At 69.1% G+C, this 57,671-nt stretch carries 47 protein-coding genes and 3 pseudogenes (1 of these 50 only partly in view); 16 read left to right on the top strand and 34 right to left on the bottom strand.

The annotated features are described in order from the left end of the window. The 3 genes from IH45_RS0109260 to IH45_RS0109250 all read right to left on the bottom strand — a co-directional run. Positions 1-401, bottom strand: partial view of an alpha-L-fucosidase gene (locus IH45_RS0109260; protein WP_107058596.1) — the start only. Its footprint begins 1,438 nt before the window's first position; the window shows 401 of its 1,839 coding nt (coding positions 1-401); it begins with the start codon at positions 399-401; its stop codon lies off the left edge, out of view. Between the two features lie 45 nt (positions 402-446). After that, entirely contained in the window at positions 447-3,290 is a 2,844-nt protein-coding gene (locus IH45_RS01000000143380) for a glycosyl hydrolase family 95 catalytic domain-containing protein (RefSeq protein ID WP_050514679.1), read from the bottom strand. A 549-nt stretch (positions 3,291-3,839) separates the two neighbouring features. Next, entirely contained in the window at positions 3,840-6,038 is a 2,199-nt protein-coding gene (locus tag IH45_RS0109250) for an amylo-alpha-1,6-glucosidase (protein ID WP_078897389.1), read from the bottom strand. Between IH45_RS0109250 and IH45_RS1000000149245 the strand changes: the two genes are divergently transcribed. The 6 genes from IH45_RS1000000149245 to IH45_RS0109225 all read left to right on the top strand — a co-directional run bounded on the left by IH45_RS1000000149245 (position 5,958) and on the right by IH45_RS0109225 (position 12,409). Next, entirely contained in the window at positions 5,958-6,194 is a 237-nt protein-coding gene (locus tag IH45_RS1000000149245; protein WP_199810646.1) for a hypothetical protein, read from the top strand. The two genes, IH45_RS0109250 and IH45_RS1000000149245, sit on opposite strands and share 81 nt — an antisense overlap. Before the next feature lie 43 nt (positions 6,195-6,237). Then, complete coding sequence (locus IH45_RS0109245) at positions 6,238-7,248, top strand: LacI family DNA-binding transcriptional regulator (protein WP_234440471.1); 1,011 nt, start codon at positions 6,238-6,240, stop codon at positions 7,246-7,248. 80 nt (positions 7,249-7,328) lie between these two features. Beyond that, complete coding sequence (locus tag IH45_RS0109240) at positions 7,329-8,570, top strand: sugar ABC transporter substrate-binding protein (protein WP_030664270.1); 1,242 nt, start codon at positions 7,329-7,331, stop codon at positions 8,568-8,570. After that, positions 8,567-9,709 (top strand): carbohydrate ABC transporter permease, encoded by a 1,143-nt coding sequence (locus tag IH45_RS0109235; protein WP_030664268.1) that lies wholly within the window; start codon positions 8,567-8,569, stop codon positions 9,707-9,709. The genes IH45_RS0109240 and IH45_RS0109235 overlap by 4 nt, the downstream gene beginning before the upstream one ends. Beyond that, positions 9,706-10,599: a carbohydrate ABC transporter permease gene (locus IH45_RS0109230; protein WP_030664265.1), complete on the top strand. Its 894-nt coding sequence runs from the start codon at positions 9,706-9,708 to the stop codon at positions 10,597-10,599. The genes IH45_RS0109235 and IH45_RS0109230 overlap by 4 nt, the downstream gene beginning before the upstream one ends. A 130-nt stretch (positions 10,600-10,729) precedes the next feature. After that, entirely contained in the window at positions 10,730-12,409 is a 1,680-nt protein-coding gene (locus IH45_RS0109225) for a glycoside hydrolase family 13 protein (protein WP_030664262.1), read from the top strand. A gap of 46 nt (positions 12,410-12,455) precedes the next feature. On the opposite strand, the gene IH45_RS1000000146320 is transcribed toward IH45_RS0109225, so the two are convergent. Then, positions 12,456-12,629 carry a hypothetical protein gene (locus tag IH45_RS1000000146320; RefSeq protein WP_234440470.1) on the bottom strand — a complete coding sequence of 58 codons (174 nt, stop codon included), beginning with the start codon at positions 12,627-12,629 and terminating at the stop codon, positions 12,456-12,458. Positions 12,630-12,663: 34 nt separating this feature from the next. On the opposite strand from IH45_RS1000000146320, the gene IH45_RS0109215 reads away from it, so the two are divergent. After that, on the top strand, positions 12,664-12,909 hold the full coding sequence (locus IH45_RS0109215; RefSeq protein ID WP_030664259.1) for a hypothetical protein: 246 nt from the start codon (positions 12,664-12,666) through the stop codon (positions 12,907-12,909). A 405-nt stretch (positions 12,910-13,314) separates the two neighbouring features. On the opposite strand, the gene IH45_RS0109210 is transcribed toward IH45_RS0109215, so the two are convergent. Then, positions 13,315-15,264: a family 20 glycosylhydrolase gene (locus IH45_RS0109210; protein ID WP_158812985.1), complete on the bottom strand. Its 1,950-nt coding sequence runs from the start codon at positions 15,262-15,264 to the stop codon at positions 13,315-13,317. A gap of 573 nt (positions 15,265-15,837) precedes the next feature. Between IH45_RS0109210 and IH45_RS1000000149770 the strand changes: the two genes are divergently transcribed. Continuing rightward, positions 15,838-16,062 carry a hypothetical protein gene (locus IH45_RS1000000149770; RefSeq protein ID WP_234440469.1) on the top strand — a complete coding sequence of 75 codons (225 nt, stop codon included), beginning with the start codon at positions 15,838-15,840 and terminating at the stop codon, positions 16,060-16,062. Positions 16,063-16,713: 651 nt separating this feature from the next. After that, a complete protein-coding gene (locus tag IH45_RS0109200) occupies positions 16,714-18,738 on the top strand; it encodes a HelD family protein (RefSeq protein WP_199810644.1) in 2,025 nt (674 codons plus the stop codon). Between the two features lie 468 nt (positions 18,739-19,206). Here IH45_RS0109200 and IH45_RS1000000147770 read toward each other — a convergent pair. Further along, positions 19,207-19,386: pseudogene (locus IH45_RS1000000147770) on the bottom strand (hypothetical protein); the annotation flags it as partial. A gap of 312 nt (positions 19,387-19,698) precedes the next feature. Between IH45_RS1000000147770 and IH45_RS1000000145135 the strand changes: the two are divergent. Next, positions 19,699-21,339: a sigma-70 family RNA polymerase sigma factor gene (locus IH45_RS1000000145135; protein WP_050514677.1), complete on the top strand. Its 1,641-nt coding sequence runs from the start codon at positions 19,699-19,701 to the stop codon at positions 21,337-21,339. A gap of 93 nt (positions 21,340-21,432) precedes the next feature. On the opposite strand, the gene IH45_RS0109190 is transcribed toward IH45_RS1000000145135, so the two are convergent. Both IH45_RS0109190 and IH45_RS0109185 read right to left on the bottom strand, forming a co-directional pair. Beyond that, positions 21,433-22,758, bottom strand: coding sequence for an LAETG motif-containing sortase-dependent surface protein (locus IH45_RS0109190; RefSeq protein WP_324607928.1), 1,326 nt, complete (start codon positions 22,756-22,758; stop codon positions 21,433-21,435). Between the two features lie 472 nt (positions 22,759-23,230). Further along, a pseudogene (locus tag IH45_RS0109185) lies at positions 23,231-23,599 on the bottom strand (IS701 family transposase); the annotation flags it as partial. Between the two features lie 184 nt (positions 23,600-23,783). Here IH45_RS0109185 and IH45_RS0109180 point away from each other — a divergent pair. Beyond that, positions 23,784-24,176 (top strand): hypothetical protein, encoded by a 393-nt coding sequence (locus IH45_RS0109180; RefSeq protein ID WP_158812981.1) that lies wholly within the window; start codon positions 23,784-23,786, stop codon positions 24,174-24,176. 249 nt (positions 24,177-24,425) lie between these two features. Here the strand turns inward: IH45_RS0109180 and IH45_RS0109175 are convergent, their stop codons facing one another. Then, positions 24,426-25,862: a DUF2079 domain-containing protein gene (locus tag IH45_RS0109175; RefSeq protein ID WP_050514676.1), complete on the bottom strand. Its 1,437-nt coding sequence runs from the start codon at positions 25,860-25,862 to the stop codon at positions 24,426-24,428. 120 nt (positions 25,863-25,982) lie between these two features. On the opposite strand from IH45_RS0109175, the gene IH45_RS0109170 reads away from it, so the two are divergent. Then, positions 25,983-26,660, top strand: a complete 678-nt coding sequence (locus IH45_RS0109170) for a response regulator transcription factor (protein ID WP_030664233.1) — start codon at positions 25,983-25,985, stop codon at positions 26,658-26,660. Continuing rightward, on the top strand, positions 26,650-28,041 hold the full coding sequence (locus tag IH45_RS0109165) for a sensor histidine kinase (RefSeq protein WP_032917049.1): 1,392 nt from the start codon (positions 26,650-26,652) through the stop codon (positions 28,039-28,041). The genes IH45_RS0109170 and IH45_RS0109165 overlap by 11 nt, the downstream gene beginning before the upstream one ends. 19 nt (positions 28,042-28,060) lie before the next feature. Here IH45_RS0109165 and IH45_RS1000000150970 read toward each other — a convergent pair whose 3' ends face one another. From IH45_RS1000000150970 to IH45_RS0109100, 13 genes are all read right to left on the bottom strand, one after another. Further along, entirely contained in the window at positions 28,061-28,348 is a 288-nt protein-coding gene (locus IH45_RS1000000150970) for a hypothetical protein (protein WP_394298663.1), read from the bottom strand. Positions 28,349-28,593: 245 nt separating this feature from the next. Beyond that, positions 28,594-29,463, bottom strand: coding sequence for an amidohydrolase family protein (locus IH45_RS0109155; protein ID WP_030664223.1), 870 nt, complete (start codon positions 29,461-29,463; stop codon positions 28,594-28,596). A gap of 5 nt (positions 29,464-29,468) precedes the next feature. Next, complete coding sequence (locus tag IH45_RS0109150) at positions 29,469-29,780, bottom strand: L-rhamnose mutarotase (RefSeq protein WP_030664220.1); 312 nt, start codon at positions 29,778-29,780, stop codon at positions 29,469-29,471. After that, positions 29,777-30,439 carry a LutC/YkgG family protein gene (locus IH45_RS0109145; RefSeq protein ID WP_030664217.1) on the bottom strand — a complete coding sequence of 221 codons (663 nt, stop codon included), beginning with the start codon at positions 30,437-30,439 and terminating at the stop codon, positions 29,777-29,779. Before IH45_RS0109145 ends, IH45_RS0109150 begins: the two co-directional genes overlap by 4 nt. Further along, positions 30,436-31,902 (bottom strand): lactate utilization protein B, encoded by a 1,467-nt coding sequence (locus IH45_RS0109140; RefSeq protein ID WP_030664214.1) that lies wholly within the window; start codon positions 31,900-31,902, stop codon positions 30,436-30,438. Before IH45_RS0109140 ends, IH45_RS0109145 begins: the two co-directional genes overlap by 4 nt. Further along, positions 31,899-32,639, bottom strand: coding sequence for a (Fe-S)-binding protein (locus IH45_RS0109135; RefSeq protein WP_030664211.1), 741 nt, complete (start codon positions 32,637-32,639; stop codon positions 31,899-31,901). The genes IH45_RS0109140 and IH45_RS0109135 overlap by 4 nt, the downstream gene beginning before the upstream one ends. Before the next feature lie 2 nt (positions 32,640-32,641). Next, entirely contained in the window at positions 32,642-33,652 is a 1,011-nt protein-coding gene (locus IH45_RS0109130) for an aldo/keto reductase (protein ID WP_030664208.1), read from the bottom strand. A gap of 74 nt (positions 33,653-33,726) precedes the next feature. Continuing rightward, on the bottom strand, positions 33,727-34,485 hold the full coding sequence (locus tag IH45_RS0109125) for an SDR family NAD(P)-dependent oxidoreductase (protein WP_030664205.1): 759 nt from the start codon (positions 34,483-34,485) through the stop codon (positions 33,727-33,729). Continuing rightward, positions 34,482-35,840, bottom strand: coding sequence for an enolase C-terminal domain-like protein (locus IH45_RS0109120; protein ID WP_030664202.1), 1,359 nt, complete (start codon positions 35,838-35,840; stop codon positions 34,482-34,484). The genes IH45_RS0109125 and IH45_RS0109120 overlap by 4 nt, the downstream gene beginning before the upstream one ends. An 11-nt stretch (positions 35,841-35,851) precedes the next feature. Further along, positions 35,852-36,703: a fumarylacetoacetate hydrolase family protein gene (locus IH45_RS0109115; RefSeq protein ID WP_030664199.1), complete on the bottom strand. Its 852-nt coding sequence runs from the start codon at positions 36,701-36,703 to the stop codon at positions 35,852-35,854. A gap of 39 nt (positions 36,704-36,742) precedes the next feature. Beyond that, positions 36,743-37,786, bottom strand: coding sequence for an ABC transporter permease (locus IH45_RS0109110; RefSeq protein ID WP_030664196.1), 1,044 nt, complete (start codon positions 37,784-37,786; stop codon positions 36,743-36,745). Then, positions 37,779-39,311 (bottom strand): sugar ABC transporter ATP-binding protein, encoded by a 1,533-nt coding sequence (locus IH45_RS0109105; protein WP_030664193.1) that lies wholly within the window; start codon positions 39,309-39,311, stop codon positions 37,779-37,781. Before IH45_RS0109105 ends, IH45_RS0109110 begins: the two co-directional genes overlap by 8 nt. Then, a complete protein-coding gene (locus IH45_RS0109100) occupies positions 39,308-40,369 on the bottom strand; it encodes a sugar ABC transporter substrate-binding protein (RefSeq protein WP_030664189.1) in 1,062 nt (353 codons plus the stop codon). Before IH45_RS0109100 ends, IH45_RS0109105 begins: the two co-directional genes overlap by 4 nt. Before the next feature lie 188 nt (positions 40,370-40,557). Between IH45_RS0109100 and IH45_RS0109095 the strand changes: the two genes are divergently transcribed. From IH45_RS0109095 to IH45_RS1000000149760, 3 genes are all read left to right on the top strand, one after another. Beyond that, complete coding sequence (locus IH45_RS0109095) at positions 40,558-41,256, top strand: FadR/GntR family transcriptional regulator (RefSeq protein WP_030664186.1); 699 nt, start codon at positions 40,558-40,560, stop codon at positions 41,254-41,256. A 415-nt stretch (positions 41,257-41,671) separates the two neighbouring features. Then, complete coding sequence (locus IH45_RS1000000149765; RefSeq protein WP_030664183.1) at positions 41,672-41,980, top strand: glycoside hydrolase family 36 N-terminal domain-containing protein; 309 nt, start codon at positions 41,672-41,674, stop codon at positions 41,978-41,980. Further along, positions 41,977-42,621 carry an alpha-galactosidase gene (locus tag IH45_RS1000000149760; RefSeq protein WP_324607927.1) on the top strand — a complete coding sequence of 215 codons (645 nt, stop codon included), beginning with the start codon at positions 41,977-41,979 and terminating at the stop codon, positions 42,619-42,621. Before IH45_RS1000000149765 ends, IH45_RS1000000149760 begins: the two co-directional genes overlap by 4 nt. On the opposite strand, the gene IH45_RS1000000145125 is transcribed toward IH45_RS1000000149760, so the two are convergent. The 12 genes and pseudogenes from IH45_RS1000000145125 to IH45_RS0109035 all read right to left on the bottom strand — a co-directional run bounded on the left by IH45_RS1000000145125 (position 42,520) and on the right by IH45_RS0109035 (position 57,581). Continuing rightward, entirely contained in the window at positions 42,520-44,658 is a 2,139-nt protein-coding gene (locus IH45_RS1000000145125) for an alpha-L-fucosidase (RefSeq protein WP_050514674.1), read from the bottom strand. The two genes, IH45_RS1000000149760 and IH45_RS1000000145125, sit on opposite strands and share 102 nt — an antisense overlap. 480 nt (positions 44,659-45,138) lie before the next feature. Then, the gene (locus tag IH45_RS1000000149755) at positions 45,139-45,462 is read right to left on the bottom strand and encodes a hypothetical protein (protein WP_050514673.1); all 324 of its coding nucleotides are present in this window, start codon (positions 45,460-45,462) and stop codon (positions 45,139-45,141) included. A 46-nt stretch (positions 45,463-45,508) separates the two neighbouring features. Next, positions 45,509-45,598 (bottom strand): annotated as a pseudogene (locus IH45_RS1000000149750) (hypothetical protein); the annotation flags it as partial. A 199-nt stretch (positions 45,599-45,797) separates the two neighbouring features. After that, entirely contained in the window at positions 45,798-47,192 is a 1,395-nt protein-coding gene (locus tag IH45_RS0109075; protein ID WP_030664177.1) for a nucleotide pyrophosphatase/phosphodiesterase family protein, read from the bottom strand. Beyond that, complete coding sequence (gene eboE / locus IH45_RS0109070) at positions 47,189-48,358, bottom strand: metabolite traffic protein EboE (protein ID WP_030664172.1); 1,170 nt, start codon at positions 48,356-48,358, stop codon at positions 47,189-47,191. Before eboE ends, IH45_RS0109075 begins: the two co-directional genes overlap by 4 nt. A gap of 3 nt (positions 48,359-48,361) precedes the next feature. Next, positions 48,362-49,213, bottom strand: a complete 852-nt coding sequence (locus IH45_RS0109065; protein WP_030664169.1) for a TatD family hydrolase — start codon at positions 49,211-49,213, stop codon at positions 48,362-48,364. Beyond that, the gene (locus tag IH45_RS0109060; RefSeq protein WP_030664165.1) at positions 49,213-49,812 is read right to left on the bottom strand and encodes an EboA domain-containing protein; all 600 of its coding nucleotides are present in this window, start codon (positions 49,810-49,812) and stop codon (positions 49,213-49,215) included. The genes IH45_RS0109065 and IH45_RS0109060 overlap by 1 nt, the downstream gene beginning before the upstream one ends. Then, positions 49,809-50,669, bottom strand: coding sequence for a sugar phosphate isomerase/epimerase family protein (locus tag IH45_RS0109055; RefSeq protein WP_030664162.1), 861 nt, complete (start codon positions 50,667-50,669; stop codon positions 49,809-49,811). The genes IH45_RS0109060 and IH45_RS0109055 overlap by 4 nt, the downstream gene beginning before the upstream one ends. Next, complete coding sequence (locus tag IH45_RS0109050) at positions 50,666-51,610, bottom strand: SCO3242 family prenyltransferase (protein WP_030664159.1); 945 nt, start codon at positions 51,608-51,610, stop codon at positions 50,666-50,668. Before IH45_RS0109050 ends, IH45_RS0109055 begins: the two co-directional genes overlap by 4 nt. Then, positions 51,607-52,725 (bottom strand): inositol-3-phosphate synthase, encoded by a 1,119-nt coding sequence (locus tag IH45_RS0109045; protein ID WP_030664156.1) that lies wholly within the window; start codon positions 52,723-52,725, stop codon positions 51,607-51,609. Before IH45_RS0109045 ends, IH45_RS0109050 begins: the two co-directional genes overlap by 4 nt. A 204-nt stretch (positions 52,726-52,929) precedes the next feature. Next, positions 52,930-54,684, bottom strand: coding sequence for a ThuA domain-containing protein (locus IH45_RS0109040; protein ID WP_030664153.1), 1,755 nt, complete (start codon positions 54,682-54,684; stop codon positions 52,930-52,932). A 20-nt stretch (positions 54,685-54,704) separates the two neighbouring features. Then, on the bottom strand, positions 54,705-57,581 hold the full coding sequence (locus IH45_RS0109035; protein ID WP_030664150.1) for a PQQ-dependent sugar dehydrogenase: 2,877 nt from the start codon (positions 57,579-57,581) through the stop codon (positions 54,705-54,707). Positions 57,582-57,671 lie beyond the last annotated feature (90 nt).

The following is a 57,671-nucleotide window of genomic DNA, read 5'->3' as shown; positions in this document are numbered from 1 at the left end:
TGGCCGGCGCTCTTGGCGGCCGCAACGATGGCCTTCGCGTCGAAGTCCTTCGGGTTGAAGGTCGCGGCCTGCTTCTCGTACTCGCCCTTCGGGATTGCGCACTCACGCATGATCCACTCCGCGTTCCTGCACACTGTCCCATTGGGGCGCGTGTACTCGCCTTCGAGGTTCGAGTAGGCGCCGAAGTGGATGAACATGCCGAATCTGTCAGCGCGGAACCACGACGTGCGGTCCGAGGTGAAGGGGTCGTCGATCGCGTAGTTCGTCCCCGGGCCTGGTTCGGCGGCAGCCGCCGCTCCCGCTCGCGGCGCGGCGGTCGACGCAGTCGCGGGGACGAGCGCCAGCGGGCCAGTGGCGAGCGCGACGGTCAGAGCGATCGCCCTGCCTCGTGTGGCAGTCATGGACATGTGCGGCTCCTCTGTGGTGGGAAATGCGGTTCGCAAGGGTCAGGAAACGAGACGCCATTTCTGGTTGGCGCTGCCGTGGCAGGTATTGAGGGTCAGCTTGGTGCCGTCGGCGGTGCCGCTTTGGTAGGCGTCGAGGCACTTGCCGAAGGCCTTGAGCTCCTGACTCTGTGGGTCGTACGTCCATTTCTGGGCGTTGGTGCCGTTGCACCGGTAGAGCTGCACCGGGGTACCGTCCGTCTGGCTCGCCCCCTGCACGTCCAGGCACTTGCCGAGGGCGCGGACCTCGCCACCGGCGCCGCTGAAGGTCCACTTCTGGGCGTCGGAGTTGTTGCAGGTGTGGAGGTTCAGATCGGTGCCGTCCTGGGAGTTCGCGCCGGGGACGTCCACGCACTTGTCGCTGCCGACCCCGACAATCGCCGCCGAAAGGGTGCCGGTGGCCTTGTAGACGTGACCCGCCTTGCCGTCGAAGGTGATGCGCTGCCTGTCGCGCTCGGGGGTGATGGCCTCGCCGGTCGTGGTGTCGGTGACCTTGAACGCACCGAGGAACATCGGGCTGCGTACGGCGATCTCGCCTGACGTCTTGGGGGCGAGGGTGAACTCGGCGGCCCCGCTCTTCTTCCACGAGGCGTCCACGGTGACGTTGCCCCGCGCCTTCAGACCGCTGAACGAACCGGACTTCCAGGCGTCCGGCAGCGCGGCCAGCGGGCGGATCTCACCGTTCTGGGACTGCAGCAGCATCTCGGACATGCCCGAAGTGGCACCGAAATTGCCGTCGACCTGGAAGACGGAGCTGCCGCCGTCCAGAGGATGGAAGTCGAACAGGTTGGCATGAGTAGTGGACTTGAGCAGCTCGGCGAGGATCTTGTGCGCGCGGTCGCCATCGAGCAGCCGCGCCCAGAAGTTCGTCTTCCACGCCCTGCTCCAGCCGGGGGATTCAAACCCGGTCCCGCCATCGCCGCGCGCGTTGAGCGTCACCTTGGCCGCGTCCGCGAACTTGGGGGACCCGTCCGGCGAGATCTGACTGCCCGGATGCAGGGCGTACAGGTGTGAGACATGGCGGTGCTGATCGGTCTGGCTGTCCAGGTCGGCCTTCCACTCCTGCAGTTGGCCCCAGGAGCCCACGCGCAGGCCGGGGTCGAGCTTGTCCAGAGCCGTCTTCAGGTCGCTCTGGAACGAGGAGTCGGCGTTCAGTTCCTTCGCGGCGGCGAGGGTGTCGTTCAGCAGCCCCCACACAATCTGCTGTGCCATGGAGGCACCCGAGGTGTAGTCCCCGTGCTCGGGTGAGAGGGTGGGCGCGACGACGAGCTTGCCGTCCTTCGGATCGGTACGCAGGTTCTTCAGCCAGAACTCCGCAGCGCCCTTCATGACCGGGTAGGCCCGGTCGCGCAGATACGCCGTGTCCTTGCTGAACAGGTACTGGTCGTAGAGCTGCGAGGCGACCCAGCCGTTGGCCTCGGGGAACCAGAAGGATGTCGCAGCGTTGTGCACGCCGGTAAAGCCGAATGGGTTGGTCTCGTTGTGCACGACCCAGCCCGGTGAGCCGAACATGCCCGCGGCCGACTTGGCGCCCGCGTTCCTCAGGTCCTCGACGAACTCGGTGTACGGCTCGGCGGTCTCGGCGAGGTTGGCCTGCATGGCGGGCCAGTAGTTCATCTGGACGTTGATGTTGGTGTGGTAGTCGGAGCTCCACGTCGGGGAGGTCGAGTTGTTCCACACGCCCTGGAGGTTCGCGGGCAGTGAACCGGACCGCGAGGACGCGATCAGCAGATAGCGCCCGTACTGGTAGTAGAGCGACTCCAGGGCCCGGTCCTGCGGCGATGAGCCGCCGGTGTACTCGGCCCGGAGCTTGTCGGTGGGCTTGTCGGGCATCGACTGGCCGATGTCGAGCTTCACCCGGTCGAACAGTTCCCGATGGTCGGCTGCATGGGCGCTCTTGAGGCTGTCGTAGGACTTGGCGGCCGCCGCGTCCACGGCCTTCGTCACCCTCTCGTGCGGGTCATCGCCCCGGTAACCGGGGTACTTCTGCGCGTAGTCGGTGCCCGCACTCATCACGAAGGTGGCACTGTCGGCGCCCGTGACCTTCACCTGACCGCCACTGCCGGTGACCGTGCCGCCCTGGGCTTTGACCTGGATCTGCGACTCGAAGACGAGACCGTTGTCGGCGAGCTTGCCCCGGATGGTGAGCCGCCCGCCGTTCGCGGTCACGGTGAAGTCCTTGCGCGGTGACCCGTATCCGAGCGTGAAGGAAACCTTGCCGGACTGGTTCGCCCCGAGCCGCCCGGCGATCACCTTGTCCGGGTAACTGGCGAAGTACTCCCGCTCATAGGTGGCACCAGCTGCGTCATACCGGACACCGGCGACCGCGTTCCGCGTGTCGAGTGAGCGGCGGTAGTTCGTGTAGGAGGGCTCGTCGCCTTCCATGTCGAGGTTGAGGTCGCCGAAGGTCTGATAGGCACCGAACCCTTTCCGCTCCTGACCGAGCTTGCCGGCGACCCAGTGCGGAGCGGCCTTGCCCTTGGCGTTGATCTCGTCGACGACCTCCTGGAGGGCCTTGGGGCGCGGCGAGGTCCAGTTGCCGAAGGTGTATCCCGCGGAGCCCGGCCCCCCTGTCCACAGCGTCTTCTCGTTGAACTGCAGCTTCTCGGCCCCCACTCCGCCGTACACCATGGCGCCCATGGCTCCGTTGCCGATGGGCAGCGCTTCCTTCTCCCAGTCGGCGGCCGGCTTGGAGTACCACAGGGTGTGGGGGTCGGCAGTCGCGGCTGCGGGTTTCGCCACGGGCGCGGCATGGGCCGCGACCGAGACCGGAGCGACGCAGAGCGCCGATACGACGGTGATCGAAGCGAGTCGGCGCCAGCCCCGTCTTCCTCTTCTCCTGCTCATCACGTACGGGTCCCCTCGGCTCTGGGCGGTGAGTGGCGGTGTCACCGTAGGCCGAAGGAGAGGTCGGATCAATACTTTGAACAGCCGAAGATGATTGGAGCTATTGCCCCGAAATCACAAGGAAAGCGGGAAGAGTCACTCAGAATTAGTCGGAGGACTTGCCCGTACGGAGGGTCCATCATGAGGTACGAGCGGCAACGCCCCCGGCCGTCCCGCGACTTTGCGAAGCCGTGACACGGCCAGGACCCGGGTTGGGCGCCATGGGTCGGTCAACTGCCGGGCTCCATGGCCGATTAGCACCGTCGTGAGGACGTTCGGGTCCCCGTTCCGAGACGATGTTCGGCCTCAGGGACGCACGTGTCGTATCGGCGGAAATGGTGCACCATCGGCTCGACCTCTGATCGCACACCTGATGGAGCCCAGGCAGATCGCCGGGGCCGGCGTTGTTCGCGCGGCAGGCGAACAGTCGAGGGGCGGCACGAGGCACACCGGATGGCGGGGGTTGGAAAGATGGCGTGCCTCGTGCCTGCTTGGTGGGTGCCGCTACTCTCAGCCGACGCTGATGGCGGAGATCTCTCGGGGCGGAGTCTGGGTACTCACCTGCAGCGGTGCCGATGTGCTGGCGCACACCGTGCCGTCGGCCGCGACGGAAATGGACAGCGGGTGCCCAGCGACGCTCAATCCCGAGACGCTCAGGGGCAGCAGCTTGCTGGCCGTCGGCTGGATACTCAGGCGTCCCGCGGGAACGTCCGCCTCAAGGCCGAGGAGCGCCTGCAGCACGGCCACCGAGGAGGAGGCGGCCCACGCCTGGGGCCGGCACGACGCCGGGTAGGGCGACGGTCGGGCGGAGGTCGAGCGGGCGGTGCCCGCGAACAGTTCCGGTAGACGGGAGTCGAAGGCGGGCCCTGCCGCGATCAGGTTCTCCGCGAGTCGGCGGGCGTGATCCGGGTATCCGGCACGGGCCAGTCCGTGTACGGCGATGGCTGTGTCGTGGGGCCATACGCTGCCGATGTGGTAGCCGAGGGGGTTGTAGCCGCCGTTGGCGGTCGAGTACGTGCGCAGCCCATAAGCGTCGGCCAGGTCTGGAGCGAGGAGCCGGTCGGCGATGAGTCGTTCCTCCTCGGCGTCGAGCAGGCCGGTGTTGAGGAGGTGCCCCATTCCCGAGGTGATGGCGTCGGCCGGGCGCTTGTCCGCGTCGAGCGCGATGGCTGTGTAGGGGCCATGCTCGTCGGACACCCAAAATCCGCGCCGGAACGCTTCCCGCAGTTGTGCGGCCCAGGACCGGTAGCGATCGCCGCCGGGGCGGCCGAAGGCGTCGAGGAGCGCGGCGCCGTCCATGGCCGCCTTGTGCGCGTACGCCTGCACCTCACACAGCGCGATGGGAGCGGTCGCCAGGGAGCCGTCCCGGAAGCGGACCGAGTCGCCGGAATCCTTCCAGCCCTGGTTGGCAAGGCCGGTACCGGTGGAGTCGATGTACTCCAGCAGACCGTCGCCGTCCGGATCTCCGTATTCCACAAGCCAGTTGAGGGCTGCTTCGAGGTGCGGGAGCAGTGCTTTGACGTCTTCGGACGGCATGCCCCAGCGCCACGCGTCGTGCAGCAACGAGATCCACAGCGGGGTGGCGTCGATGGTCCCGTAATACTGCGCGGGCAGTCGGCTGCCGTCGCTGAGTTCCTGCGCCTCGGCGCGCACCTCGTGCAGGATCTTGCCGGGTTGTTCCTCGGTGGCAGGCACGGCGGTCCGGCCCTGGCGGCGGGCCAGGGTGCGCAGGGTTCCCGCCGCCAGGTCGGTGCCCAGGGGCAGCAGCATGCGGGCCGCCCACAGGGAGTCGCGGCCGAACAGGGTGAGGTACCACGGGGCGCCTGCCCCGACGAAGAGGTCTTCGGGGGCCTGCGGGTCGGCGAGCAGCAGGCGGGCGAGGTCCTGTTCGGACTGAGTGATCAGGCGCGTGAAGTCACCGTCCGCGCAGCTGAGGCCCAGGTCTGCCCAGGGCCGGGCATCCTCGGTCACCGGGCGGAAAGGGGTGGGCGAGTCCGTGTCCGCCCGGCCCACGAGCTCGCACGTCCAGGTATCGCCGGGGGCGAGGGAGATGTCGAAGGCGAAGATGCCCTGAGTCCCGGACACCGAGAGGCGGGAGCGGGGCACGCCGGCGACCGTGCTGCCGGGAGTCCGGGCTGACAGCGACATCAGCGATCCACTCGAAGCCCAGGTCAGACGGTGCTCGGCAGAGTACGGCGCGACGAGTGGCGTCGTAGCACCCTCTTTGACCGCGTCCATGGCGGCGAAGTCGCCCTCGGCTGTGACACGCAGGGTGAACCGTGCGGGAAGCGGGCCGTTGTTGGTGAGGGTCAGGTTCTCGGTGAAGCACCCCGGAACGACGGTGCGCTCGCGATGCAGGGTCACCGCCGGGTCGGCAGTCTGCTGTGCCACGCCGCGGAGCACGGCGTCGTACGTGACCCGGCTGGCGGACTCGGCGGTGGCGTTCGTCGAAGCGAGGTGCACGCCGTCGACGGTGATGCGCAAGGAGCGCAGGAAGCGCCGGTCCCCGTGGTAGAAGCCGTCGACTGGCGCGGTCATGTTCCCGTCGGGCCGCGATGCCACGAAGGAGGGGGCCCAGATCGCCAGGGTGGCGTCATGGACGAACGGCTGGCCGTCAGGCTCTGAGGCATGCGCCGGGAGATCGCGCTGCTGGTCAGGTATGTGTTGAACGCTCTGGGGCTGCGGCGTGTGACGGATCTGCTGCGACATCTAGACGGACCTTTGGCCTTCTTTTTTGCCGGATGTGGTGTGTACAGTCAGGATCGCTTCAGGGATTGGATCGATCCAAGAAAGTATTGGATCGATCCAAACGGCAACGCGCTCACACCGTACCCGACCTTCCGTGTGGACCGAAATGACCAATGACAGCCCTCGAAAGACTTCCCCGGCGCGATCACGGCCCCCGACGATGGCCGACGTCGCCCGCCTCGCCCAAGTCGGCAAGCAGACGGTTTCCAACGCGCTCAACAATCCCGACCTTCTCCGGCCCGAGACGTTGGCTCGCGTGACCGCCGCCATCGAAAAGCTGGGCTACCGGCCGCACACCGCGGCCCGGTCGCTGCGCCGCCGCGAGTCGCGGACCATCGGCTACGCGCTGGAACGCAGCGTGGCCGGCCGCTCCAACGCAGTGCAGGACCGTTTTCTGCACGCGCTTGCAGCCGCGGCCGGCTACCGGCTCCTGGTCTTCTCCGCCGACTCCCCCGAGGAGGAGGTCGAACGATACGACGAGCTGCTGCGGGAGCGGGCCGTCGACGCGTTCGTCCTGGACCGCACGAGGAAGGATGACGCGCGCCACCGCTGGCTGCATGGCAAGTCCGTGCCCTTCGTCGCCTTCGGCCGGTCCTGGAGTGAACAGGACTTCGGCGACTGGGTGGACGTCGACGGCGCAGCGGGCATCGAGGCAGCGACCGAGCACCTTGCCCTTGCGGGGCACGAGCGGATCGGCCTGCTGGGCTGGCCCGCCGGCAGCGGCACCGGTGACAACCGAGTCGCCGGCTGGCAGCGTGCCATGAAACGCCACGGACTGCCGGTACGCGATCTGCGCGCGGCCGCCTCCAACTCGACCGAGACCGCCCGGCAGGCCGCGGGCACGCTCCTGGACCAGGACGTGACCGCGGTCGTGGCCGTGAGTGATGCGCTGGCTCTCGGCTGTTACGACGCGCTGCGGGAGCGCGGACTGCAGCCCGGCACCGACGTCGCGGTCACGGGTTTCGACGACTCGCCCTTCGCGGAACTCCTCGCCCCGACCCTCACCTCCGTGGAACAGCCCCTCGAACAGGTCGCCGAGGAATGTGTACGGATGCTTCTCGCGCGGATCAGCGAACCCTGGCGCCCCACCGAGCATTTGCTGCTGACGCCCCGGCTCGTCATCAGGGACAGCTCCGGCCCTTCCGGATCGGGGGTGGTGACGGACATCTGATCCAGCCGGCCGAGCACGTCTTCCCCAGAGGCGTACTCACCCTTGCACCACGGCACTCGCACTCACAGCTAGGAACGATCATGAGCCGCACCAAACTGCCCCTCGTCGCCTGCGGACTGGCGGTCTCTCTGCTGGCCACGGCCTGTTCGTCGGGATTCGGCCAGGGACCGAGCCAGGTCACCTCGGGCAAGCAAGAGATCAAGGTTCTCATCGCCACCTCCGGCAGCCCCGAGACCGCTGCGGTGAAGCGGGCCGCAGACGCGTGGGCCGAGAAGACGGGCAACTCCGTCACGGTGGACATCGCGCAGAACATCGACCAACAGCTCGGCCAGGCCTTCGCCGGCAACAACCCGCCGGACGTCTTCTACACGTCCGGGGAACAGTTCCCCACGTACGCCCAGCGGGGCTCCCTTTACGCGTACGGCGACAAGCTCAAGGACAGCAAGGCGTTCAGCCCGCTGCTGACCCGGGCCTTCACGTACGACGACAAGATGTTCTGCGCGCCCAAGGACCAGTCGACGCTGGGGCTCGCCGTCAACACCGACCTGTGGAAGAAGGCCGGGCTCACCGAGGCCGACTACCCCAGGACGTGGGACGACCTGGCCAGGGTGGCCAAGAAGCTCACCAAGGACGGTGTCACCGGCCTGACCGTCAACGCCGACTACAACCAGCTCGGAGCCTTCTTCAAGCAGTCCGGCTCGTGGCTCACCAGCCCCGATCAGAAGAAGATGACGGCCACTGACAAGGCGAACGTCAGGGCTTTGGCGTATGTGAAGGAACTCCTCACGCAGGGCGTGCTCAAGTTTCCCAAGGCCCTGGATTCCGGGTGGGGCGGCGAGGCGTTCGGCAAGGGCAAGGCCGCGATGACCATCGAGGGCAACTGGCTTGCCGGCATGATGGAGAAGGACTTCCCCGGCACTTCGTACAAGGTCGTCCCGCTTCCCGAGGGGCCCGGCGGCAAAGGCACGATGGCCTTCACCAACTGCTGGGGCATCGCCGCCAAGAGCAGGCATCAGGCCGCCGCCGTCGACCTCGTCAACCACCTGACCAGCGACAGCAGCCAGCTGACGTTTGCCAAGGTGGTCGGCGTGATGCCGTCGAAGCAGACGCTGCTCGACAAGTACAGGCGCCAGAACCCCGAGTCGGCAGCCTGGGCGGACGGAGCCTCGTACGCCCAACTGCCGGTCTCCGCACCCAGCATGCGGCAGGTGATGGCCGAGTTCAACACCTCCCTTGCCGGACTCGCGGACAAGGACCCGGCGGAGCTCCTGGCCGGCTTGCAGAAGAACGGCGCATCGGTTCTGGGCGGTAACAGGCGATGAGTACCACCACGGAACCGGAGCTGGGAGCGGGGCCCGAACCCGGCAGCGAACGTCGCCCTCCGGGTCGTCTCGACCGCCTTCGCAGGCCACGTCGCGATGGCCGCCAGGGGGTGTGGGGCTGGGTCTTCGTCAGCCCCATGGTGCTGGTCCTGGGCCTGTTCCTGGCGGTGCCGGTCATCATGGCTCTGTGGGTGAGCCTGCTGGACTGGGACGGCCAGTCGAACCCGTTCTCGGGAGCTGCTGACTTCGTCGGGCTGGACAACTATCAGGGTCTGTTCGCCGAGGACGGCCTGACCCGGACGCTCTTCATGACGTCCTTGCGGAACAACCTCTACTACGTTGTCCTGGCAGTCCCTCTCCAGACCGCGCTGGCGCTGGGCCTCGCACTGGCCGTGAACCAGCAGCGGCTCAAGGGCAAGGGGGCCTTCCGAACGGCTTTCTACTTCCCGTCCGTCACCAGCTCCATCGCCGTCTCCACGGTGTTCCTCTTCCTGTTCCAGAGCAGCGGAGCGGTCAACAGCCTGCTCAAGTGGGTGGGCGTCCAGGGTCCTAATTGGTTCACGGACGCGCGAGGACTGGTGTGGGTGGCGCTCGACTGGATCGGCCTGGTCGATCCGAGCTCTCCGCCCGCTGCACTGGCCGACCACGGCGTGCTCGGCCTGTCCTGGTGGGAGTGGCTCTCCGGCCCCTCCATCGCAATGTGCACCATCATCATGCTCGTGGTCTGGACGACGTCCGGCACCTTCATGCTGATGTTCCTGGCCGCGCTTCAGGACATTCCCGAAGCCCAGCTGGAGTCGGCCCGACTCGACGGTACCAACCGCTGGCAGACACTGCGCCACGTGATCCTTCCAGCACTGCGGCCCATTCTCTTCCTGGTGATCACGCTCGGCCTCATCGGTACCTGGCAGGTTTTCGACCAGGTGTACGTGATGAGCCAGGGACAGCCCGCGAACACGACGCTGACCCCCGCGTTCCTCTCCTACAACATGAGCTTCAAGGACGCACAGTACGGGACCGGAGCTGCGATCTCCTTCGTCCTGCTGGCGATCATCCTCGTGATGACCGGGGTGCAGCGCCTCGTGCTGCGGGAGCGCGACGGCCGGCGACGGCTGCGACCAAGGAGGGCAGCCCGATGACTGCTTCGAGTACGTCGAGTACGACGCCGCAGGCGCGTGCGACACGACGGGACCCGCGTGGAAGGCTGCGGCTCATCGGCACACTGGTCATGTCGCTGGTGGCGCTCGCCTTTCTGATGCCGTTCGTCATCCAAGTGGTGACAACTTTCAAGACCGACCCACAGGCCGCCGCGTCACCGCTCAGTCTGCTGCCGAATCCGTTCACTGTGGCCACCTACCGCCAGCTTTTCAGCGGCTCCGAGGGCGCGGCGTTTCCGACGTGGCTGGGCAACTCCCTCTTCATCTCCCTGACGGTCACTGTCGGGCGGGTCGTTCTCGACTCGCTCGCCGGCTACGCCCTGGCCCGCCTGCGCTTCCGCGGCCGTGGCCTGCTGACCGTTCTGCTCATCTCCGTGATGGCCGTTCCCGGCGTCGTCCTGATGATCCCCAAGTTTCTGGTGGTCCAGTACTTGGGCATCTACGACACCTACACGGCCATGATCGTGCCACTGCTCGTGGACGCCGTCGGCATCTTCATCATGAAGCAGTTCTTCGAGTCCGTACCGCGCGAGATCGAAGAGGCGGCCCGGATCGACGGCGCCGGCGTGCTACGCATCTACTGGTCGGTGGTCCTGCCGATGGCGAAGCCCGCGCTGCTCACGCTCACCATCCTGTCCTTCCAGGGCTCGTGGAACGAATTCACGCACTTCGTCGTCACCACGCAGTCCTCCGAACACGCCACCCTCACCACGGGCCTCGCCCAGTTCGTCTCCGGAAGCCTGGGATCGGGCACTCGATACCCGCTGAAGCTCACCGCGGCGCTGCTGGCCACCATCCCGGTCGCCATCATCTTCTTCGTCTTCCAGCGCCACTTCGTGCGCGGCGGAAACGCGGGAGCGCTCAAGGAGTAGGGGCCGCGTCGAGGCCGCTGTCACCAGTCTCTTCCCGCAACACCCATCAGTCTGTTCCCGCAATACCCATCCGCGTCGTCCTCGATGCCCCTCCCTCTTCACACCCTTCCCGGAAAGCCAGCGCACCTGCATGACCACCACTGCACCTCATGCCGTCACCACCCGGCTCTCCCTCCCCTCGACCCGCCAGGACCCGTGGTGGCGCACGGCGGTCGTCTACCAGATCTACGTCCGCAGCTTCCACGATTCCACCGGCACCGGTACCGGCGATCTCGGAGGGCTGCTCCAGCGCCTCCCCTACCTGCGCCGCCTCGGAGTCGATGCCATCTGGCTGAGCCCGTTCTACCCCTCGCCCCAGTACGACCACGGCTATGACATCGCCGACTACCACGACGTGGACCCCCGCTTCGGCGACCTGGACATGATGAGCCGCGTCATCGCCCGAGCTCACGCGCTGGGCCTGCGCGTCCTCGCCGACATCGTCCCGAACCACTGCTCCATCGAGCACCCGTGGTTCAAGGCGGCACTCGCCGGCGCCCCGGGAAGCCCTGAGCGCGCGCTGTTCCACTTCGCCGACGGCCGCGGTCCAGAGGGCGCCGAACCGCCCAACAACTGGCGCTCCATCTTCGGCGGTTCCTCATGGGCCCGCACGACTGCCGACGACGGCACCCCTGGACAGTGGTACCTGCACTCGTTCGCCCCCGAACAGGCCGACTTCAACTGGGCCGACCCGCGCGTCGGTGACTACTTCGACTCGGTCCTTCGCTTCTGGCTCGACCTGGGCGTGGACGGCTTTCGCATCGACGTCGCTCACGGCCTGCACAAGCAGCAGGGCCTGCCCGACGACCCACACGCGGCGCTCGACGAGATCACCGGGGACCCGGTCAACTCCGCTGCCTGGAACCGCCCCGAGGTCCATGACGTCTGGCGGCGCTGGCGAGCCCTCACCGACGAGTACGAGCGCCGGGACGGTCGCGCCCGTGTTCTGGTCGGCGAGATCGGCGTCCTCAATCCGCGCCAAGTGGCTCTCTACCAACGCCCGGACGAACTGCACCAGAGCTTCTTCTTCGAGTTCCTGCGCACCGAATGGGACTCCGCGGCCTTCCATGACGTCATCTGCCGCGGCCTGGAGGCCGTCACCGCCGCCGGCTCCGCCGTGAGCTGGGTCCTCAACAATCACGACATGCCACGCGCCGTGACCCGCTACGCGGGAGGCGAGCCCGGCGGCCAGCCCGGTGACACAGCCCTCGGTGAACGCCGCGCCCGCGCCGCCCTGCTCATGATGCTCGCGCTGCCCGGCTCGGTGTATCTCTACCAAGGCGAGGAGTTGGGCCTGGCCGAAGTCGTCGACCTGCCGACCTCAGCCCTGCAGGACCCGATGTACCACCGCTCCGGCGGAGCACGCCGAGGGCGCGACGGCTGCCGAGTCCCGCTCCCCTGGCACGGCAGCGCGCCCACGTACGGCTTCACCGACGCCACTGCCGCGTGGCTGCCCCAGCCGCACTGGTTCTCGTCGTACGGAGCTGCCGAGCAAGACCTACGCGGCGAGTCCACGCTGAATCTGTATCGGGCCGCCCTTGCGCTGCGCTCGGCCATCCCTGACCTGCGAGACGGCGGCCTGGTCTGGGACGAAGTCCCGGACACCCCCGACGGCGTTCTGTCCTTCCGCAGGGGTGGTCTCCTGTGCACGGTCAACTGCGGTCCATCCCCCGTCCCGGCGCCGCACGGGGCTACGCTCCTCCTCTCCTCCGCCCCCGAGCCGTCGGGTGACAAGCAACCGGCCGAATCCGCCGCCTGGTGGGTCGTGTAGCGACTGGGCCGCGGCAGCGGCGACGAGAGCTCCCGTCGTGTGACCGTCAACCATCGTGGAAGCCGCGCTCGGCCCAGCCGCCGAGGTAGTGGGGGTTGTGCTTCTTGGCCTCCTCGGCGAGCCACCACTGGTAGACCTGGTCACAGTTGACCTTGGTGCGGGCGTGCATATGGCTCGGCCCGGCGCCGCCGGTGGAGTTGGTGTCGCCGCCGGCCTCCAACTTGACGAGTTGGGGGGAGGCGCCATAGCCGAGCTTGAAGAGGTGGTCGAGCGCGCATCACCTTGCGCTCGACCGTGCCGACCACTTGGTGCTGCTCGTCGGCCTCCTCACCGGCAGGAATCCGCAGCCCGCGCCCGCCACGCCGAGCAGCCCGTTCACCGTCGACGGCGCGAGCCCCGGCCGCACCTTCGACGCGGTCGGGGCGATCAGCGGCGGTGGGGAAACTCCCGGCTGCTCATCCGCCTGTCCCGAGCCGCAGCGGAGCGAGCTGAGCTCCTGACCTCAGCCGTTCTGGACCCTCACATGTCTCGCCCGGTGTCCTGACCCGCCGGGCGAGACCCACGGGGTCGGCCATCAACAGGTTCTGGGTGGAGTGCGCGTGACCGAGCGGCCGACGTAGTGGCGGGCTGGTAATCGATGTCCAGAGCGGCGATCACCGAACCGTCACCTCGGTCGATGATGGCCGCGCCGGCGATGCGCGACGAGGCGTAGATCAGAGTCTGCCTATGCCCGGGGCTGTTGCACCATGCGTCCATTTCTCACCGCGCCACAGAGCAACGCAGACATTGACCGTGTACGTGCTCCCACTTACATCCTCACAGAGGCCGATGGGAGCACCCGTCCACCGGCTCGCGGACAAGCACTCCCCGGATTCGTGCCAGGCGGTGTTACTCCCTCCGCTCACTCAAGCGAAGACCTCCAGAGAATAGAGGGAGTATCCGTAGCCGGTGCCGCGGGTGATTCCTTGCATGCGGACGTAACGCGCGGTGGCGGTGGAGAAGGTGATCGTGTCGGTTCCGGCAGTGGTGCGGCCTCGGCGCTCGGCCACGGTCTGCCAGTTGCCACCGTTGCTGGACACCTGGATGTCGTAGTCCTTTCCGTACGCCACCTCCCAGTTCAGACGGACGGAGCTGATGCGCCGTTCACCGCCCAGGTCCACCCTCACCCATTGATTGTCGCTGTACTGACTGGACCACCGGGTGGAACCGCGGCCGTCGACCACGTGGGAGGGCGGAAAGGCAGACGTCTCCACGGAAGACGCTGATACCGGGCGCCGGTAGGCCAGGTCTCCAGGAGCCCGGTCGGGACTGAGGTAGGTAGTGCCAGGGCCCCTGCCCACGTCGGCCGCCCTGTTCTGGAAAGCGGTGTAATCAGTCCCTGCCGCGCCGCCGGACCACATCTTCTGCGCCAAGGCGTCGAAGCTCTTGTCGATGAGACCGTGCACCTGCAGCTCGGTGTAGTCCGCGCGGACCAAGTCGTTCCATACGGCGGGCATGGCTCCGAGGAGGTTCGGATCCTGGACCGCGAGGTTCTGGTCACCGCCGAAGATGTTTGGCGCCCAGGTCTTGAAGATGTCCTGGCCGTCGAGTCCTTGGCCGTGGTAGTAATCCGCGAAGGGGACGACGTAGAGCAGGTTGTCGTTGGAGTTTATGACCTTGTACCCGTCGGCTATGGCGGCCTTGGGCGAGTACCAGCCGTTGTTCCAGCTGTTGATGGACATGCCCTTGTCGTAGCCCGTGCCGCCTCCCGGCATGCGGGTGAAGCTCCCCCAGGCATGGACCTTCTTGCCGAGCGAGCGTACGTACGGAGCCATGGTGTTGACGTACTTCTTGAACTGCTCCGCCCGATCCGCGGGGTATTCGTCGATGCCGATATGGACGGCGGGTCCGCGGAACCAGGGGACGAATTCGGCGAACACGCTCTTCATGAAGTCGGTGGTCTCCGGCTTGCTCAGATCGAGGTGATCGGAGTTGCCGTTGTTGAGGCCCAGCTCTGGCTTGAACTCGATGAAGGCCCGGGAGTGCGCCGGAGAGTCGATCTCGGGGATGATCGTGACACCGTTGGCGCCCGCGACATCCTCGAAGGAGTCCCAGTCCTGACGTGTGTAGCCCTTGTCCGCTCCGAGTCCGGCGAAGTTCGGATTGGTGCTTTTCAGCCGGAACGCGGAGATGGCCTTGGGCCAGTCACCGTCGGGTGCGTGGATTTCGTTGTCGTTCAGGTGCAGTTGCAAGGTGTTGAGCTTGAGCCAGCCCATCCAGTGCAGGTAGGACTTGATGAAGTCCGGCGTGAGGTAGCGTCGGCCCACATCAAGCATGAAGCCCCGCACCGCGTAGTTCGGGTAGTCGACGGCCGTGCCGGCCGGCAGGCTCGCGTGATCGGGTGAGGCGAGGACGGCCTGCAGGAGAGTGCGGGTGCCGTAGTACAGCCCTTTGTCACCGCCGCCCACGATGCCGACGGAACCGTTGGCGACCTTCAGCCGATACGCTTCGGCGCGCAGTGCCGGCTTGGCGGCCCCGAAGTCGGCGTAGGCATCGATACGCAGCGCGATGTCGCCCTCCGCCGGGCTGCCCGTGGCGACTCTTAATCGCAACGAGGTCACCTCAGCGAATTCCTCGACCACTTGAGTTGCCAACTTCTTGATGACGGCCGGGGATTTCGCGGGAACGACGACGCGGCTTGACGAGGTGAGGGTGAGTTGGCCGGTCCCGCCAGTCCACTGCTGAATGGCAGGCACGATTCCAGGCGGTGCGTTGTTCACAGCGGCCGAGGCGCCAGGTGCGCCCCGCAGGACGAGCAAGGATGCGGCAAAGAGGGTCAGTGCGACCACCCCTATGACAGAACGTCTTAGTGCCATGTCGACTCCTTGAAATGGCATGACGGGGCCCCGCGCATACGTGTTCCGGACTACCCGCGCCACTGATCGCGAAAGGAAGGAGAGTTGCGACAGGAACTGCTCACCGAGCGTCCTTTACCATCCTCCGCCCCGCCAAAGGGGTCAAGAGGTTTAGACCAGATACCCCTAGGTATCAATAGGTCTACACCAATAAACCCTTCGCCTTCGTGAAGCTGCGGCGCCTGGGTAACAGTTGGCCCTCAAGTATCGCGTCCTGGGCGCGCTCCCACAGGCCCGGCGCATCGTACGCACGTTGCGAGGCGAGCCGGGCGGGAACCGTGGGCGCCGGAGGAGTGCGCTCCGGCGGGGTGGATGCCGGGCACCCTGACCGTCGCGGCCCGGGACGAAGGGGTTCGGGTGAGGCCGCTCGCAGGTACGCCGGATTCTGCTGGCCGGGAAGGTGCGCCGGCGCCGCCCGCGGTCCTGGACCCGCTCGACGGACCTGGACTTCGTTCCCAAAGGACGCGGATCGGCAGCCTGTACACCGGACCGACAACCGACGCCACGGTCATCTGCGCCGACGAGCCCGGGTCGGTGATCCCGCAATCGTTCCCGCCCGCGCCCACCTCGGTCACCCGACGGCCACCGGATCCAGTCCGACTCGCCTGCGGACGCGGTCCGGAGAAGACCTGGGACTTCGACGGCCTGCGCATCCGCGACGGCCACGAGATCACGATCACTGCCTCGTCCCGCAGCAGCGCCTGCCACCAGCAGTCCCTCAGCGAAGTGGAACAGGACAACCCGGCTGGAACGATCTGAATCGTCACCGACGACATCACGCGTTCATCCCGGCCGGAGCCTGCTGGCTCAATCTGCAGGAGGGCTGGTGGCACCTGTTCCGCAAGACAGCTCTGGCCGGCCGTTCCTTCCACAATCCCCACAACATCACCCAGGCCACCGAACCGGCGATCGCCCAGCTCAACGCCCGCGCCCGCCCCTGGATCCAGGGCCGGACACCCCCTCCCACCCGCACACGACGGCGCCGCTATGAATACGTCCCTTGAGGAATTCAGCACCAGGGCGGCGCTCCGACGGGTGGTGCCCGAAGGGCTGAGGCGACGCATGACGCCTGGGCCAGGGGCCTCCAGAGCGGCGAAGTGCCGAATGTCGTCCGGCCCGATTCGCTTCAGCCTGGAATCCAAGCCTGGTCGGCTCCTCGGACAGTTCAGGAATGCAACTCGGAGCCGGAAGACCCAATGTGGTCATCGTCACAAAGCGTCACAATGAAATGCGCCCGTCGGTCGACTCGGACAAGTAAGTCAAGCCTTACTTTCAAGAAAATTTCCTGCATAGTGGAGGGCCAAGTCGAGAGAAAGGCCGCAGTTGTCGCAATTCAATGAGGGCGCCGCAGCGCAGATCGAGCTGGAGCAGGCCCACGTGTCCGCCGCCTACGGGCTGCTCGATCAGCAGATGACGGACGTACGGGGTGAGCTGAAGGGCGTGCTGAGGTCGGCGGCTGACAGCCCGGGCGAGGTGTACGCGCGTGAGGTGTCCGCAGAGCGTTTGTCACGGCGGCTTCGCCGCCTGGAGGGCGCCGAGGAAGGGCTGGTGTTCGGCCGGCTCGACGGCGCGGACGGAATCGTCCTGCACATCGGACGGCTCGGCCTACATACGGATGACCGGGACCTGCCGCTGCTCGTCGACTGGCGGGCGCAAGCGGCTCGCCCCTTCTACACGGCGACGGCCGTCCACCCGATGGGGCTGCGCCGCCGCCGACACCTGCGCCTCGCTCAGCGCGCGGTCCAGGCAGTGAATGACGAGCTGCTGGACGGATCCGCACCCGCGGCTGGCGACGTCATCGGTGACAGTCCGCTGACGGAGGCCCTGGAGGCGCAGCGCACGGGGCGGATGCGTGCGGCGGTGGCGACGTTGCAAGCGGAGCAGGATGCGATCGTGCGCTCTGCGCACCAAGGGGTCACGGTGGTGCAGGGCGGGCCCGGCACCGGGAAGACCGTCGTCGCCCTGCACCGAGCGGCTTACGTGCTGTACGCCTTCGAGCGGGCCGCCGAGCGCGGTGTCCTGGTGCTGGGACCGAACGCGCGGTTCCTCGACTACATCTCCCAGGTGCTCCCCTCACTCGGGGAGAACGACGTGGTCCTGGCCACCTGCGCGGACCTGACCGGGATGGTGCCCAAGGCCGTCGAGCCGTCCGATGTCGCCCGGCTCAAGGGAGACCCGGCGCTGGCCGAGGCACTGGCACACCTGGTGCGTTCCTGGCAGGCACCACCGGACCACGGGTTCACGGTGCGCGTCGGGCAGGACTGGGTCCGCCTGAAGAGCGAGGACATCGCCGCGGCGCGGGAGGCCGCGGCAACGAGCGGCCTTGCGCACAACCGCGCGCGCGAGGTGTTCAAGGACCACCTGATCAATACAGTCACCAGCTTGCTGGAGCGTCGCACCATCGAGGCCCTCGAACACATTGATGCCGAGACCGCCGAGAACACCAGCCTGGACCTCGACGCCGCGGCCTTGGCCGACCTCCGTGCCCTCGGCTTCGACGTCGATAGCGCGCCGGCCGCGGACCCGGCCGAGATGTTCGACGCGGACGCCCTGCGGGCAAACCTCAAGGGCGACGCCCACGTGGACCGCGCGGTGGAAGTCCTGTGGCCACGGATGACGCCCGAAGCGGTCGACCGGGACCTGCTGGCGGACGCCCGCACGATGACCTCGCATTTGTCGTCGCTCACGGACGACGAGCGTTCCCGGCTACTGCGTTCTGCTGCCGATCCGTGGACCGACGCCGATGTCCCGCTGTTGGACGAGGCGGCAAACCTGGTGGACGGGCCGCCGGAGCACGCCTTCGGGCACGTCGTCATCGACGAGGCCCAGGAGCTGGCCCCCATGCAGTGGCGGATGGTGCTGCGCCGATGTCCGGCCAGGTCGATGACGCTGGTCGGCGACTTCGCCCAGGCCGGCCCCGCGACGGCAGCAAGCGACTGGACTCAGGCGCTGGGCCCGCATCTCGGTACCCGGTTCGCCCTGCACACCCTCACCGTCAGTTACCGCACCACCCACGAAATCCTGGCGACCACCCACGACCTGCTCGCGCGGATCGCCCCCGATCAGGCACCGAGCCGTTCGATCCGTCACGGCGCCCCTCCACGTCACCTCACCGCATGCCCGCACACCCTCACCACCACCGTGACCCAGGAACTCCGGGCCCAAGCCGCAGCTCACCCGAACGAACTGCTGGCCGTACTCTGCGCGGACGCCCGGATCAAGGACATGGAAGCCGCTGGTGTCGCCCAGTGGGCGCGCCTCGTTCCGGCATCCGAGGCCCGGGGCCTGGAATTCGATGCGTGTGTCGTCGTCGGCCCGGAGGAGATCGCCGCCGCCCGGCCCAGCGGCGAGCGGGACCTCTATGTGGCCCTCACTCGTGCCACCAAAAGACTGTGCACGATCGCCGTTCACACCGTGTCACAGCGCGCCTCATAACGCTCTGCGGCGGACATCCAGAGCTGCCTGGATGAGGGCTGTCATGGCGGCGCACCCCAACGCTCCACTGACGCCGGAAGGGCGTCGCCGACTTTGGGTGCGTGGACGCCGGGCGTCCACTCGCGCACATCGCCGCTGGGACCGGTTCTCCCGCCGTTGCCTGGCCAAGTGAGCCCCCGCCGCCTTATAAACCGCTGGTCAGCAGGCACACGGCGAGAACGGCCTGCTCGCCCACACCTCCGTGACCGCCCTCGCAGCCAGGACCACCGAAAAGGGGCAGCAGAAGCGACGTCACCAGCACCATCCCTCTTACCGCGGCACAGGTCCGGCGGCTCCTGGACGTTCTGCTTCCCCGCCCCGAGCCCCGCGGCGGCCCCGTCGCACACGCACTGAGCTGGTCCCTCTGGCACAGACATCACCAGGCCGCCGCCCGGCACTACCCCTACCGAAGGAGAACCGGCTCAGGCAACGACCGCCCCGGGACGCGACGAGTCCGTCGACCGTGACGATTCTGACGGCCATCAGCCGATCCACCTCGACCGCGAGCTTGGACCGTGACAGGTCGATCACGTCGCCCACTCCTGCCCGCGAGTTGGGGGCTTCGTCACGCAGCAGCGATTGACAACTCCGAGGAAAGAAGTGCGTGATAAATCGCCTCTGCTTTCTCTTGAATGAGCACAAAGTTCGTGATGGGCTCTCTCACGGCGCAGGGCACTCCGGTCGCTCTCCTGGCGCCTCACCGCCTTGACGTCCGCCTCATGCGACGGGCAAGCCTTCGGCCACCCACAGGCGTTTAGACCAATGCCCGGGGAGGCACCTCCAGGTCCACGTGAACTCAGGCCCCGGCCAGGTCTTCGGCATGACGCCCGAACTCTATAACGAGTTGATAACGTCGCGGGACGGCGCGGATGTTGCCCGTTCTCTACGAGGTATCCCTCACGCCCCCACAGGATGACCACCATGCGCCACAGCATCACCGACACTGCCGCTCCGGAAGCCCTCGCCAGCGACGCCGACCTGACCCCCCGGATACGCAGTTGCCCGCCCGCAGCGGCCGACGCCGCGTTCGACGAGCTCTACCGGCGGCACCACGCGTCCGTGCTGAGCTATGCCCGCAGTTGTACCCGCGATCCGCACACAGCGGAAGATCTGGCATCGGAGGCGTTCACCCGGGCCCTGCAAGCCGTGCAGCGCGGTGCCGGCCCCGAGAGCGCCTGGCGCCCCTACCTGCTCACGGTGGTCCGCCGCACGGCCGCCGCCTGGGCCGCCACCGCACGCCGCACCGAGCTTTCCACCGACTTCGAGACCTGGCTGTCCCAGATGCCGGCCGGGGAGAGCGGGGAGGACCGGGCGCTGCGCCGGGAAGACGCCGACCTGGCGCTGCGCGCGTTCCGAAGCCTTCCCGACCGCTGGCAGACCGCCCTGTGGCACTCCGTCGTCGAGGGGGAGTCGCCCGAACGCATTGCTCCGCTGCTCGGCCTGAGCGCGAGCGGTGCGGCTTCCCTGACGTCACGCGCCCGCGAGGGCCTGCGCGAGGCGTATCTGGCCGAGCACGCTTCGGACACCGCGGCATCCGAGGAGTGCCGCTACTTCACCGGCCTCCTGGCCGCCTCGGTCCGCAGCTCCGGACGGCGCCACCGCACGCACCGCGGCCTGAACCGCCACCTGGCGAACTGTCCCCGCTGCCGCCGCGCAAGCACCGAACTGCGAGACTTGAACAAGCTTCTGAGCATCGTGCTGCCTGCGGGAGTGCTGCTGTGGACGGGCGCCTCGTACGGGACGAAGGCCACCGCCGCGACAGGTTCCGGCATCGGTGTCACCGCATCCTCCACCGGCCTTGGCGCCACCGCCAAGGTCGGCGGCATTGCCGTCTCGCTGCTCGCTCTGGCCCTGGGCGGCTACGCGTTTTTCCCCGACAGCGACGAGCTTTCGGCCCCGTCGCCGTCCCCTTCCGTCACCCGCAGCGCCACGACGGTCCCCTCCTCGTCCCCCGCCCGGAAGGAGGAGAGACAGGAGAGAGAGGGAAAGAAGGAGGTGGAGAAGAACAAGGAGAAGAAGAGCAAACTTCGGAGCTCGTCGTCCTCGTCGCCTACGCCGCCGGAGGGCAGCACCCGACCAGAAACGCCTCCGTCGTGGCAGCCCGCCGCCGACGACCGTACGCAACTTCCGATCGCGTCCACCGGCCGGTGCATGGACATCTCCAAGGAGGAAGGCGCCGAGCCACGCGAGGCCGCGTGCGACGGCAGCCGTTCGCAGCAGTGGGAGCTGCTCGTCGACCGCGCCGGCCAGGAAGCGCGCATCCGCAACTACGAGACCGGCATGTGTCTCACGCACACCGGCACCTCGACGGATGGCGCTCCGGTCCGCCAGCAGCACTCCTGCGACTCCAGCGCGGCTACGGCCCGCTGGACCTACTTCAGGGACAAGGCCGGACGGATCGCCTTCGCTCAGAAGGGAAACTCCATGTACTTCCTCGGCCTTGACGAGTGGAACAAGACCGCCCCCGGTCAAGCCCACTCCCCTGCCATCGGAACAACAATGAACTACTACGACTCGTCCTCGCTCCGATTCCGTTACGAGGGCGGCGCCTTCGGCGGCTGACGGTTCAGGCCTCACGCAGGCCCTGGGCACCCCTGCACCCCGCAGGAGCCACCCAGGGCCGGACCGAGGCGGGCTGACCAGTCCGCGCCGGCCTCAGCGTGCGTGCGCGCCCGACGAAGCAGTCCGCTTGCGGCGGGACCTCACCACAAACGCACCGCCGGCGGCGAACAGCACGACGCCTCCGGCAGTCAGGGACCACATGGTGGAGGAGTCGCCGCCGGTAGCGGCGAGGTCGGCGCCGCCCTTGGTCTCAGCGCCGCCCTTGGCCCTGACCCCATCCCGGGCTCCGGTCTCATCCTCGGCTCCGGAGGCGGGCGTGGAACTCCCAGTCTGAGCCTCCGGACCCTCCGCGGTCGACGGGGCCGCCTGTGCGGGAGCCGGCACACCGTCCAGGCTGACCGCCACCGTCGCCTGCCCAGATCCGGACTTCACTACCTTGACCTCGACCTTGTTGGCCTTGTCGGTCAACTTCGTACCGGCCTTCAGAGAGTCGGAGTCAGCGTTGGCCGGCCCCGAGTCGGGCTGGTGATCGGCATTGCGATCCGTGTCGACCAGGCGGGCGTCCCCGTACCTGTTGTTCTGAACACGGTAGGCATGCACGCCCTTGAGGTTCTTGTCGAGGGTGCCGGAAGCGCCTCGCAGCTCCACGACCAACCGGTCCGAGCCGACCGGGATGTCCAGCGCCCGCAAGCCTTTCCCGGACCCGTACAGCGAACGCAGGGTGTAGGTCCCGGACTTGGTGACCTTCACGGCCTCCTTGTCCGAAAGCCACTTGCTGTGGATCTGCTCGGGCGCCGTGATGCCGACTCCGAGACCTCCGCCGCCCATCACGGTTTTGCGGCTGTTCTCGCCAGTGTCCTTGCAGGTCGACAGGTCCGTGCTGGCGCAGCGGATCCGATTCTGGTGCATGTAACCGAAGTTGTGGCCGAACTCGTGGGCCAGGACCGTCTGGTCGACGCTGCCGTCGCCGGTGGGGACCCACGTCTGCCCGCCGCCGACCGCGCCGAGCCCGCCGAAGCTGCAGCCCGCCTTGCCGCCCGGGAAGACCATCGAAAGGTGATCGAAGTTCTTTCCCCAGGTCAGCCCCTGGTCTGACAGTGCCTTTTGCGTCAACCCATTCATCTTGCCGGTGTCACACCCGGCGGCCGACATGTCGATGTTGATGGGCCCGATGACGCCGCCCTCACCCCCGGAGGCGGGCTTGAAGGTGGTGGCGCCCCGCGTGAGCTCGTTGTAGTACGAGGTCAGCGAGTTGTCCTTGCCGAAGTAGCTCTTCTGGAGCGCGCTCTTGGCCTTCGCCGGGTCCGGGAAGGAGCTGTCGGTGAAGTTCAGCATCACCACCTGAACCCGTCGCTCGGCAGGCCCCGCATCCGCCGCGAGGGCCGTGGATGACACACCGCCAGCCAGTACAAGGGACATACTGGCTGCGGATATGAGCGAAGCGCGCGGAAGTACACGCATTGTCGGAATCTCCAAGATTGAGGCTTGTTGCGCAACGCTGGTCCCCAGGGACCACTGCGATGCGCTCTCCTCTGCAAGGAGCGCATCCGCGACAGCCCATCCCGGCGCTTTACCCATTCGTTACATCAGCCTCCGCTGCTGCGCCGTCAGCAACACCTCGGTGGCCCGATGGGCCTCCGTAGCAAGCCATACTGCCGACGGGCCATCCGCTTGCCCTTACCACGCCTCGCCGCGTGAACACCCTCCCCATGCGCGCTGTACGCCCTGGTACTGCAACGGTGCTTGCTATGACTGGTGACCAGTTGTCATGGCCTGTGCCCACGTCGTTTGTAGTGGCTGATGCGAGCTTGGTGCTGCCGCCTGCGGCGCCATGTTGACCAGTGGAGGATGTGGCCGACCGGGGTGGTTCGGCGGTCCGTGAGACGGGCGATCAGGCGTCTGATCTCTGCGATGCTGAGGTGGATGAGCTGGGAGGATCCGTTTGCGCTTTGCCCGCGTTCAGCTTTCGGGCCCGCAGGACGGTCAGGCCCCAGGCGTGGGCGGCCATGGCCAGGGTCATGTGGCGGTGCCAGCCGGGATAGCGGCGGACCTGGTAGTCGTCCAGCCCGCACTCCTGCTTCGCCGTCTGGAAGCGTTCCTCCACCGCCCATCGGCTCCCGGCGACGCGGATCGGCTCGTCCAGGGTGGTGCCGGCGGGGCAGTAGACCCTGTAGTAGGAGATCTCCCCAGGTCGGCTCATGCTGCGGCGGGCCAGGACCCAGTGGCGGCGGTCCTCGCAGCGCCAGGGCCGCACCTCCATGACCGAGTCGTCGGCAGGACGCCAGAATGGACTTATGGATGCTGGCCTAGCCGCCGTACTTGGCGCTGTAGCAGGCGCTCTGTCCACTACGTGTGCAGGTCTTGTCGCAGGACGAGCCGCTCGCGAGCAAGCACGCATCGCCGCACGTGCCGAACACCGTATGAAGCGGCATACCACTCGCGAGGTGGCCTACCAAGAATTCCTGGACGTTGCCGGGACGGTAGAGCAGTACGGCGACGAAGCCATGTCGATGTCGGATCCGGCCTTCGTCCCCCGCCTCGACCACGACAAAAGTGGGGAATTGTATGAGCGGTTCCACATGAAGGCCGATCGCGTTCGGCTCGTCGGCCCGCCAGCCGTCACCGCGGCGGTTGAGGAACTTCGTCAATATGCATCGCAAATACTGCGCACGGGTAACTGGGTCAGAACGTTCGATGAGCATGCGGAGTCGTCTGCTGATAACGACGTGGTGCATACCGTGCACGACTTCGTGACAGCTCTGGCCGAATTCCGCAAGGCAAGACGTCGGTTTACGGATGTCGCTCAAGACGCCCTGGCCGACGATGAAGTTCCCTGAAAGCGCCTCCACGAGCACAGGTGTTGGCTTGGTGGGCGGCCAGCGGTGTCGCGTTCGTCGACACCGCTGGCGGGGCGAAGAGCGTCGAGGCACGGTGCGCGGGATGTGGTGGGCCCTGCCCGCAACTCGGACCCTGGTCGGATCGGTGCACATCCCCGGGTGCGGGGTCCTGCGGGCCCAGTGAGCACGGGCCGGCGCGTCGTGCTGTCCTTGCGAGCAGGCCCGGCGGTGCCTCTGGAGTCCGGTCCGTCAAGCGCAGCAGGCTCCGGTGCGCGGTTGTCGGTCGGCGAGCCGGTAGAGCTGAATGCCGGATTGCTCCTTGACCAGCCGGTAGCCGGCGGAAGGGATGTCCGGCAGGCGGGGCAGCTCCCAGGCGAAGTCCGGCATGCCGCCCTGGGTGGGGTTGCTGACCAGCAGCCATTCCGGCTTGGTGGCGTTGTCCAGAGCCTGCGGGAAGCGATGGACGCGAGCCCGCGCGGTCAGCTGCGGGGCGAGGAAGTTGTCGGCTGCGATCTCGGCGCCGTCCGGCACGGCGGCCATGACCTCGTGGGCCGCTGTGGCCCAGGGGCTGGGGCGCCAGGCCGGGCCGGCAAGCTCCCGTAGCGGCAGGAACGCCAGGGCCAGCAGGCTCGCCGCGAGGCTGGCCGCTACCGCTCGCCTGATCAGCTTGGGCCGGCGGAGCTTGCCAAGTGCGTCGGCGAAGGCGAGGAAGACGACGGGCATCAGGACGGCGCTGTAGTGGTAGTCCAGCCCCCAGTACGCCGGGGTGGTCGACCAGAAGCGCCAGGCGAGAGTGGGCAGCGCGAGGAGGACCAGCGGGGAGCGCAGGGCCAGGAAGGCGGTCGGGGCGAGCAGCGCGAGCACCGTGAGGAGTTTCTGTGGGGGCCAGAACAGCCGGGTGAGCGGATCACCGGTGGCCCCGGTGGCGGTGTGCAGGTAGGCGTAATGGCCGTCGGGATTGAAGGCGGGGATAAGGATGAACACGATCAGCAGGCCGGACAGCACCCCGAAAGCCACGACGGCGGCGCCCAGGCGGCGCCGGCCGCGCAGCAGGATGTACAGGCCGATGGCCGCGACCGTCAGCGGCAGGTCCTCCTTGACCAGGACCAGCGGAAGCGCCCAGGCTGCGGCCTGGCGCCACTGGCGCAGGGCCAGGCGTTCCAGGCAGAAGGCGACCAGGGGGACGGCGAAGGCGATCTCGTGGAAGTCGAAGGCGACGGCCTTTTGCAGGCCCCAAGACAGGCCGTATGCGATGCCGATGGCGGTGCCGAGCCGCGGGGTGGTGCTGCGGATCGCCAGCCGGGTGACCGGGATGACGGACACGGCGAGCAACGCGGCCTGGGCGACGAGCAGGGTCAGCGGGGACGGGAAGAGTCGGTAGAGCGGGGCGAGGGTGGCCAGGATGGGATGGAAATGGTCCCCCAGCAGGTGGAATCCGGCGCCCTTCAGCTCGGAGACGGGCGCCCGCAGCTCGGCGTAGGCGCGTACTCCCTGCTCGAATATCCCCAGGTCGTAGCCGGTGGAACGGAGCTGGAGGTGCCGGGTGACCGACAGGGCGGCGTAGGCGGCGAAAAACAGCCCTGCCAGCAGGTGGGGGCGGCCCGTGCGGCGTCGGTCGGCGTCACCGCCACGGGGCAACACAAGAGCCGCGCACGGGCGCGGGCGGGACGAGGTGAGGGAGGACACCGGGCACTCCTGCGGGACGCGGACAGAGGACTCCACCCTCAGCTGGCCTGCATGAAGCAGCGATGAAGCCACATGAAGCGATCTTCATGTGGCCAGGGATGCGCGTGTAAGGATTGAGGAGTGCGTGTACTGGTAGTGGAGGACGAGGAGCGGCTCGCTTCGGTGATTCGCCGCGGCTTGGAGAACGAGGGCTATGCCGTCGATGTGTGCCATGACGGCCGCCACGGCCTGTGGATGGCCCGGCAGCAGGTCCACCAGGCGATCATTTTGGACATCATGCTCCCCAGCCTGGACGGATACCGGGTCTGCGACCGGCTGCGGCGCGAGGACATCCGCACCCCGATCCTGATGCTCACCGCGAAGAACGGTGAGTACGACGAGGCGGAGGCCCTGGACACCGGGGCCGATGACTACCTGGCCAAGCCGTTCTCCTACGTGGTGCTCCTGGCCCGGCTACGGGCCCTGATCCGTCGCGGCGGCCCCGTCCGCCAGCCCGCCGTGCAGGTCGGTGACCTGCACCTCGACCCGGCCACCCGCCGCTGCCACCGCGGCGAGACCGAGATCGAGCTCACCGCCAAGGAATTCGCCGTCCTGGCCTACCTCGGGCTCCGGGCCGGAGACGTGGTCAGCCGCGCCGACCTGCTGGAACAGGTCTGGGACGCCCATCAGCAAGCCGCCAGCAACATCATCGACGTGCACATCAGGGCCCTGCGCCGCAAAATCGACACCCCGTTCGGCCGCTCCACCATCCGTACCGTCCGCGGCGTCGGCTACCGGCTGGTGGACGATGATCGGTAAGCAGCTGCCCATCCGCCTCCGCACTGCCCTGGCCGGGGCCCTCACCGCTGCCGTGGCCTTCAGCGCCGGCGCATGGTGGCTGCGCCATGAGGTCTACACCTCGACAATGGACGATGACCTCAACCGGGCCAGAGCCAACCTGAACATCATCGAGCAGCGCTACCAGCGCGGCGCCGACAGCGCACCCGCCCTCTTCCGGAGTTCCGACACATGGGTGATCGTCGACTCGGCGGGCCGGTTCGTCACCGGCAACCCGGACCTGCCTCTGGACACCGTAACCGGCAAGGCCCGGTCCGGCAGCACACAATTCGCGGGCTACACCTTCCGGGTGGTCTCCTCGGGCTTCCGCGGCCGTGGCCTGTCCGACGGCAGGCCGAGCGGCCCCACCGAGGACCTCACCCTGTATGTCCTGGTCAGCCCCCAGGATGCCGAAGAGGCCGTCGCCACCGTTGACCAGGTGCTCTTCCTCGGCCTTCCCGCAGCAGCCCTCCTGGTCGCCTTGATCGTCTGGACCACCACCTCACGGGCCCTGCGCCCCGTGGAGGACATCCAACAGCGCCTGCGCACCATCACCAGCCGGGACCTGAGCGTGCGGGTTCCCGTCCCGCCCCACCGCGACGAGATCGCACGCCTGGCCGTTACCACCAACGACACCCTCGACCGGCTGGAACAAGCCGCCGAGCAGCAACGACGTTTCACCGCCGACGCCTCCCACGAACTGCGTACCCCCATGGCCGCACTGCGAGCAGACCTCGAAGTGGCCCTGCACTACCCCGACCACACCAACTGGCCCGACGTCGTCCGCGCCACCCTCAGCGACGCCGAACGCCTCGAACAGCTCACCGAAGACCTGCTCCTGCTCGCCGACCTCGACCACCGCACACCGCCCACCGCCCACGCCGTCGACCTGGGGGCCCTGGCCCGCAAAGCAGCCGCCCAAGCACGTCGGCACGCCCCCGCCTCCGTCCGGATCGACTGCCCGGCGAGCGAGAACGCCACCGTCCGCGGCGACGCCCGGCAGCTGGAACGCCTCCTGCGCAACCTCCTCGACAACGCGGTACGCCACGCCCACAGCCGGGCCCAGGTCACCGTCCGCGCGCACGGCGCCTCCGCCCTGCTCGAGGTACGCGACGACGGCCCCGGCATCCCCGCCGAACACCGCGAAAAGATCTTCGAGCGGTTCAGCCGCCTCGACGTCTCCCGCAACCGCTCCAGCGGCGGGACCGGCCTGGGCCTGGCCATCGCCCGGGAGATCGCCCACAACCACAACGGCACCCTCACCCACAGAAGTGCCCCGTCCACCACCGGAGCTCACTTCGTCGCCGAACTCCCTCTTGCTCCCGACACCCCAAACCCAGGCCGACCGGCCGAGGGCGCATAGCCGGTCGGATTCGGCCCTGTCAGCGGCCCCCTTTCAGGGCCCGGACGCGGACAGAGTCGGTAGCCCAGCGCGACCAGCCGAGCTCCCCACGGGAGCCAAGCTCGTCGTGGACCATGCACAGATCGTCAGGCGCCATCCGCTCAACAAGCGAAGCAGCCACCCGCAAGGTCACACCGAACGAAATGGCGTCTGTGGGTGCCTTCAATGCGGCCAGGCCCGCAACGGCCAGCATCGCGACCCACGGCAGGACCACGCATCCGCGGTGGTGAAAAGAGAGACGGCCGAGGCGGTACAGGAAGCCAGCCACGAAGAGCGGTTGCCGGCCGCTGCCAGCCTGCGACGGCAGGCGGTGTGCCGGAGTCGGAGTACGAGCCGCTGGCCGGGTGGGGTACGCCGCTGTTCCCGCGGCTGTGGAGGCGAAGGAGACACACTCCGTCGGCTACTCGGTCGCACCGCGGTAGGCGAACGGTGATGAGACGCGGGTCGATCGCTACGGGTTGCGCAGGCGTCCTATTCCGAGCCCCCGCCGGTTCGTCCTCCGCCCGTCGGACGCTACCCGGCCATCGCTCCTTCGCACCGCCCCAGGCCATACGTCCGCTTCGCCGTCCCTCCGAACACCTGCGCCTGCTCGTCCGGGCTCAGCTCCTCGGTGAGTCGGCCTGCCGCGTCCAGGACCTCGCCGTACGAGGCAGCCAGGCGGCACACCGGCCAGTCCGAGCCGTACATGATCCGGTACGGGCCGAAGGCCGCCAGCACCGTGTCGGTGTAGGGACGGAGGTCGGCCACCGTCCAGGCCGCCCAGTCGGCCTCGGTGACCAGGCCGGAGAATTTGCACACGGTGTTGGGCAGCGCGGCCAGCTCGCGCACGTTGTGGGCCCAGGGCTCGATCGCGCCGGAGGCGATGGGCGGCTTGCCCAGGTGGTCCAGGACGAAGGTCAGTTCCGGGCGGGCGGCTGCCGCCTGGATGGCCATCGGCAGTTGGTGGGGGCGGATCACCAGGTCGTACACGAGCCCCGCCGCGGCGACCGCGGCGAGCCCGCGGTCGACATCCGGCCGCAGCAGCCACCGGGGGTCGCGCTCGGCCTGCACCTGGTGCCGAATGCCGACGAGCCGTTCCCCGCCGGGGCCTTCACTCAGAGATGCGAGGTCGTCCGCCACGTTCGGTTCGGTGAGGTCGGTCCAGCCGACGACGCCCGCGACCAGGTCGCTGTCCCCGGCCAGTTCCAGAAGCTCGGGGGTCTCCTCCGGTCCGGTGACCGTCTGAACCACGACTGTCGCGTCGACTCCGGCACGCGTGGTCTCCTGGCGCAGCTCCTCGATGAAGAAGTCGCGCCGGATGGGATCGAGTTCGGGCCCGGTGATCCAATCCTGGTCGCGGACGGAGAGGTCCCACACGTGGTGGTGGGAGTCGATGATGCGCATGCTGCTCAGAGCTCCCAGACGACGGGAAGGCCGGCCGTGGCGCCGTCGGCGGAGTAGTCGTGGACCACGTCCAGGAGCTGCGCCATCCGTGCCTGCCAGGCGATGTTCACCGGCAGGTCTTCCAGTGCGGCGAGCAGGCGCGGGTAGTCCGCGCACTCCAGGACGTGGAACAGGTCGGTGCCGCTGCGCCAGATGGTCCAGGAGGCGGCTCCCGCGGCACGGATGGCCTCGGTGAGCTCCTCGGGGACCTCACGGTGGGCGGCCTCGTACTCCTCGACGCGGTCCGGGCGGACCTTGGTGTGCAGGGCGATTCTCATGCGGCTTCTCCCGGTGCCGGGGTGGTGGGTTCGACGATGACGATGTCCAGGGTGCGCGGTCCGTGGACGCCCTCGACGCGCTCCAGTTCGATATCGCTGGTCGCGGAAGGACCGGAGATGAACGTCAGCGGGCGGCGCGGGTTCAGGCGCCGCAGGGCTTCGGGGACGTCCTCGGCGATCTGGGCGGCCCGTACCACGCACAGGTGGTAGTCGGGCAGCAGGCTCAACGCCCGGCGGCCCTGGCCGGGCCCGGCGTCCAGGACCAGGGTGCCGGTCACGGCGATGGCCACGGCACAGGTGGTCAGCACCCCCGCTGCCGCGTCCAGCTCGCGCACGCTGAGCGGCGGCCGGTCCGCGAGACGGCGCGGACCGCCCTCGTCCGGCAGCCACTGGGCGGGAAAGCCGTCGGGGATGATCAGGCTGGCGGGTACGCGCTCGGCGAGCGCCGCGGCGATGGCCGTCGGGGCGTGAACGGTGCGGGTCACGGTGGCGCGGTAGTCAGCGGCGCGTTCCGCGAAGAGCGCGGTCACATCGTGGCCGCCGGCGTGGCTGGCGCGGTAGTCGCGGGAAATCGCGGCGGCGTCGTAGCGCTCCGTCTTCGGTACGTCGGTGAGGGCTGATCCGATCCGGGCCAGGATCGTCTCGCGGCTGGTCGTCACTGGTTCTCCGGGCGGGTGCGGCGCCACCAGGCGCGGAAGGTCTCGCGGGGCGGAGCGGGCGTGTCCCTGGTGTCCGACCAGCGGTGCAGCGGTCCGGGCAGGCGGCGCAGCACGCCGCGTCGGGCCAGGAGCCGGCTCCCGAGGGCGCCCGCCCGCTGGGCGAAGGAGAGCCTTCGCGGTGTGGCCAGGGTGAGGGCGGCGGCCTTCATCGCCAGGGACTCCGGGGTGGGCAGGGAGCCGCCGCGGGCGGCGTCGACGGCCCGCGCCCGCAGGTGGACGAGGACCTCCGGGATATCGATCTTGACGGGGCAAGCGTCGTAGCAGGCACCGCAGAGCGTGGAGGCGAAGGGCAGGGAGGCCGCGCGCTCGACGCCGGCGAGCTGGGGCGTGAGGACGGCGCCGATGGGTCCGGGGTAGGGCGAGCCGTAGGCGTGGCCGCCGGTGCGCTCGTACACCGGGCAGACGTTGAGGCATGCCGAGCAGCGGATGCAGCCGAGGGTCTGGCGGCCGACGGTGTCGCGCAGGGTGGCGGTGCGGCCGTTGTCGAGCAGGACCAGGTGGAAGGCGCGCGGGCCGTCGCCCGGCACCGTCCCCGTCCACATACTCGTGTACGGGTTCATGCGTTCGCCGGTGGAGGAGCGCGGCAGCAGTTGGAGGAAGACCTCCAGGTCGGCGAAGGAGGGCAGCACCTTCTCGATGCCCATGACGGTGATGAGCGTCTCCGGCAGGGTGAGGCACATGCGGCCGTTGCCCTCGGATTCGACGACGGCGACGGTGCCGGTGTCGGCGGCGGCGAAGTTGGCGCCGGAGACGGCGACCTTGGTGTTCAAGAACTTCTCGCGAAGGTGGCTGCGGGCCGCTTCCGCGAGCTGTCGGGGGTCGTCCGTCAGCCCTTCGGGCGCGGGCTTCCCCCACTCCCCCATGCGTTCGCGGAAGATCTCGCGGATCTCGGCGCGGCCCCGGTGGATCGCGGGGACCAGGATGTGTGAGGGACGGTCGTCGTCGAGCTGCACGATGAGTTCGGCGAGGTCGGTCTCGTACGCGGTGATGCCGGCCGCGGCGAGGGCCTCGTTGAGGCCGATCTCCTGGGTGGCCATGGACTTGACCTTGACCACCTCGGTCTCGCCCGTGGCGCGGACGAGCCGGGTGACGATGCGGTTGGCCTCGGCGGCGTCGGCGGCCCAGTGCACGGTGCCGCCGACCGCGGTGACCGACTCCTCGAGCCGGAGGAGGTGGTGGTCGAGGTGGCGCAGGGTGGCCCGCTTGATGGCGGCAGCGGCCGTGCGGAGCTCTTCCCAGTCGTCGAGCTCGGCGGCCGCGGCGACGCGCTTGTCGCGGATGGTGCCGGTGGCCTTGCGCAGGTTGGTCCGCAGCCGCGTGTCGGCGACGGCGCTTCTCGCCGCCTCGGGGAAGGCGGGGCTGCCAAGCCAGACGACACCGCCGGACGTGTGGGTGCCGCTCATCGCGGGTCTCCTTCCGTGCCGGCCAGGATCTCGGCCAGATGCAGGGTGCCCACGCCCGTGCGGAGGCGTCCAAGGCCACCGCCGATGTGCATGAGGCAGGAGTTGTCGCCCGCGCACAGCACCTCGGCGCGGGTCTGCGTCACGTTGGCCACCTTGTCCGCGAGCATCGCACTGGAGACGTCGGGGTTCTTCAATGCGAAGGTGCCACCGAAGCCGCAGCAGCTGTCGGCCTCGGGCAGCTCCACGAGGTCGATTCCCTTGACGGCGCGCAGCAGCTGGAGGGGGCGGTCGCCGACACGCAGCATGCGCAGGGAATGGCAGGTGGGGTGGTAGGTGACGCGGTGCGGGAAGTAGGCGCCGACATCCGTCACCCCGAGGACGTCCACCAGGAGTTCGGACAGCTCGTACACCTTCGGGGCGAGGTTCCCGATCGCCGCCATGAGGTCCGCGTCACCGCTCTGCCGGGCCAGCGTCCCGTGGTGTTCGCGGACCATGCCGGCGCACGACCCGGAAGGCGTCACGACGGCGTCGTACGCGGCGAACGCCTCCGCGAACCGGCGCACCAGCGGCAGCGCCTCGCGGCGGTACCCGGTGTTGAAGTGCATCTGACCGCAGCAGGTCTGCGCCTGCGGGAAGTGGACGGTGTGGCCGAGCCGTTCCAGGAGGGTGGTGACGGCCTTGCCGGTGTTCGGGTACATGGTGTCGTTGAAGCAGGTGATGAACAGGGCGATGCGCACGGTCAACCCCCTTCCGGCGCGGTCGCGGAGGCTTCCCCCGGCACGGGTACGTCGTCGCCGAGCAGACCCTCGGCGCGCAGTTCGTCCCACAGGGCAGCGGGTACGGGCCGCCGCCACTGCGCTGCGGCGTCGCGGACCTCGGCGGCGGAACGGGCGCCGACGAGGACGCTCGCCACGGCCGGATGCCCGAAGGGGAAGGCCAGCGCCGCGGCGCGCAGGGGCACCCCGTGCCGTTCGGTGACGGCGCGGATGCGCAGTACGCGGTCCAGTACCTCCCGCGGCGCCTTGGCGTAGTCGTAGGTGGCGTCGGGCTGCGGGTCGGCGAGCAGGCCGGAGTTGAAGACGCCGCCGATGACGACGTCCTTTCCCCGGGCCTCGGCGGCGGGCAGCAGTTCCTTGAGGGCGGGCTGCTCCAGGAGGGTGTAGCGGCCGGCGCACAGGACCGTGTCCACGTCCGTGTCGGTGAGGAACCGGGTCAGCATCGCTGTCTGGTTCATGCCCGCCCCGACGGCCCGTACGACTCCCTCGGCACGCAGGCGCTCCAGGGCGGGGTAGGCCTCGCGGAAGGCTTGCTCCTCGTGGTCGTCGGGGTCGTGGAGCAGGGCCAGGTCGATACGGTCGAGGCCCGTCCGGGCCAGGCTGTCCTCGATGGAGCGGCGCACGCCGTCGGCGCTGAAGTCCCAGACCCGGCGGTGCGTGGCGGGCACGGCGAAGCCGTTGGCGAGGTCATCGCCGCCACCGGTGTGCGGCACGAGGAGGCGGCCCACTTTCGTCGAGAGGGTGTACGCGGCCCTCGGCCTGGTGCGCAGGGCCTGCCCCAGGCGGCGCTCGGACAAGCCGAGGCCGTAGTGCGGTGCGGTGTCGTAGGAGCGGATGCCGGCCTCCCACGCGGCCGCGACCGTCGCGGCGGCGCTCTCCTCGCTCACCGGGGCGTAGAGCCCGCCGAGGGAGGCCGCCCCGAGCCCCAGTGCCGTGACGGGGACGCCGCTGCGACCCAGGGTGCGCCGGGGCAGAGCCGGCCGTCCGGTGGCTGCCTCGTCGGCCGTACCGCCTGTGGTCCCGGTGGTCAGGGACGGGTCGTGTGCCATCACTGCCTCACCGGACGCAGCCGCAGGCCCTGCATGCCGCCGTCCACGGCCAGGGCCGTGCCCGTGACGGAAGCGGCGGCCGGGCCGGCCAGATAGGCGATGGCCGCGGCGACTTCGTCAGCCGTGACCAGTCGGCCCATCGGCTGGCGGGCGTTGAGTGCCGCGCGCTCCGCCTCCGGGTCGGCGGCCTGGTCCAGGAGCCGCGCCACCCATGGGGTGTCCGCCGTGCCGGGGTTGACGCAGTTGACGCGGATGCCCTCGTGCACATGGTCCGCGGCCATGGCCAGGGTCAGGGAGAGCACGGCGCCCTTGCTGGCCGAGTACAGGGCCCGCTGCGGCAGGCCCGCGGTGGCCGCGATGGAGCAGGTGTTGACGATCGAGGCGTGCTGTGACGCGCGCAGATGTGGAAGGGCGGCTCGGGTGGTACGCACCATGCCCAGGACGTTGATGTCGAACACCCGCTGCCACTCGGCGTCGTCGTTGTCCTCGACCGTGCCGACGGCTCCCACGCCGGCGTTGTTGACCAGGATGTCGATGCCTCCCAGGTCCTTCGCCACCTGGCGGATCGTGGCCTGTACGGAGGCATCGTCCGCGACGTCCGCCCGGTAGGCCCACAGCGGTACCTGAGCGGTGTCGGGCTTGAGGTCGAGCACGGCGACCTCGGCACCGCGGGCGGCGAGGAGTCGTGCCGTGGCCAGTCCAAGACCCGAGCCGCCGCCGGTGACGACGGCCTTCAGGCCGTGCAGTTCGCCGCTCACGCGCTCACCGCCCGCTGCGGAGCGGCGTCCGCCGCCCAGAAGGCGCCGTCGGGGTAGCGGTACGTCGCTATCGACTCGGACCGCATCGCGGCCGAGAAGCCGGGGGCCGTGGGGGCGGCGTAGTGCCCGCCCACGACATGAACCGGGTCCTCGAAGTGTTCGTGCAGGTGATCGACGTATTCGATGACCCGGTCCTCGGTGGTCCCGGACAGCGCCACGAAGTCGAACATCGACAGGTGCTGGACGAGCTCGCACAGGCCGACACCGCCCGCGTGCGGGCACACCGGCACTCCGTAATGGGCGGCGAGCAGCAGGATGGCCAGGTTCTCGTTGACGCCGCCGACCCGGGCGGCGTCGATCTGCAGCACGTCGACGGCTCCGGCCTGGAGGAGCTGCTTGAAGACGATGCGGTTCTGGACGTGTTCGCCGGTGGCGACTTTCATCGTGCGCAGGGCCTTGCGTATCTGCGCGTGCCCGAGGATGTCGTCGGGGCTGGTCGGCTCCTCGATCCAGTAGGGGTCGTACGCGGCCAGAATCTCCATCCACTCCACGGCTTCGCTCACTCCCCACCGCTGGTTGGCGTCGACCGCGATGCGGATGTCCGGCCCCACCGCGGCCCGGGCCGCCCGCATCCGCCGGATGTCGTCGGCCTGGTCCGCACCGACCTTCAGCTTGATCTGTGTGAAGCCGTCGGCGACCGCCTGTTTCGCCAGCCGGGTCAGCTTCTCGTCGGAGTAGCCGAGCCAGCCCGGCGAGGTGGTGTAGCCGGGGTAGCCGCGCTCGCGCAGGGTGGCCGCGCGCTCGGCGGCCCCCTTCTTGCCATGCTGCAGCAGTGTGAGCGCCCGGTCCCGGCTGAGCACGTCCGCGATGTACCGGAAGTCGACCTGGTTGACCAGCCACTCGGGCTCGGCGTCGGCGAGGAACTGCCACAGCGGCTTGCGCGCCCGCTTGGCGACCAGGTCCCAGACGGCGTTGACGACCGCGCCGATGGCCATGTGCATCACGCCCTTCTCCGGTCCCAGCCAGCGTAGTTGGCTGTCCGCGATCAGGTCACGGCTCACCGATCCGGGGTCGGTGCACAGTTCGGCGACCACACGGCCGAGCAGCTGGGGACGGAGCGCGTCGATGGCGGCCACCTGGACGTCGTTGCCCCGGCCGATGGTGAAGGTGAAACCGTGACCCTCCAGTTGGTCCTCCGCGTCCGTGCGCAGCACCACATAGGCGGCGGAGTAGTCGGGGTCGGGGTTCATCGCATCCGAGCCGTCGAGCTCACGCGAGGTGGGGAAGCGGATGTCGTACGTATCGACGGCGGTGATCCGGGAACCGGGGGCCGGCTGCTGGGGAACGTCGCTCACTAGGGTGCCTTTCACGCTGCTGCGAAGGTCTGGCGCTGGCTGCCGAGTCCGTCGATGGACAGCTCGACGGTGTCTCCCGCGCGCAAGTAGGGCCGGCCGGGCAGTCCGAGGGCGACACCGGCGGGGGTCCCGGTGTTGATGAGGTCGCCGGGTTCGAGCACCATGTACTGGCTCAGATAGCGGATGATTTCCGCTACGTGGAAGATCATGTCCTTGGTGGAACCGTCCTGGCGGCGCACCCCGTTGACGGACAGCCTCATGCCGAGCGCCTGCGGATCGGCGAGCTCGTCGGGCGTCACCAGCCAGGGCCCGAGGGGGTTGAAGGTCTCGCAGGACTTCCCGAGGTCCCACTGGGGCGAGAGGTCGAGCTGGAACTCCCGCTCGGAAACGTCGTGGCTGACCGCGTACCCGGCGACGCAGGCCAGCGCGGCCTCGTGGCTGTCCAGATAGCGCGCCCTCCAGCCGATCACCACGCCGAGCTCCACCTCCCAGTCCGTGCTCCGGGAGCCGCGCGGGACGAGCACCTGGTCGTAGGGCCCGATGACGGTGCCCGGGTCCTTCATGAAGACGACCGGCCGCTCGGGGATCGCGGCCCCTGTCTCCTCGGCGTGGTCGCGGTAGTTGAGCCCGACGCACACGACCTTTCCGGGGCGGGCGACGGGCGCGCCGGTGCGCAGCCCCGTCGTGTCCAGGGCGGCAAGCTGTCCGGCGTCGAGTGCGGCCCGGGCCCGGGCAAGACCCCCCCGTGCGAAGAAGGGTCCGTTGATGTCGTCCGTGATGCCGGACAGGTCGAGGGTCCGTCCGTCGTCGGCGCGCAGTGCGGGCCGCTCCTCGCCCGGCGCCCCGAGGCGCAGCAGCTTCATCTGGTTCTCTCCTTGCCAGTGATGGGGGTGAGGGGCGTGTCAGTCCTGGGCGCGGCCGGAGGTGATCCGGGCGATCATCAGAGCGGCCAGGATGATTCCGCCGTAGATGGCCTGGATCCAGAAGGACGGCACCTGCGCCAGCGTGAGCAGGTTCTGGACCACGCCGAGCAGCAGCACACCGGTCAGGGCGCCGAACATGGTGCCCTTGCCGCCGTCCAGGCTGATGCCGCCGATCACCGCGGCGGCGAACACCGTGAAGATCATGTTCTGGCCCTGGTTGGCGTTGATGGCGCCGACGTACCCGGTCTGCATCAGACCGCCGAGGGCGGCCAGCACCCCCGCGGTGATGAACACGCCGAGCATGACGCGCTCCACCCGGATGCCCGCGGCACGGGCCGCTGCGGGGTTGCCTCCGATCGCGTACAGCGCCCGCCCGACGCGGTGGTACTTGAGCACGAGACCGGCCACGGCGAAGGCGGCCGCCGCCAGCCAGACGGACAGCGGAATCCCGAGCAGTGTCGAGGTGGCCAGGGTGTAGAAGGCGTCGGGCAGCCCGAAGAGCGTCTTGCCCTCGGTCGTCCCGACCAGCACACCGCGCAGGACGATCAGCATGGCGAGGGTGACGATGAAGGCGTTGAGTTTGAGGTGCACCACCAGGGCACCGTTGAACGCACCGAGCACGGCGCCCACCGCGAGGATCGCCAGGATCGCGAGCCAGACCGGGGCTTCCGTACCGAAGCCGGACTGCGCGGCGGGCAGCACCAGCATCGCGCCGAGCGCCGGGGCGATGCCGACCACCGACTCCAGGGACAGGTCGAACTTGCCGGTGATCAGTACCAGGGACTCGGCGAGCACCACCATGGCGAGGGCCGCCGACGCGCCCAGGATGGAGATCAGGTTCCGTTCGGTGAGGAAGGTGTCGTTGACCACGGCCCCGAGCACCATGAGGAGCAGCAGAGCGGGTACGAGGGCCAGTTCCCGGGCCCGCTTCAGCAGGACCGGCTTCACTTGCTCGGCGGTGGCCCTGCCCTTGGTCACCGGCGGGCCGGCGGCCGGGGTCGCGGGGGCCTTGAGGTCAGCCACGGCTTTCGTCTCCTTCTGCATCCTGTACGCCCTCGATCGACGCGATCAGTTCGTGGTCGTGCCAGCCCGCCGGGTGGGAGGCGACGACCTTCCCGTGGAAGAGCACCAGGACCCGGTCGCAGCGCCTCAGGTCGTCGAGCTCGTCGGAGACGACCAGGACCGCGGTGCCGTCCTCGCGTGCCGTGTCCATCCGGGCGAGGAGTGACTCCTTCGACTTCACGTCGACGCCCGCGGTCGGGTTGATCAGCACCAGGAGGCGCGGGTCCGAGGCGAGTGACCTGGCCATCACGACCTTCTGCGCGTTGCCCCCGGACAGGTCCGACACCGGCTGGTCCGGTCCCTCGGCACGGATGTCGAGGCGGCTGATCAGCTCTTCGGCGCGGTCCCGTTTGACTGCTGCCGGCACCAGGCCGAACCGTCCGAGGCGGTCGAGCACGCTCATGGTGGCGTTGTCGCCGATGGACATGCCTGACACCAGGCCCTGGTCGTGACGGTCCCGCGGCACACACCCGACACCCGCCCGCAGTGCCTTCGGCACGTCGCCGAAAGGGAGGGGCGTGCCGTCGAGCTCCGCGCTGCCGGAGTGCGGCGTGTGCAGGCCCGCGAAGGTTTCGGCCAGCTCGATCTTGCCGCTGGCGCTGCTGCCGGCCAGGCCGACCACCTCTCCTCGCCGGATGTCGAGGTCCACGCTCGTGTACGCCTGCGAGGTGAGTCCGCGCACGTGGAGCCGTACGGGTGCGTCGTCAGCGACCCGCCCGCGCGGTGCTCCGCCCTGCGCGGTGACCGCCTCGCCCGCCATCGCCTCGATCAGGGCGGTGCGCGGCAGCTCGGCGACCGGCGCGGTGGTGATCCAGCGGGCGTCGCGCAGCACGGTGACGGTCTGGCACACCTCGTACACCTCTTGCAGGTGGTGTGAGATGAACAGGAAGGTGACACCGGACTCCTGCAGCGCGCGCATCCGGTCGAAGAGCCGCTCGATCTCGCGGTTGTCGAGCTGGGCGGTCGGCTCGTCGAGGACGATGAACCGGCTGCCGAGGGAGAGCGCGCGGGCGATCTCCACCATCTGCCGGTCCTCGACCTTGAGGTCGGCGGTCGCCGCGCCCGGGTCCACGCGCACGTCCCAGGTCTCCAGGAGCTGTGCGGCTTCCGCGTGCAGCCGGCGCCAGCTGATGAACCCGCTGCGCCCGGTGGGCTGCCGCCCCAGGAAGAGGTTCTCGGCGACGGTCAGGCCGGGGACGACGGTGGGCTTCTGGTAGACGCAGGCCACTTTGGCGCGCCAGGCGTCGCGGTCGGCGAGCGGCGGCGGTGCCTCACCGTCGAAGCGGACCGTCCCGGCGTCGGGGGCCTGCAGTCCGGTGAGGACGGAGACGAGTGTCGACTTGCCCGCGCCGTTGCGGCCGACGAGGGCGTGGGACTCCCCGGCGCGGACGGTCAGGCGGCCGTCCTGGAGGGCGACGGTGGGTCCGTAGCGCTTCACGATGCCGCTGGCCTCGACGAGCGGCACGGTTCCGGTTGCCTCGGTCATTTGACGGTGTTGCCCCACAGCTTGGGGTCGTCCACGTTCTCCTTGGTGACCAGCGGCGCGGGCAGCTGGTCCTCCAGGTTGCCGTTGGGCAGCTTCACGATGGTCGAGCCGTGGTCGGTGGGGCCCGGCTTGAACTTCTGGCCCTTCATCGCGGCCTTGATGTAGTACATGCCGTACTTGGCGTACGCGTCGGCGGGCTGGGAGACGGTGGCGTCGATCTCGCCCTTGCGGATCGCCTCGAACTCCTGCGGGATGCCGTCGTTGGAGATCACCGTGATGTGACCCTCCTGCCCGGCCTTCTTCAGCATCCCCTTGGACTTCAGGGTCTGGAGCGTCGGCGCGAGGTAGACGCCGCCCGCCTGCATGTAGATGCCTTTGAGGTCGGGGTTGGCGTTGAGCAGCGGGGCGAGCTTGGAGGCCGCGGCGTCGGACTCCCACTTCGCCGGGATCTCCAGGACCGTCAGCTTCGGGTACTTGCTCTTGACGCAGGAGCGGAAGGCCTCGGAGCGCTCGCGACCGTTGACCGAGGCGAGGTCGCCCATGATCTGCACGACCTTCCCGGACTTCACGGTCTTGCCCAGGTAGTCGCAGGCCTTCTCGCCGTACGCCTTGTTGTCGGCGCGGACGACCATGGCGACCTTGCCCTTCTCGGGCGCGACGTCGACGGACACCACCGGCACCCCCTTGCGCTCGGCCTGGTCCAGGCCCGCGGAGATCGCCGCGCTGTCCAGCGGAGCCACCACCAGTCCCTTGACACCCTGGTTGAGCTGGTTGTTCACATCGGTGATCTGCTGGGCGGGGTCGCTGTTGGAGTTCACGGTCTTCAGCGCGTCCACGTCCTGAGACGCGGCCATCTTCGGCACGTAGTCGTTGTACGACTGCCAGAACGGCGAGGTCAGCAGGGGAAGGACCACGCCCACCTTGCCCTCACCGCCGCCGTCACCGGACGAAGCGGTGTCCTTGGTGCTGCCACAGGCGGCGAGCGCGAGCGCCGCGCACGCCGCCAGGGCGGCCGCGCGCATCACCCGCGACCGTGAACTCACTGTTGTGCCAAGCATCTGACGGCTCCTCACCTTCGGAGAGCAGGAGGTTGCGGCGGGGGCCTCCCGTGATCCGCATCTCATAGTTATCAGACCACTTGGCCGAGACAACACCCCCAGACCGCCACTTCTTCACAAGAGATCGAGTATTGGTCTGATGACTTCGCTGAGTAGACTGCCGCGACAGACCAGCGGAGAGGGGCACCATGGAGGTCGCGACCCCCGTCAAGGGGACCGTCACACAACGAGCCATCGGGCAGATCAAGGAGATGATCGCGGCGGGCACACTGGAGCCGGGACAGCGGCTGCCCACCGAGCGCAACCTCGCGGAGCGCCTCGGGATCTCCCGAAGCTCGATGCGCGAGGCGGTGCGGGCCCTGACGGTCCTCGGCGTGCTGGAGGCGCGGCACGGCTCAGGCGTGTACGTGACGCAGTTGGAGGTCGGAGACCTCCTGGAGACCTTCGGCCTGGTCGCGGAGGTCTCCCCCAGGGAGCGGCTGGTCGAGCTCCTTGAGGTACGCCGCATCCTGGAGTCCGCCGCCACCGCGCAGGCCGCCGCCCGGATCACCGAGGACCAGCTGGCGGCGGTCGCCGGGCATCTGGCCGTGATGAACGAGGCCACCGAGGCGGAGGAGTTCATCGCCGCCGACATGGCCTTCCACCGCACGATCGCGCGGTCCGCGGGCAACAAGTCGCTCGCCGCGATCATCGATCAGCTCTCCTCCCCGACCTTCCGGACCAGGGTGCGGCGCGGCCACCAGGACGCGGCCGCGCTCGCCCAGGCCCGCGAGGACCACCGGCGGATCTACCACGCCCTCAAGGCGCGGGACCCGGAGGCTGCCCGGACGGCGGCGGCCGCGCATGTGCGCGTGGTGGAGGAGTGGCTTCGTGCGCAACTCGACTGATTCCCCAAGGTAATGGCCGGTCCCTCCGGAGAGGAGGGACCGCCCCTGCTGAAGGACGTGACACCCTTCAGGAACGCGGCGGCAGCCCGTCGTCCCGCGGCGTTACGCATCCGTGACACCCGGGGCCCGCCACCCGCCGGGCGGCCCGGGATCTTGGGCCGCCGTGACGGCCGCTTCCCCCACTTGTGCCTGGAGCTGGTCCGCCCGGTCGACGTCGCCCGGGGCCAGGAAACCGGTGGCAGCGTGCGGAACGAAGCGCGCGACGCGCAGGCGGAGGTTTCGGTGCTTACCGAGATCCGCATGGAGCCGACCGGGGTACTGCGGATGCGGCACCAGGTGGTCAACGATGGCTCCGCGGCCTTCACGCTCCAGTCCGTGTCCTGCCTGCTTCCGGCCTGGGGGCCGGGCGTCGGAGGTGCTCGACTTCACCGGGCGCTGGTCCGGCGAGTGCACCCCGCAGCCGGGGCCCATGCGGCACGGCCTCACGACCCGCGAGTCCCGCCGCGGCCGCACCGGCCACGACGCGACCGGGATGCTCATCGCCGGCGAGCCCGGCTTCGGGTTCGGGCGCGGCGCGGTGTGGGCGGTCCATGCCGGCTGGAGCGGCGACCACGCGCACTACACGGAACGGCTGCCCGAGCACGGCCCGGTCCTCGGCGCCGGGGAACTGCTCGCCGCGGGTGAGGTCCGCCTCACAGGCGGCGAGCCCTATGGGAGTCCATGAATCTACTTCGCCTGGTCCGACGAAGCGCTCGATGGGCTGACCGACCGCCTGCACCGGACGCTGCGCGCCCGGCCGCACCATCCCAGGGCGCCCGGCCGGTGATGCTGAACACCTGGGAGGCGGTGTACTTCGACCATCGGCTCGACCGGCTCGGCGAGTGGACGGTCGACCCGACGGTGTGGCCCGACGGTCTGCACCCGCTGGTCGCCCGCGTCAGGTCGCTGAGCATGCAGGTCGGACTCTGGGTCGAGCCGGAGATGGTGAACCCCGACTCCGACCTCGCCCGCGCCCATCCGGACTGGCTCCTCGCCGCACCGGTCCCAGCAGTGCTTTTCCGGCGGCGCGCGGATCGACTACGGCAACCTGGAGCACGCCGACCGCGTGTGGGCCCAGGCCGTGGTCCTGGAACTGCGGGCCAACTGAGCCGTCCGTCGCCTGATCGCCGGGACGGGTCAGCGCGTGCGGCCCGGGTCACCCGCTGGACGAGAACCGAACCGTCAGGCGGGCGCCACGGGCCGCACGGCAGAGCTGCGTGGGGATCAGCGGAAGGCCTGGAACTCGGCCAGCGACAACGGCCGGTCCGAGCCGACCAGCTGGACGCGCAGGTAGCGGGCGTCACGGTCGACGTTCAGGCTCAGTGAGGTGCTGCCGTTCGGCGAGGTGGCGACGGCCGCTTCTTGGTAGTGACTCCATAGGCCGTCCTGCTTCGCCAGCTCCTTCGGGTCGTTCGAGGTGAAGGGCTTGTCGGAGGCGAACACGTAGAACTTGCGGAGCCGGTCGGAGCAGCAGTCGGTACGGTTCCACAGCTTCACCTTGCCGACGCGCTGGGACGAGCCGAGGTCGACCTGCCACCACGGGTTGTCGTCGATCGGGGTGAGGGAGGTGTGGGTGACGGAACCTCCGGCGAAGTACTCACCGCTGGTGTTGCCGTCCACGGCCCGGTCGGCACCGGACGTGATGCCGAGGGTGCTGGACTGAGTGGCCGGCTTGCCCTGTGCCAGGTTCGGGGCAGAGCGGTCGTCCAGGAGGCCGAGGGTGGCGATGGCCGGGGGCAGCGCGCGGGACGACGTGATCCGCAGCCTGACCTTCTGGGTGGTGACCGGCTCCGGCAGTTGCAGCAGCCGCCGGTATCCGATCGTGGTGGCCTTGCCGGCCTCACGCCACTGCGAACCGTCCCACACGTCCACGGCGAAGCCCGAAACGCGCTGGCCCACCTGGATGTTCTCCTGGAGGTTCACCGTGGTGAAGGTCTTCTTGGAGCCCAGGTCCACGACGAGCGAGCCCGTCCTCCCCGTGGGCTGCCAGGCGGTGGAGTCCTTGCCGTCCAGCACGTTGGCCGGGTCGTTCCCGGGGGTGTTGGCGGTACCCGTGTCGTTGCTCGCGGTGCCCCCGGCAGCGTGGTCGGTCGAGTTGACCGACCTGATCCACTCACCGAACTCGCGCATACGCTTCTCCGCCGCCTCGGGCACCTTCCCCCTGTTGTCCGGAGCGACGTTCAGCAGGAGCTGGCAGTTCTTGCCCACCGAGTTGCGGTACATGTTCTGCAGGGTCTGCAGCGGACTGGGGTGAGCGTTCGGGTCCCAGAACCAGTCCCTGCCCTGGAGCCGGCCGTCGCACTCGGCCGGGTGCCAGGCCAGATAGTCCGCGTCCGTGGTCAGCTTGTCGTCACCGGCGATGTTGTCGGCCTGTTCGCCGTACTTAGAGTGGCGTTCGCCGTCCACATCGGCCGTGCCGGACTGCGGGACCACGCTCCACTCGCTGGCCCGCGTGGTGAAGCCATGCTCATTGCCGACCCAGCGGATGTCCGGACCGCTGAACATGACAGCGGACGGCTGCAGCGTGCGGACCATCTTGAACCAGTCGTTGAAGTTGTACGACTGCGGCTTGTCCGGCCAGGGATTGGCCCCGTCGAACCACAGCTCGTCGAGCTTGCCGTACTTGGTGAGCAGCTCGTAGAGGGTGTTCATGTAGTAGCGGTTGTAGTCGTCGGCCTGGAAGGTGAACTTCGGGCCGCCGCCACCGTTGCTCGGAATCGTCGTGGTCTTCTTCGCGCTGCCGTTGCCGTAACGGCCGCCCGGCTGCGCCTCATGGCCGTCGGCGGGTGACAGATAGAAGCCGACCTTCAGGCCGTACTTGCGTGCCGAGTCGGTGAAGGACTTGACGATGTCGCCTTTGCCACCCATCCAGCTGCTCTTCGCGATCCCGTAGTCCGAGTAGGCCGAGGGGAACAAGAGCATGCCGTCGTGGTGCTTGGCGGTGAGGATGACCTTTTTGAAGCCCGCGCTCTTGAATGTGCGCGCCCACTGGTCGGTGTCCAGCTCCTTCGGCTGGAGGATGTTCGGGTCTTCGGTGCCTTCCCCCCACTCCTTCCCGGTGAACGTGTTCGGGCCGAAGTGGACAAAACCCGTCAGCTCCTCCCGCTGCCAGGCGAGCTGTCTCGCCGTCGGCGTCACCTTCGCCGCCTTCTCAAGGATCTGCGCCTGTGTGTCCGAGTCGTTGATCGTGACTATGGGGTTCTCCCCCTCCGCGGCCGCCGATCGGGGGGCCCTTTCCTCTCCGGCTGCCGGTCCTGCGGCGACGACACCGCCGCCCGCCACGGCGAGCGCGACGAGGGCGAGGGTCGCGGACCGCCACGCCCTCCGGCGGGGCGGCGGCGTATCGGTCGATCGTCTGGACATGTGTCACGGCTCCCTAGTTGCGTCAGGGCAGGACTGAGCTCGGCGACGACAGCCGGGATGAACACGGGGTAGGGGCAGGGCGCCGACCTGTTGGTCCGGCGCCGCGCGGGGGCGCCCCGCCCACCGTTGCCCGAAGCGGAGCACGGTCGCGGCGCCCAGTCCTGCGTTGGTGTACGAGAGCGTGCAACACATCAGACCTCTAGACAAGACATCGCACAGATGTCTCCAAAATGCGCACCGGAAACGGCAGATTCATCGGATCTGTCCGCCGCACGGTGCGCCTACCGGTCAGCGGCACACCACGGGTGGCTACCGCCCAGGGCATCGCGGTACAGGTAGCAGCTGGACCCGCTGTCGGCGCGCCGGCGCTCGGTGAAACGTCACTGACGGCTGCCGTGTCGGTCAGCGTGTTGGGGGTGGCGGTTCGGCGGCTCAGGGGCAGGCTGCCGACGTCGACGGCCGCGGTGGCGCCGCCAGAGTTCAGGCGCTTGCTTCGCAGGTCGCGGTCGGCCAGGCGCTGTCCGTGCAGATACCAGTCACCTTGAGGGGCGCGGCATGGCGGCCGACGGGCTGGGCGAGGGAGACGCGCGCGGTGTGGGTCGGGCGGTTGAGACCGGTGACGTAGTAGCCGCCGCCCTGGTACGCGCCCACCGTGCCACCGTCGGGCGAGTTCTGGCCGAGCCAGCGGTACCACTTGGTCCGGCCGCCGCGCAACTGCGCGGCGGTCAGGTTGGAGATGTTGGGCCGCCCGGGCTCGGGGCCGCGGTAGCGCTCGTACCCGGGGCCGTTGGTAAAAGTATTCATCAGCCAGTTCGCCCAGCGAGTGCCCCGTCTCGTGGATGGCGACCTGGGCGCACTGGGCGTGACCGGCCGACGCGGTGGCTATCCCCTCATAGCCCAGACGCGGGCTGGGCGTGTTGTAGCCTGCGCCGCCATACATGCGGCATTTGGCGAGCACGATCATGAGGTCGGCTTCGGAGGCCTTGGCCGCGGTGCGGAACCGGCCGAGTTCGCCGCTGGTATGGCCGTCACCGATGATGACGACGTCGAGGCGGTCGGCCGTAGAGCTGTTATCGACGATCTTGATCACGTTACCGTCGAGGCTCGGCCTGGCTCCGGACGTGGTGGGGGCCGTCCGGTCAGGCAAGTCCCGCGAGCCGTAGCAGCAGGGACTTCACCTCGGTGGCCGCGACGCGGCCGGAGACGGCATGGGGGGTGGAGCACAGGATGAGTGGGCCTTCGCCGGGGTGGGTGGGAAGGCGGCCGTGGCTGCCGCGGATAGGTGAGGGGTCGAGAGGCACGACGGCCATGCGGTAGCGCAGGCCGAGCTTCTTGCGGGCCAGGGCGCCCGCGGCCTTGAGCCGCACATAGGGGTCCTGGGGGTCCATGAACAGCTCGACCGGGTCGTAGCCGGGTTTGCGGTGGATCTCGACGAGCTGTGCGAAGTCGGGCGCGCGGGCGTCATCGAGCCAGTAGTAGTACGTGAACCAGGCATCCGGCTCGGCCACCGCGACGAGTTCGCCGGAGCGCGGGTGGTCCAGGTGGTGGGCCTTTTTGCCCTCGTCCTCGAGGAGGTGGTCGAGGCCGGGCAGGCCTTCGAGGGCGGATCGGGTGGTGGGGAGGTCTTCGGGGCGGCGGACGTAGACGTGGGCGATCTGGTGGTCGGCGACGGCGAAGGCGCGTGAGGCCATCGGGTCGAGGTATTCCATGCCGTCCTGGGTGTGGACTTCCAGCAGCCCGGCGCGGCGCAGGGCGCGGTTGATGTCGACGGGGCGGCTGACTGGGGTGATGCCGTACTCGGACAGGGCGACCACGGTACGGCCCTGGGCCTGGGCGTCGGCGAGGAGGGGGGCGAGGGCGGTGTCCAGGTCGGCGGCGGCCTGGTGGGCGCGGGGGTCGTCGGGGCCGAAGCGCTGGAGGTCGTAGTCGAGGTGGGGGAGGTAGCACAGGGCGAGGTCGGGTTCGCGGGTGGTGAGGATATGGCGGGTGGCGTCGATGATCCATTGGCTGGAGACGAGGTCCGCGCCCGGGCCCCAAAAGTGGAACAGGGGGAAGGTGCCGAGTCTGGCGGTGAGTTCGTCGTGCAGCTCGACCGGCCGGGTGTAGCAGTCGGGTTCCTTGCGGCCGTCGGCGTAGTAGACGGGGCGGGGGGTGACGGTGATGTCGGTGTCGGCGCCCATGGCGTACCACCAGCAGATGTTGGCGACCGTGTAGGCGGGGTGGGCACGGCGGGCGGCGTCCCAGAGCTTGTCGCCGGCGACAAGGCCGTTGTGCTGGCGCCACAGCAGGACCTCGCCGAGGTCGCGGAAGTACCAGCCGTTGCCGACGATGCCGTGTTCGGCGGGCGGGGTGCCGGTCAAAAACGTCGACTGAGCGGTGCAGGTGACCGCGGGCAGCACGGTGTCCAGGGCCGCCTGGGAGCCCTGCGCGCCGAGGGCGGCCAGGCGTGACATGTGGTCGAGCAACTGAGGGGTGAGGCCGACGACGTCCAGGACAAGCAGCGGGGTGGGTTTCCGGGCGACGGGTGGGGTCATGGCAGTTCCTTCAAGCCGAGGTCCGTCAGGAGGTCACGGGCGAGCGTGAGTTCGGCGGCGATGCCGTCGGCGAGCTGATGGCGGGCGCGCGGGCGCAGCTCGGGCGGGAGGGCCTGCCAGGTGTAGGTCTCGACTTCGAGGTGGTGAGTGCGCGGGTGCGGTCCGCCGACGAGTCGGGCGAGTGTGTCCTTGAGGACGGGGAGGGTGGAGGTGAGCGGGGGTGCGGGCATCGCGTGCAGCGGCACGTGGAAGTGGGAGCGCCAGGGGGACGTATCGGGCAGCACGTCACGGGTGAGGGCCTCGCCGAGGTCGTCAGTGCTGTGCAGGCCGGTAGCGGTCATCACCCGGGTCTGGTGCAGGAAGCGGGGTTCGTCGAACGCGGCCAGAGCCGCGCGCACATCCGAAAGGTGGGGTCGTTCGGCATGCAGAGCGGCGGAGAGCTGGGACTTGACGACGGGGATGCCGGCGGCGGCGAGGGCATCGAGCGCGGTCGCCGGGTCCTCGAAGGAAGTGGCGAGATGACAGGTGTCCAGGCAGAGGCCGATACGGGGATGAGCAATCTCCCCAAGAGGAGCCAGAGCGTCGTCGGTGGTCTCGATGACACATCCCGGCTCGGGCTCCAGGCCGATGCGGATCGAACGGCCCGTGACTTCCGCGAGCGTGTCCAGTCGCCGCCCCAGGACCATGAGCGCGGAGCAAGCCAGTGCCGCCTGCGCGGCGTCCCAGCTGTCGCGCCACGCCAGCGGCAGCGTGGAGATGGCTCCCTCGCTCACGTCGTCCGGCAGGAGGGTGGCGAGGAGCCAAGCGAGGTCGATGGTGTGGGCGAGGCGTTCCGGGTCGGCCCAGTCGGGCTTGTAGACGCGGTACTTGACTTCGCCCGTGCCGAAGCCCTCATACGGGAAGCCGTTGAGGGTGACCACTTCCAGGCCGCACGAGTCCAGTTCGGTACGCAGGCTTCGCCGTGCGGTCGGGTCGGCGGTCAACGCCCTGGCGGCGTCCTTGGCCAGCCACAGGCCGATGCCGATCCGGTCCCGGCCGAGGCGTCTGCGGACGGGTTCGCAGTGGTCGCGGAGCTGGGCGAGGACGCCGTCGAGGGTCTCGGCCGGATGGACGTTGGTGCAGTAGGCAAGGTGGACGGTGGAGCCGTCGGGGTGGCGAAAGCGCATGGCTCACTCCCCGCCGCGCAGGATGGAGTTTCCCTCATGCGTGGCCGCGTCCAATGCCTGGACGTCCAGGGCGAGGCGGCCGCTGAGCCCGTAGAAGGCGACCGGGTTGCGCCACAGGACGCGGTCGACGTCGTCCTCGGTGAAGCCTGCCGCCAGCATCGCGTCGCCGACCCTGCGGGTCTTGAGCGGGTCACTTCTGCCCCAGTCAGCAGCCGAATTGACCAGCACCTTCTCAGGCCCGTACTCCTTCAAGACGGCGACCATCCGGTCCTCGTCCATCTTGGTATCGGGATACACGGAGAAGCCCAGCCAGCAGCCCGCGTCCTTCGCTTTCTTCACGGTGGTCTCGTTGAGGTGGTCGACCAGAACCCGGTCGAGCGGCAGAGCAGACTCCCTCACCACGTCCAGGGTGCGGCGCAGACCCGCCAGTTTGTCGCGGTGCGGGGTGTGCACGAGTGCGGGCAGCTCGTGCCCGGCGGCCAGCTCCAACTGCGCCGCCAAGGCCCCGTCCTCGGCCGGTGTCATGGAGTCGTAGCCGATCTCCCCCACGGCGACGACGTTGTCCTTCACCAGGTACCGGGGCAGCAGGCCCAGGACGGGGATGCAGCGCGGATCGTTCGCCTCCTTGGGGTTGAGCGCGAGCGTGCAGTGATGGGCGATGCCGTACTGGGCGGCGCGGAACGGCTCCCAGCCGAGGAGGGAGTCGAAGTAGTCGACGAAGGAAGCAGGCGAGGTGCGCGGCTGCCCCAGCCAGAAAGCGGGCTCGACCACAGCCCGCACACCGGCGGCATACATCGCCTCGTAGTCGTCGGTGGTACGGGATGTCATATGGATATGGGGATCGAAAATACGCATCAGGACTCCTGGGTGGCGAGGTTCAGGACACGGTGGAGGTCTTCAGGCACGGGGCGGCCCGCCGCGCCGCGCTCGGCTGCGTAGTCGGTGAGCATCCGGGCCAGCTCACGGTCCCCCTTGGCACGACGCTCAAGACCGGCCACCGCGTCCAGGGGCACGCCGGTGAACAGGCACTTGAGGACCGCGTGCCGCCAGGCGTGGTCCTCCAAGTGCTCGGCGGCGGGTCCGACGGCGGCGGCGACGAGGCGGGTGTCGTTGGTGCGCAGGGCGTCCTCGACCAGGGGGAGCACGTCGGTGGGGTTGAGGTACGGAAGGTGGGGCAGGACGCGGAGGACGGCCCGGCGTTCGGCGGCGGTGCCGTGCGCGTAGAGCTGGGCGAGGGTGGTCGCCCCGGGGCGGACCGCGTGCAGCAGGAGGACTCGGGCGTCGTCCTCGGCGCCCCGGCAGTGTCGGCCCGCCTCGGCGAACCGCTTCTCCCAGACGGGCGGGGAGCCGTCGGGCCCCCGAGGCGCGGTGGCGGCTTCGAACACGGTGCGGGCGAGCCAAGCTCGGGTCGAGTCGTCAAGGTCTGTCCACCGGATGGTCAGGTCGTCGGTCATATGTGTGCTCCTGCCACGCGGTCACGCAGAAAGCGGAGGGATTTCTCGGCGAGGTGCGGCCCCGCGTGCGAGTGGCGGGGCAACTCCACGGTGATCAACCCCTCGTAACCGTTGCGGGTGAGTTCGGACAGGGCGTCGAGCACGGGCGGGAAGGAGATCTCTCCCTCGCCGAACGGCAGGTGTTCGTGGACACCGCGGCGCATGTCCTCGATCTGGACGTGCCGCACCCACGGCGCGGACGCGTGGACGCACTCGGCGGGGGGAGCCGGTTCCAGGCACTGGCAGTGGCCGATGTCCAGGGTCAGGCCCAGTGCTTCGGGGCCGCCGAGCAGGTGGCGGAGGTGGTGGAAGTCGGCGAGGGTGGCGAGGAGATGGCCGGGCTCAGGTTCCAGGGCGAGCGGAACACCCACTCCCGTGGCGGCGTCGAGGACAGGGGCCAGCTCGTGGGCCAGGTGCTGCCATGCCGTGTCCGGATCGACGCCCTCAGGGAGACTGCCGCTGACACAGTGCACCGCGTGCGCGCCCAGGTCGGCGGCCACTTGTACGGCGCGCACCAGCATGCGGCCCCGCGCCGCGCGGCCGTCCGGGTCCGCGTCGACGAGCGAGGGACCATGCTTGCGGCGCGGGTCGAGCACATACCGGGCACCGGTTTCGATGGTCACCGTCAGGTCCAGGGAGCCCAGGACGCGGGACAGGCGGCTGGTGCGGGAGGCCAGGTCCGCTGCCATGGGGTCGAGGTGCATGTGGTCGAGCGTCAGGCCGACACCGTCGTATCCCAGGTCGGCGAGGAGGCGGAGCGCGTCGTCGAGTCGCAGGTCGGTGAGGCCGTTGGTGCCGTAGGCGAAGCGCAGGGTCATGTCAGGTTCACCTTTTGGGAGAGGCGGCGTGCTACCGGCGCCAGCGCGAGCAGCGCGCCGCCGACCACAGGAGCGCCGGCACGCGCGGCGAGCGCGGCCTGGAGGGGGATCATGGAGCGGATGCCACCGCCGACCGCCCGTTGGGTGAGGGGCGGGGAAGGGTTGAGGGCGGCGTGCAGGAAGGGGCGGGCCGCGGCGGCGACGTAAGCGGCGGCGAAGGACGGCATCATGAGACCGCGGGCCAGGCGGCTTTCACGGGTGGCGCCGGACACCGAGGCCCGCGCGGCCACCCCTCCGCCTGCGCCCGTGCCGTCGAGCCCGGGCGAACGCTTCGTCACCAGAGCCGTTCCGATGGCCGCACTCGCGGCCAGAGCGGCGAGCGGAGCGCGGCTGGACCCGCCCGTCGTCTCGTTCCGGGAGACACATGTGACCGCGTACGTGTGCGCGGCCAGCGCCGCCGATGAGATGAACACGGCGGGCCGCAGCGGCCTTCTCCCTGACGCCACCGCGCCGAGCAGCAGGTCGAGGCCCCGGGCCAGGCCCATCGCCGCCGGACCCGCGCTGGTGTGCTTCAGCTTCAGGTCGTACGCCCACACCGTGGCGGCCAGCGCTCCCGCGACGGCGGCGGTCGTCCGCCCCGCCGCTGCGGCCAGCGCGAGGCCCGCCCCGGTCAGTGCGACCGCCGCCGCCATGGCCGCGGCGGGTCGTATGCGTCCCGAGGGGAGGGGCCGGTCCGGGCGTTCCCGCGCGTCCTCGTCCTGGTCCGCCCAGTCGTTCAGGACCATGCCTGCCTCGTAGAGGCAGAGGGAGCACCCCATCGCGCGCAGAGTGCGTGCGTCGGCTCGCGCGCCTGCTGCGGCCGCCCCGGCGAGTGCGTCTCCGGGAACCGTGAAGAGCGCCGAGACCCGAAGCAGCTGTGCCCAGTCCCGCAGCGAGCTCACGCGTCGCCCTCCCGCAGTCGCCCCGCGAGGCCCAGCAGCGCCAGGTGCTGCTCGGCGAGCGAGGCGTACGCCCCCGGGTCCGGATCCTTGAAGAAGAAGCCCAGCTCCGGGACCGGTCCGGTGATCCCGATTTCGTGGGCCCGGGCGAGCAGTCGCGCCAGGTCGAGCACGAGGGGCGCGGCCAGGGCCGAGTCGCACCCCTGCCACGTGGTCTGGAGCACCATCCGCGCACCGAGGAACCCCTCGAAGGCGATGTGGTCCCAGGCAGTCTTCCACTCCCCCATCGACGGCACGTCGTCGATGTGCACCTGGCCCTCGGGGGCGGTGCCGAGCGTGTCGGCGAGCACGCGCTCCTTGCCCGCGTTCTTGGCGGCGGCCGCGGCCGGGTCGGCGAGGGCCGCGCCGTCACCGCCTCCCAGGAGGTTCGTGCCGGACCAGGACCGCACGGCGAGCGCCCGCTGCGCGAACATCGGTCCGAGCACGGACCGCAGCAGCGTCTGCCCGGTCTTCCCGTCCCGCCCGGCGACCGGCACCTTGTACGCCCCGGAGAGCGCCGGGTGGTGCAGTCCGGTGGACGGGGTGAAGTTCACGTAAGCGGCGCCCGCCCACAGCGCCGCGGCCGCGTACAGCGAGCTCGCGGGCATTCCCGTGTCGTCGGCACGCGGTGCGGGCTCGGTGGAGGCGACGTTGACCACCACGCACCGTGCGAGCCGGTTGTCCGTTTGGAAGGCGACGATGTCCTCCGCGAACCTGCTGACCAGCTCGTGGCCGTCGCGCAGGTCGCCGGCCACCGCGCCTCCGGGCCGGATCGCGGCCTCCGCCGCGGCGAGTTCCTCCTGTACCGCCGCGAGGACGTCGTACGGCAGGACTCCCTGCGCGGCCAGTTGCTCGGCCCGCTTCGGCAGCGGGCAGGACACCACGTCGTGCCCGCCGAAGACGAGCGCCCCAAGGGGAGGCAGCCCGCAGTCCTGGAAGGGAGGGGTGAGGGTGACCATGCCGACCGGCGGCCGCAGGCCGTTCGCGACGGCGGCGCAGCCTGCCACCACGGTGGTCGCGACCGATCCGCGGGCCCCGATCAGCCAGATTCCCGTACGTGCCGATGTGGGAGGTGTCATGGCGCGTGCCTCTCTGCCGTACTCGTGCGTGTGGTGAATGGTCGGCCCGTGCCGGGGGCGTCAGAGCGGCGGCCCCGGCACGGAGACGTTGTGGGTGCGAGCCGCGACGGGCACTCGCGTGGGCGAGCCCGGCCCGGGAGCTCCCCCGCCTGGCGCGGAGAGCTCCCGGGCCCGGCCTGTGGACCACAGGCCAGGAGCGGCCCCTCAGGACGGCAGGGTCCACTGCTGGTTGGGCCTGCCGTGGCAGGTCCACAGATGCAGCCGGGTCCCGTCGCCCCAGGTGCTGCCCGAAGCGTCCAGGCACCTGCCGGAGAGGGGGTTGCGGACGGTGCCGTCGTCCTGTGGCCGCCATTCCTGGGCGGGGGTGCCGTTGCACTGGTAGAGCTGGATCTTCGTGCCGTCGGCTGTGCCGCGTCCCTTGGCGTCGAGGCACTTGCCCAGGGCGCGGACGGTGCCGTCACCGGACAGCGTCCACTTCTGGGCCGCCGAGCCGTTGCAGCCGAACAACTGGATCTGGGTCTCGTCGGCGCTGTTGCCTCCGGCGACATCCATGCACTTGCCGTTGACGCCCTTCACCTCGCCCGTACGCGCCCCCGCGGACTTGACACGCACATTGCGGAACGAGACGTGATCGCCATCGCCGTGGTTCTGGAGGCCGACGTGGCCGTCACGGAGGCTGCGTGCGGGATCGGTGTTCGTGAAGTCGTTGATCTTCACGCCGTTGAGGAACACCTCCAGGCGCTCACCGGTGACCTTGAGCTCGTACGTGTTCCACTCGCCGGGCGGATTGAGCGCCTTGTCCCGGGCCGCGGCATCGGGAGCCTTGACGCCGTACACGGCACCCGTCGAACGGTCCGGGCTGTCGGTGGCGTCGATCTGGATTTCGTAGCCCTTCTTCACCGCCGAGTTGGGGTCGTCGGAGGCGGGGAAGCCGATGAAGACACCGGAGTTGTCATCGCCCTCCGCCCGCCAGTCGACCTTGACGGAGTAGTCGCCCTTCAGCTCGCGCGCGCTGTTCCACAGCAGGCCCATGCCGCCCTTCGAGGTGAGCGTCCCGTCGGACAGCGCGAAGGAGCCAGGCCCGGCCTGCTTCCACCCGGTAGTGCTGCTGCCGTCGAAGAGTGACGTGTAGCCGTTCTCCGGGCGGCAGTCCGCCTGGGCCGCTCCCGCCGCCCAGCGGATGCCGCCGAGCAACTGCTTGCGGAAGGCGGGATCGGCATACGATTCGTCGACGTGCCCGAGGCCGGTGTAGAAGGAGCGGCCGGCACCCCCCTCGACGGAGCTCTGGCACCAGGTGATCGGATGGTCGCCGCCCATGGTCCCGCCGGAGTAGCTGGATTCGTCCAGCGAGGCGAGGACACGCGTCGTGGCACGGGGGTTGGCCTTGTAGTTGTACCACTCGTCGAAGCGCTCCCAGGTGGAGCCCAGGTGCGCGGTCGCAGGGTGGGCCCGGTCCTCCACCTGGACCTTGGCCTTCTGCTGGTGGGGGTGGGACTTGAACCAGGCCCCGACGAGCTTGCCGTAGAACGGCCAGTCGTATTCGGTGTCGGCGGCGGCGTGGATACCCACATAGCCGCCCCCGCCGCGGATGTACTTCTCGAAGGCGTCCTGCTGGGCCGGGCCGAGCACGTCCCCGGTGGTCGACAGGAACACGACCGCCTTGTACTTGGCGAGGTTGTCGGCGGTGAAGGCGTTGGCGTCCTCCGTGGCGCCCACGGTGAAGCCGTTCTCACTGCCCAGTCCACGCAGCGCGGCGATACCGCCGTCGATGGACGAGTGCCTGAAGCCCGCGGTCTTCGAGAAGACCAGAACCTTGTACGCGGGATCGGCGGCGGCCAGGCGCGAGGCATGTGCCTCGGGGCCCCGTACTGGCTCGGCGGACGCGACGGCGGGGGATGCCGCCACGCACAGCAGCGCGCCTGACATCCAGCACGCGGCCTTGGTGAAACTCTCACGCATGATGTGGTGCCTCCTTCCTGCTACGGCAGGGTCCACTTCTGGTTGGCCCTGGCGTGGCAGGTCCACAGGTGCAGGGGGGTGTCGTCGTTCCAGGTGCTCCCTGAGGCGTCGAGGCACTTGCCGGAGTGGGCGTTGCGGACGGTGCCGTCGTCCTGCGGCTTCCATTCCTGGGCGGGCGTGCCGTTGCACCTGTAGAGCTGGATCTTCGTGCCGTCCGCCGTACCGCGTCCCTTGACGTCCAGGCACTTGTCCAGGGCGCGGACGGTGCCGTCACCGGGCAGCGTCCACTTCTGGGCGGCCGAGCCGTTGCACCTGTAGAGCTGGATCTGGGTCTCGTCGGCGCTGTTGGCGCCCGCGACGTCCATGCACTTGCCGTTGACGCCCTTGACCGCTCCGGTGCGGGCGCCGGTGCCGGACTTGGTGAACTCGAAGTCGTCGAGGTCGAAGAGGGCTCCGCTGCCGCCCTTGAAGACCAGGTAGAGCTTGGTGGTCTGGTCGGGCAGGTCCTTCAGCGAGGTCTCCACGTCGGTGAACTTCTCCCAGCCGCCGGTCGGCTTCACTTCCGCGGAGCCGTGCAGCGGCCCGGTCGGAGAGCCGGTGCGCAGCTCCAGGGTGCCGCCGGCGCCGCCGGAGGAGACGCGCGCCTTGAGCTTGCTCGCGCCGGTGAGCCGGTAGGGGGCGAAGGAGACCCAGTCGCCGTTGTGGATGTCGCCGACGGTCCTGCCGCCATGGGCGCCGCTCTTGCTGTACGTCTTCACACCGCTCTGGGTGGTGAAGTGCTCGGCCTGACGGGTGCGCGGCTGGAGGACGATCTGGCTCTTGCCGGTCAGGGGCTGCTGGCCGCCCGCGCCCTTGTCGGTGTACTCCGCGCCCACCACGCCGAAGATGTTGGCGTCGTGGTCGTGTTCGCCGTCCTTGGGCGGGGTCATGGTGCCCTCGCAGCCCTGGGTCTTGCTCAGCTCGTGGGCATGGCTGTCGTGTCCGAGGCTGAAGCGGACGGTGACCTTGGAGCAGTCGATTTCCTTGTCTTCGGGGTCGGTCACCTTGACCTTGAAGGGAACCGGGTCTCCGAACTCGTACAGCGAGCCGTTGGCGGGTGTGGTGATCTCGACCTTCGGCTTGGTGTTGCCCACGACGACATGCACGTTCGCGCTGCCGGTGTGGCCCTGGGCGTCCTTGGCGGTGAAGGTCGCCTGGTAGGTGCCGTTCTTTTCATACGTGTGGCTGGGGTTGAGGCCCTCGCCCTTGGTGCCGTCGCCGAAGTCCCACGCGTAGGTCAGGTCCTTGCTGTCACCGTCGGTCGCCTTGCCGGTGAAGGAGACCTTCAGCGGCGCCACCCCGTCGGTGCGGTCGGCACTCGCCTCGGCGATCGGGGTGAGCCCGTCCTTGGCGTACTCGATGCGGTAGAGCGCGGAGTTGGCGTCGCCGTAGAAGTATCCGGTGCCGTAGTCCAGGACGTACAGGGCGCCATCAGGGCCGAACTCCATGTCCATGACCTGGGTGCCGGTCCACGGGAAGTCGTTGATCTTCTGTACGGTCCCGTCGTTGCCCTGCTCGATCCGCTTGATCCAGCGCCGCCCGAACTCGCCCGCGAAGAAGTTCCCGTCGTACTCCTTGGGGAACTTCACCGACGACGTGGAGCCCTCGTCGTAGCGGTAGACGGGACCGGCCATCGGGGACTCGGAGCCGGTGCCGAACTCCGGCACGGAGCCGCCGTCGTACGGAATCCAGGCGGGCTGGGCGGGCGGCAGGTCGGTCAGGCCCGTGTTGTGCCTGGAGTTGTTCTTGGGGGCGTTGCAGTCGAACTTCGCGCCCGACTTGCCGGTGGCGAAGTCGTAGTCGTTGTAGGCGTCGTTCTTGCCGGTGCAGAACGGCCACCCGAAGTTGCCCGGCTTGGTGATGCGGTTGAACTCGACCTGGCCGGCCGGGCCGCGGTTGGGATTGGCGGCACCGGCGTCGGGGCCGTAGTCACCGACATAGACGTCGCCGGTCTTCTTGTCGACGCTCATCCGGTAGGGGTTGCGGAAGCCCATCGCGTAGATCTCGGGACGGGTCTTCTCCTTCTCCTTGGGGAAGAGGTTGCCGTCGGGGACGGTGTAGGAGCCGTCGGCGGCGACCTTGATGCGCAGGATCTTGCCGCGCAGGTCATTGGTGTTGCCCGAGGAGCGGCGGGCGTCGAAGGCGGGGTTCCGCTTGTCCCGGTCGTCGATGGGGGTGTAGCCGTCGGAGGCGAACGGGTTGGAGTCATCACCCGTCGACAGGTAGAGGTTGCCGTCCTTGTCGAAGTCGATGTCGCCGCCGACGTGACAGCACAGGCCGCGTGAGGCCGGAACGTCGAGGACCTTCTTCTCGCTGTTCAGGTCGAGGGTGCCGTCGCCCTTCAGGACGAACCGGGACAGGCGGTTGACACCGTCGAACTTCTTGAAGTCATCGGCGCTCCCGGAGCTGGGAGCATCGCCGTCGGGGGTGTTGAGCTTGGGCGCGTAGTAGAGATAGATCGCCCGGTTGTTCTTGAAGCCCGGGTCCACCCCGACGCCTTGGAGCCCCTCTTCGTCATGGCTGTAGACGGGGATCTTCCCGGCAACGGTGGTGCTGCCGGCCGCGTCGGTGAGGCGCAGCGTGCCGTCACGCGAGGTGTGCAGGACGCTGCGGTCCGGCAGCACCGCCAGCGAGAGCGGCTCACCCATCTCGTCCGGGCCCTTGGCAAGCGGAATCTGAGCAAAGGTCGAATCGGCAGCGGCATGCGCCTGCTTGTCCGCGTGGCCTCCTTTGCCCGTGTGGCCTTCGTGGCCTGCGTGCGCGGTGGCCGCGGCGGGTGTACCCACGGCGAGGAGCAGCCCGACGAGCAGGGCTGCCCCTCTACGGCGTGGGGTGAGTCGTGGACGTTCTCGGAACACGAAGAGTCCCTTCGATACGGGCGTGAAGTCCGGCGCCTTGTGCGGTGCACGGCGCACGTTCACATGACTTCGTCCGGAAGGTAGTCATGT

The organism is Streptomyces rimosus subsp. rimosus, from assembly GCF_000720725.1.
GTDB classification, from domain to species: domain Bacteria; phylum Actinomycetota; class Actinomycetes; order Streptomycetales; family Streptomycetaceae; genus Streptomyces; species Streptomyces rimosus_A.
This window is presented reverse-complemented; position numbering and strand designations above follow the sequence as displayed.

What these genes read in the sequence shown, in the direction of transcription:
- IH45_RS1000000149755 (WP_050514673.1), bottom strand. Translation starts at nt 45,462, where the DNA reads ATGAATACTTTTACCAACGGCCCCGGGTACGAGCGCTACCGCGGCCCC.
- IH45_RS1000000149760 (WP_324607927.1), top strand. Translation starts at nt 41,977, where the DNA reads ATGAATCTACTTCGCCTGGTCCGACGAAGCGCTCGATGGGCTGACCGA.
- IH45_RS0109250 (WP_078897389.1), bottom strand. Translation starts at nt 6,038, where the DNA reads ATGTCGCAGCAGATCCGTCACACGCCGCAGCCCCAGAGCGTTCAACAC.
- IH45_RS1000000149245 (WP_199810646.1), top strand. Translation starts at nt 5,958, where the DNA reads ATGCGCCGGGAGATCGCGCTGCTGGTCAGGTATGTGTTGAACGCTCTG.
- IH45_RS0109165 (WP_032917049.1), top strand. Translation starts at nt 26,650, where the DNA reads ATGATCGGTAAGCAGCTGCCCATCCGCCTCCGCACTGCCCTGGCCGGG.
- IH45_RS0109065 (WP_030664169.1), bottom strand. Translation starts at nt 49,213, where the DNA reads ATGCGTATTTTCGATCCCCATATCCATATGACATCCCGTACCACCGAC.
- IH45_RS0109240 (WP_030664270.1), top strand. Translation starts at nt 7,329, where the DNA reads ATGAGCCGCACCAAACTGCCCCTCGTCGCCTGCGGACTGGCGGTCTCT.
- IH45_RS0109155 (WP_030664223.1), bottom strand. Translation starts at nt 29,463, where the DNA reads ATGCGCATCATCGACTCCCACCACCACGTGTGGGACCTCTCCGTCCGC.
- IH45_RS0109140 (WP_030664214.1), bottom strand. Translation starts at nt 31,902, where the DNA reads ATGAGCGGCACCCACACGTCCGGCGGTGTCGTCTGGCTTGGCAGCCCC.
- IH45_RS0109095 (WP_030664186.1), top strand. Translation starts at nt 40,558, where the DNA reads ATGGAGGTCGCGACCCCCGTCAAGGGGACCGTCACACAACGAGCCATC.
- IH45_RS0109190 (WP_324607928.1), bottom strand. Translation starts at nt 22,758, where the DNA reads ATGTCCCTTGTACTGGCTGGCGGTGTGTCATCCACGGCCCTCGCGGCG.
- IH45_RS0109045 (WP_030664156.1), bottom strand. Translation starts at nt 52,725, where the DNA reads ATGACACCTCCCACATCGGCACGTACGGGAATCTGGCTGATCGGGGCC.
- IH45_RS1000000145125 (WP_050514674.1), bottom strand. Translation starts at nt 44,658, where the DNA reads ATGTCCAGACGATCGACCGATACGCCGCCGCCCCGCCGGAGGGCGTGG.
- IH45_RS01000000143380 (WP_050514679.1), bottom strand. Translation starts at nt 3,290, where the DNA reads ATGAGCAGGAGAAGAGGAAGACGGGGCTGGCGCCGACTCGCTTCGATC.
- IH45_RS0109060 (WP_030664165.1), bottom strand. Translation starts at nt 49,812, where the DNA reads ATGACCGACGACCTGACCATCCGGTGGACAGACCTTGACGACTCGACC.
- IH45_RS1000000145135 (WP_050514677.1), top strand. Translation starts at nt 19,699, where the DNA reads ATGCGCCACAGCATCACCGACACTGCCGCTCCGGAAGCCCTCGCCAGC.
- IH45_RS0109075 (WP_030664177.1), bottom strand. Translation starts at nt 47,192, where the DNA reads ATGACCCCACCCGTCGCCCGGAAACCCACCCCGCTGCTTGTCCTGGAC.
- IH45_RS0109100 (WP_030664189.1), bottom strand. Translation starts at nt 40,369, where the DNA reads ATGCTTGGCACAACAGTGAGTTCACGGTCGCGGGTGATGCGCGCGGCC.
- IH45_RS0109150 (WP_030664220.1), bottom strand. Translation starts at nt 29,780, where the DNA reads ATGAGAATCGCCCTGCACACCAAGGTCCGCCCGGACCGCGTCGAGGAG.
- IH45_RS0109040 (WP_030664153.1), bottom strand. Translation starts at nt 54,684, where the DNA reads ATGCGTGAGAGTTTCACCAAGGCCGCGTGCTGGATGTCAGGCGCGCTG.
- IH45_RS0109235 (WP_030664268.1), top strand. Translation starts at nt 8,567, where the DNA reads ATGAGTACCACCACGGAACCGGAGCTGGGAGCGGGGCCCGAACCCGGC.
- IH45_RS0109245 (WP_234440471.1), top strand. Translation starts at nt 6,238, where the DNA reads ATGGCCGACGTCGCCCGCCTCGCCCAAGTCGGCAAGCAGACGGTTTCC.
- IH45_RS0109105 (WP_030664193.1), bottom strand. Translation starts at nt 39,311, where the DNA reads ATGACCGAGGCAACCGGAACCGTGCCGCTCGTCGAGGCCAGCGGCATC.
- IH45_RS0109055 (WP_030664162.1), bottom strand. Translation starts at nt 50,669, where the DNA reads ATGACCCTGCGCTTCGCCTACGGCACCAACGGCCTCACCGACCTGCGA.
- IH45_RS0109200 (WP_199810644.1), top strand. Translation starts at nt 16,714, where the DNA reads ATGACGGACGTACGGGGTGAGCTGAAGGGCGTGCTGAGGTCGGCGGCT.
- IH45_RS0109225 (WP_030664262.1), top strand. Translation starts at nt 10,730, where the DNA reads ATGACCACCACTGCACCTCATGCCGTCACCACCCGGCTCTCCCTCCCC.
- IH45_RS0109230 (WP_030664265.1), top strand. Translation starts at nt 9,706, where the DNA reads ATGACTGCTTCGAGTACGTCGAGTACGACGCCGCAGGCGCGTGCGACA.
- eboE (WP_030664172.1), bottom strand. Translation starts at nt 48,358, where the DNA reads ATGCGCTTTCGCCACCCCGACGGCTCCACCGTCCACCTTGCCTACTGC.
- IH45_RS0109210 (WP_158812985.1), bottom strand. Translation starts at nt 15,264, where the DNA reads ATGGCACTAAGACGTTCTGTCATAGGGGTGGTCGCACTGACCCTCTTT.
- IH45_RS0109115 (WP_030664199.1), bottom strand. Translation starts at nt 36,703, where the DNA reads ATGAAGCTGCTGCGCCTCGGGGCGCCGGGCGAGGAGCGGCCCGCACTG.